Source organism: Bacillus sp. KH172YL63 (genome assembly GCF_011398925.1).
Classification (GTDB): Bacteria; Bacillota; Bacilli; order Bacillales; family Bacillaceae_B; genus Rossellomorea.
The window spans coordinates 3,873,214-3,925,000 of sequence record NZ_AP022842.1; the positions used below are offsets into that span (position 1 = coordinate 3,873,214).

A 51,787-nucleotide genomic window follows, 5' to 3' on the forward strand; every position below is an offset into this window, starting at 1 on the left:
ACCAGAACGGATCATTGAAAAAAACTTTATATGTTCCGAACGATCAACCTGGAAAACTTTGGACAGCATTTGAACTCAATAACAATGAAATAAACTATTTAAATATGATAAGTGATAATGAAGTAACATTGATGTCCAATATATCTGATTCCATTGATAACGCCATACTACCCTCTTTACAAAAAGATAAAAAATAATATTAGCAGCATAAGTAATATAGGCATTAACCACGCAAATAATAGTGAAAACCCCAGATCTAATGTGAACTGGGGTTTCGTTATGTTATTCACTTTTCATTAGGTTAGTTAAAGTCACGTGTACTTACGGCTCCTTAGAGGAGTTTTTGCTTTGTGATTTGCTAATAGCATATTTTCTATTCTGTTTCTCCGCCATAATTGAATCAACTACCCAAAATGGAAGCGCAGATATACATCCATAAATGAATAACAAAGAAAAAGATCTAACATCTATTATGCTCATATCCATATCCTCTAAATAGAGTACAACCGTAATAGCAGCAAATCCACCACCTAAAACATGAAATATCACAGATAGAATTTTTTTATCTCTAGGTAGATTCGCAAATTTCTCCCCAAGAAATTCAGATAATATAGACCAGATAGACGCATAAATCAAGAAAAGTGGAGACCACCAGACTACCATTAACCCAAAATAAAGAATATCCCACCCCATGAGCACGGCACTCATTAAAATCATGAATAACAAAAAACCAATTAAAATCAATCCACTATACAATTTTCTACTTATTATTATTTTCAAGTCCACTTGTCCACCTATCTCCCCATATATTCCAATAAAAGTATTTGTATCTTCTTCAACTATCTGTAATAGAATAACTATTTTTCACCATTTTATCATATGGATTCTTCTTGGATTCTTCTCACGGAATTATAAGTGAACGATGCAGTCATCCTTTATATGTACAATAATCTAGATTTTAATGAGATCTTCATTGATCACAAATGTGAATACAAACTATAGTTTAATGACAAATAAAGCAGGCTAACTCCCTTGGAATTAGCCTGCTATTTCAATGTCATCTATAGTTTCCACATAAGAAGGACATTCTTAGAATAAGCGAATATATTGCTATTGATCAATTAAGTGGTACTTACTTCTTGGGTCCCTTTCCAGCAAATTAAAATCATACGGAACAGAAATGATTCCAATAGAATACATCCTTCTTAAAGGATTCCATTCTTTATAAGGAATGGTAGCATTAACGATTGGTTGATCAAGAATTGATGAGTATGTCTCGTATACACCTTTAACTATATTTCTTTCGTTATTTTGGATATAAAATTTGGGTTCTTTCAGTAATCCATTTTTAAACAAATTATTTAACGCCAGTCCGGAGTTACGATGGTCGTTATGATCATCATGGTAGCTTAGAGCCATATGAATGGCTTCCGGAAAACGGGTTTTATACTTTAATACTGTTTCTTCCACCTGGTTGACAGTTGTTTTACCATCTTTTAACCGTGAGAAATGCATATTCTTTCTCTCAACCCCCAGGGCACTTAACGATCGAATGAATTCCAAGTTCCTGGCATCAGAAAATTCCTTTGTTGACATTGGGCTTAAATAATGCTTAACGACCTCTTTATTTACTGAATGAATAGCATTAGTCGCAGATCCATCGGTCAATAATACAACGTGCACTTCGTAGCCATTATGAACATAAAGGGTAATAGCGTGACCCATTGTTAGTAGTTCATCATCTTGATGTGGGGAGTAAAAAATGGCTACAGGTTTATTAATAGGTTCTTCCGCGCTAACATTGATTAGATTACAATGGAAAAAGAAGAGTAATGTACCTAAGATAAATGGTTTGAATTTCATTATTGTTCATTTAAACTCCCTTCATATAATTTTGTAAGATTATAAATAACTTCATCCTCGATAACCGCTTTCCCACCTAGAACAGTAAAGTTTTCCACTGTGTAACCATTGAAAATATCCTGCGTTTCTACTGGGATTCCGGTTTTATTAACCAATAATAATGCAGCACTTTTTTTGGCTGCCAAGACCGAACCTGTCAAGGAATCGGCAAATCCATAACCATTTCCTATAAAGAAGGTAGTGCTTGTTCCATTTAACTCTTTAAATACTTTTGTGGCTGTCTCAAAGCGATTTTTACCGCCAATCCTTTGGGGAGATGGTAGTTCAGATAGGATCGAGTTACTTACTACTCCTTCGCCACCGACGACAATAGATTGATTTACATTCTCTAAAAAGCTCTTAGTTGAGTTTGGAAGTGAGTCTTTATCCGTTAATAATATTGGATAGCCCATGCGCGCAGCATATGGGGCAATTGATAACGCATCTGGGAAATTCTTCCCGTAAGCAATAATTGCTTTCTTAGGCTTCAAGTTTAATTCCTCTGCTATTAATCTAGCAGTATCAAAACGATCCTTACCCGAAACCCTTTTCGTAATCAACTGTATGGATTTCAATTCATCTTCCACTTCTAAAGAGATGGCAGAGGATCCGCCCAATAGTATCACTTCTTCCGCTTGTAACCTTTCTATCTCCCTCTTCGTTTCGGTACTTAATCTATTCTTTTCCGTTAATAAAATCGGGGCATTCTTTTCATAAGCTAGGGTTACTCCAGCAAGGGCATCGGCAAATGAATCCCCTCTAGCTAAAAAGACAGTATGGGATTCTCCCCATCCTTCTTTGGATATTTCAACCGCCGTCGCATATCGGTTTGAACCAGCGAGCCGCTTTTCACCCATCTCAGGTAATTCTATGGGGTCATAGCTTACATTTACCCCACGCTCTTTTAAAGTATAAATGATGTCCATCGCGTCTTCGTTTAAAGGGTTACCTTTTAACAAAACTGTTCCTTGAACAACTTCACTCAACGCCCTTATGCTTTGAATTTCATTATTTTCTAAATTCACATAGCCCTTTGTCATACCTGATAAGCTTTTTATATCCTTAATTTTATTCCCCTGCAGCTCAAAATAATAGCCTCCTTTAGAATCTACTTGAATGCCATCTAAGGATTCTATACGATTATCAGCCGCTTTCACCACTTGAAGTTTAGATTTTGATAATGGGGATAAGGTGACTAAGTCATTATTGTTAATATTCAAGTACTTAAGGTTTTCAAGCGGCGATAATGCTTCAATGTCAGATAAGTGATTTTTAGATGCCGATAACTCCGTTAGTGCAGACGCTTGTTGCAATCCATCTAAATTTTTCAGTTCATTGTTTGATGCATCAATATATAAAGAAGCTGCATCTTTAGGAAATGATGTGTTTTTTAGCGGTGTCAAACTTGCTATTCGGTTATCATTCAGGGCCAGACTTATTTCATTTCCTTGAAACGCCATAGATCGAAGAGGAGATATATCCATAATGCGGTTATAACTTAAATCTAATAATGAAACTTTATTAAAGTCTTCCGGCACGGTTATCTCCTCTATTTGATTTTCCGCCAAGGACAATACCTCAAGATTTTTTAATGGTTTTAATTCATTTATTCGTTTAAGATTATTGCCCTCAAGATAAAGCGATACTAAATTATCAGCATGCTGAATGCCTTCCAGATCACTTATCCCCCAAAAACTCCCATCGAGGTTAACCAAATCTTCTAGTTGTATTAAAGAAATGTTAACTTTTTCATCAATATTATAATGGTACTTTACAACCTCCTCTAGGTTTGGATCTTTAATAATAGGTTCCGCCGCACCTACTGTTAGACCGAAACCGAAGAATGCTGTGACAATAACGACAAAGTTTACTATCAATAGTTTCATAAATCCTCCTAAAGCATTTTAGTATGGTAAGAGATAAACAGAAAGTACATCACTGTCTTAATAAGCTTAATGGAACATGAGCAGCAAGAGTATTTTCTCCACCTAACAGGTAAAAGTGCTCAATGGAATTTCGCTTAAACACATTCAAGGTTGCATCAGGAATATCGTTAAAGCCTGTTAAAACCAATGAAGCGTTTAACTTTGATGCCAATGCAGAACCAGACAGTGCATCTGGAAAAGCCCCCCCGTTGGAAACCATTATCGTCTTGGCCCCCGGCTGGAGTGTCTCCATTACCTTTACAGCTGTTTCATATCGGTCCACCCCTGCAATCCTTGTAGCTTTTGGAAATGTTTGTTCAACGTTTTTTCCAATGACGTTCTCCCCACCTATAAGAGTTATAGAACGGACTTGCTCAAGGACCTCTTGAGTTGAAGGAGGTATTTCATCTTTTTTTGTCAACAATATCGGGATACCATTTTTACCAGCTATCGAAGCGACAGAGAGAGCATCCGGAAAAGTTTTTCCATTTACTAGAAATGCTTGATCTGAAGATGCCCCGATGTATTTGGCAATATTCACAGACGTTTCATAACGATCACTTCCATCTATTCTGCTGACCTTTACGTCTAAATCTCTTATGGCTTCTGCAACCTCATCCGTGACAGCCGAAGTTCCACCTATAATAATTATCCTTTCAGCATCCAGTCTGACCAATTCCTTCTCTACACTACCTGGCAAGTGATTATGGTTCGTCAATAAAATGGGGGCCTTATATTTTCCTGCTAAAGGAGCGGAAGCAAGCGCGTCCGGGAAATCTTCTCCACTGGCAATGACAACTGTTTCAGATGATCCCCATCCTTCTTTCGAAATTTCGACCGATGTTTCAAACCTATCCTTTCCAGATAATCGTTCATAGGTTGGCCCATAAGATTTTTCTGAGATCTTTAAAGCGGGGTCGTTCTTCATCCACTTTGCCATCAAAGCCCAAGCAGCATGATGGGCAACCCATTCCTCTCTACCATCATATGTATCCTCCATGTAAGAAGCATACGTATGTCCATCGGAATGTCGATTTTGCATATCTAATACTTTCTGAGCGTGTAACGGTTCCCAGTATGAGCCACCTCTACTTAAAGATGAATCAAACTCAAACACATCTGCAAAGATATCAAGAGTTGCAAACTGCATTCTTCTATCTGTACCCCAATCATTTCCTTGAGGATAGTAAATATCTGATGAGTTTTGTTTATAAATTGTTCCGCCCGCCCCCTCAAAAGGTGGACTTGAAAAAGAATGTTCCACATAGGCACCATAAACAAGGTCAGAGTTAAAAAAAGCAGCTTCCGGTGTTGCCATGCCCGCCAGTGTATAATGAATTCCTGAAGTATTATTGAATGCGATGAACTCCATATAATCAGGATGTATAAATCCATGGTTCACAACAGTTCCATCATCATTAATATTACTCCCTTTAACCCATTCTCTTACCTCTTTCCCGTTAACCACCTCACTATTGGTAAGGTCCATAGGGGTTGCTGCTGAAGACACCATGAGCTCAATATTTTTATTCATCCAGGCATGCCAATTTTGATGCTCCGGCATCATGGCTGTAGCTAACTGTAACAATTGTGCGTTCCAAGCATTCTCCTCGGCTTTTGTATCTCCAGGAAAAAGCACTTCTCCTCCTGCGTTTTTCCAATAAGGCACTTTATAATCAATAAAACGATTGGCTTCGTACTCAACCATTTTGCGAACATATTCTTGATTTTCTTTAGATAAGTCGTCCCATATTAACCATCCGCCAAAGCCCGCAAAATATGCCCAATGAGCCGATTGCCATCTATTTCCCCAACCATTTTGTGAATTCGCCCGATGATGAAAAGCCAGAGAAGAAACAAGCTGCGAAGTATGATCTATCGCTTCACTCTCAGGTACGCCAATATAGGAAGGATTATATACTTTAAAAGATAAGGAAGTCGCAAGCCCAAGTGACATTGCTGCAGGATGGCGAATGTCACTCTCATCTCTACCTCCAAAATCAAGGTACCCTTTCCCTTGGTCATCAAAATTCTTCTCTTCATCCCACCATGTTGTCAATCCATATTTATTCGTGTTCAATAATATCTTCTTAATTCTGGCAGAGTTCTCGTCGGTTGGATAACTTAAGGGATCTATACTTATAGATATAGGCTCTACCTCATTACTCGCTGCTGCAAAGCCTTTAATAGGATCGATACTCATAGAAACCATGAACAACACAGCTGATATTGTTATTCCTATCACCTTATTCATTTCTAATACACACTCCTCTATTTATTTCCTATTTTATATAGTAACATCTACAAAAAGAAAAATTATCTAATATACCGAATCACTTCCAGTGTATATACTACCATTAAAGTAAAATTATTACATGATTACATAAACCCAATATCACCCTTTAGAAATTTCCTATAAATGGTATAATGAAAGTATAATAACTTAGGAGGTAAATAATGAAATTAGCAAAAAAAATGACTGCGATCTTATTGACCAGCGCAATATTCATACCTTTCCATAGTGAAGCCAAAGCAAGTTCATGTGAGGTAGATTCCCAAAATTTAATAGAGATTAATAAGCTTTTAACAGATAAAGCTAAGGAATTTAGCATTCCTCCTGAAGTCGTGAAAGCCATTGCTTTACGTGAAAATGATACTTGGGATCAATCCAAAGTATCCGACGATGACGGAGACGGTCACCCAGACGGTATCGGTCTGATGCAGGTGACAGATACTGGGACCGGAGGTGTGCATTTCGATAAAGACAAACTCAAGAATGACGTCTGTTACAATGTCGAAGCAGGATTAACTATCTTAGAAGACAAGTGGAGAAACAGCCCAATACCGGTCGTTAACCATAGTGAAAGAAATGTAATAGAAAACTGGTATTTTGCAATCATGGCCTATAATGGTATTGTGCCATCCAACAGTCCCATTGATAAAAGCGGAAATATAAATGATGATGCGTATCAGAATGTAGTCTATGATTACATTGACAAATATAGCTTTCTAAGTGACTATCCATTAAAAAGATTAGCTTTCAAAGTTGGAGATTTTAGTTATGACCCAAATGATGGTCAATCCTTCCGTTTTATTAAGAAAGAATTCACTGAAGGTAGAAAGTTAACTCGCTCAAGTTTGAACTTCAATGAAGAGAATATTGCTACAACTGTTGATTCAGTAAACTTTTATATAGATTCACAAGGAATCAATAAAGCTGGCACTCTTTCCAAAAACACTTTGGTCGATGTTCTTGACGAGAAACATAATACCCAGGAAAAAGGGTTCACGAGTGATAGACATTGGGTCCGTTACAATGTAAAGGTTCTCGATGGCTCAAACAGGGTGGGGTATGTTGCATCCTCCTATCTACAACCTGTGACTTCTAGAATTTCTGGAAATACAAGATATGATACGGCAGTAGAAATTTCAAAAGAAGGATGGTTTGAAGGTGCAGAAACAGTGGTCATCGCTGTAGGCGATAATTTTCCAGACGCACTTGCAGGCACTACTATTGCCCAATCATACAATGCGCCCATTTTGTTGACCGAAAGTAAAAAACTCAATAACAAGACAAAAAATGAGGTGAAACGACTGAAAGCTAAACATGCGATCATCTTAGGGGGAGCTTCCGCGGTCTCCGCAGAGGTTGAAAAAACACTCGAAAATTTAGGGTTGGACACACAACGCCTTTCAGGAAGCGATCGTTACCGCACAGCTATTGATGTAGCAAAACATCTTAGCCAAAAACAAACAAGCAACAAAGCGATTCTTGCAACGGGAGCAAATTTCCCAGATTCGTTAGCCATTGCGCCTTATGCAGCTGAAAACGGAATTCCTATTTTCCTTTCAAATCAAGATAAGGATTCTATTGATTCAGAAACTCTTAAACTTCTGAATCAGAAAGAAGAAGTCCTCATTGTAGGAGACAAAGGTGTTGTCAGCGAGAAAATAGTAAATAGTATCAGAACTAAAACGACTAGAATTGGTGGTAAAGACCGCTACGACACAGCAAAAAAAATCATTGAACAATTGGATCTTGGTCAACATGATGCTTATGTTGCTACAGGACTAAATTTTGCTGATGCTTTAACTGGTGCTTCGCTGGCAGGAAAGCGTCAAAGCCCCATTCTCTTTTCTAAAGAAAAGGAACTCCCCTCTTCTATGAATCAGCTCATTCGCAATAGGAAGTTCTCTAACCTTACTATTCTTGGTGGAGTAGACGTTGTAGGCACAGACAACGCCCTGGCTAATGCCGCTAACACAGCTTGGTAAAGTAATGTTCATACAGAAAAGGGATCATCTTTAAATAAAGGTGATCCCTTTTCTATAGACCGATGCACCAGACACATCCATCGCAAGACCCGATTGATGCTCGTTGTAACCGATATACTCTGGTATTCGCACATCTCTTTTTATCAATGGTCTTATTAGGATAGAGAAAGCAATAAAAACGTATGGGCAAACCCATACGTCTTTCATCATTCATACTATTCTCTTGTATACAGCTTTATATATTCATTAGACACAGCATCCCAATTAAACTGCTTAGATTCATATACACATTTTGCAGACATCTCATCATAGTTTTGCGTGATTTTCTTTATTGCTTCAGTAATCGTCTCACTTTGATCAGGATCTACAGAATAACCTACCTCACCTTCTTTAAAGAAGCCGTCTATTCCTTGTTCATACGAATAGATGACTGGCAACCCTCGGGACATCGCTTCAATGTATACAAGTCCAAAGGTTTCCCTGTAGGATGGCATAACAAAGATATCTGATTGATTCATGATAGATTGTATTTTCGCCTGATCTTTTACATATCCATGAAATACGACATGATCTTGGATGCCTAACTCTTTGCATAGGTCCTTATTTTGGATTTCCAGCGGACCATTTCCAACAACCTCCAAAGAAGCATTAACTCCATCTTTTATCAATTTCTCACAGGCTTTAATAACGGTACCCAGGTTTTTATTTTCATCGATCAAACCTATGAAGAGTAGTCTTACGTTACTCGATTCCTTTATGCGTCCCTCTGAGAGAGCTTGATCGTGCCAGTAATCATCGGCACCATTCGGTATAACATGGCATTTCTCCCGGATTTCCGATAAAACCTTTTCTGGCAGGAGATCAAGGGTTTTTTGTTTATACGCATGTGAAATGAAAACGACCGCTTTTGCATTCTTTAATATCTTGTACATAAATGGTCTTAAGTGAATCGCATACTTGTAGAAGAAATTAATATCTGTGTTCCGGACACTTACTATATAATCCGTGCCATACTTTTTATGAAGCTTATAAGCCGTTCCACCATCACTGAATACCGTGTGAGCGTGAATAAAGTCAATTTCTTTGGGGTCGAGGGACTTCTCTATCTCTTTCATCTGCTTAGAAATCTTGTTGTGATACAAGAACTTATCATGTTTTTTCACGATATTTTTATAATAATAGTGAACCGTTTGATACTCCAGGGGTAATTGATTACTCCCGCTATGCTCTTCATCTTTTATTGGCACAAATACATCTTGTTCAATACGCTTATTCGCCAACCTTTTGAATAAGTTCATATACAACTTATTTCCAATGTAATATGAGCAAATATGTAAAAGCCTCATTTTATAACACCCTTGCTTAGAAATGATACGAATCGAATTCATAACATGAATTCGATTCGCTTAGACAATAATGATTTTACAAACTCCAGTACGTATATCCTTCTTGCTCACAATCTTTTCGGTTAAGAACGCTTTTCACATCTACAATCACTTTCTGTTCGTTTGCATACAAGTTATTAAAGAAATCTAGGGTATACTCCTCTTTAAATACTTTATGAGCTACAGCAAGTACAATGCCATTTAAGTCCTTGAGTTCTTCTTTCTCAACCAATTCAATATTATATTCTCTGAGCACTTCTTCTTTATCAGCCACAGGGTCATGAACCAACACTTCGATTCCAAAATCCTCCAGTTCTCTGATAATGTCAATTACTTTAGTATTTCTAACATCTGGACAATCTTCTTTGAAAGTTAAGCCAAGCACAGCCACTCTGCTTCCTTTCACAGGTTGCTCTGCTTTGATCAGCTTTTTGATGATGTTACTTGCTACATACTTACCCATGTCATCATTGATTTTTCTTCCTGCCAATATAATTTGTGAGTGATAACCTAACTGCTCAGCTTTATATGTGAAGTAATAAGGATCTACCCCAATACAATGTCCTCCTACAAGTCCAGGAGTGAATTTTAAGAAATTCCACTTTGTACCTGCAGCTTCAAGGACAGCATTTGTATCAATATCCATTTTATTAAATACCATTGCAAGTTCATTCATGAAGGCAATATTAATATCTCGCTGTGAGTTCTCAATCACCTTTGCCGCTTCAGCAACTTTAATTGATTCTGCCCTGTAGACGCCGGCTTCAATGATTGCTCCATAAACGTTTGAAACAATATCAAGGGTTTCTGCATCCGAACCTGAAACAATTTTAATGATTTTTGTTAAAGTATTAACTTTATCTCCCGGATTGATGCGTTCTGGAGAGTAACCCACCGTGAAGTCAACACCAAAAGTTAATCCTGATTCTTTCTCAAGAATCGGTATACATACCTCTTCTGTAGTACCCGGATAAACCGTAGATTCAAATACAACTACAGACCCTTTTGATAAATTCTTTCCTACTATTTCACTTGCCCCGATAACAGGTGTGAGGTCAGGTGTCTTATCACTATTGATTGGCGTAGGCACTGCCACTACATGAAATTTACAATCTTTCAGGTTTTGTCCATCATTTGTGAAATGAATGGTAGTGTTTTTTACTTCCTCGTCTCCCACTTCATTCGTGACGTCGATCCCATTGATGTATTTTTCTAATTTGTTGGTATTTACGTCGAAACCAACCACTTTAAATTTTCTTGCGAATTCAATAGCTAACGGAAGGCCAACATATCCTAAACCAATGACAGAAATTTTTTCTTCTTTATTTTGCAACTTCGTAAACAAATCCATTTATAGGTCGCTCCTCACTCATGTTCAAGGTATCTTTCTTTTATGTTAATTATCATTTTTCAAATCATTTATTGGTGCTTAAACTAGAATATTTCCATCTTAATTATACACAAAAATTCTCTATTGTCGCATTATATTACTATAAGTGTATTTTGTCGAATCACCTGAACCCTGTTGGGGGAACAGTGCTGGAACATTGAAGAAATATTATTACCTTATTGATATTTTTGTCTGTTTTATAAGCAATTATAAGTCGTATATACTAATGGGAAATAAATAAATAAATGACCCCGGTAAAATACCTGAGTTAATTCTTAGCAGCTTAGGCTCTTTTTTTAAAACTGTCCGAATTATGGGGCATAGTTCAATCAATCAGACCGGTTCTTTTTTTTTGTTGAATCATCATGCAACTGCGCCATTACCCGCTCTGGACCTTTGAAGGGCTCTTCAAAAGCTTTTGTCCTACTGAATGAAAAATAAAATAAAGTGTTATGCCTAGCACATTATACCCTGCATCAAGGAGGCAGCCGGTCCTGGAGAAGAACAGCTGGGCGATTTCCGGACAAATACCAAAGACAGTCGATAATATAAATACAGCGGACGCCCTCTTGATGGCTGCATGACTGATGAGGGCAAAAAGAAAAAATGCGAGAATATGACCTGATTTTTGAGTGATATAGGCCGGACTATCAAAAGGGTAATGGTGAAAATCTAAAAAGCTCTTAAAATCAGGATCAGGATTCCATAAAAAGGACGGTCGTCCCTCCATGGAAAATTTCTTTATACTTTCAGTACAAGTAAGAATCAATATGAAAATACCATAGAATATAGACAATAAATGACGCACTCCTGCTCCCTCCTTTAGGAGTAGGATGTACAAATCTACGTTATTCTAAAATAATCCCACAAAGAAAAGCCATCGAATACACGATGGCTTTTCCTGTTAATTTATTCTATTCCATTAATTTTCCACTCACTACATCACTTACAGCTTTCTCACCGCCAAGAATATAGAAATCTTTCGCTTTCATATCTTTAATGGCTTTTGATGTAGACGCTGGAAGGTCGTTTGGTTGAACCAGAAGCATAGAAGCATCTTCTTTCGCGGCAAGTACTGAACCTGCTAAAGCATCAGCGAAGTTTTCCCCAGTTGCTACATATGCTGCCTTTGATGGATTAAGGTCAGTTGCGATTTTAGCTGCCGTTTCATAACGGTCAAGACCAGCATAACGCATTGCATCAGGAAGGGACTTAAACACTTTTTGATTGACCACGGCTTCCCCACCGACTACAATGGTATGCTCAATTCCTTTTAATGCTTTTACCGTTTCGGCTGGAAGTTTATCAGATTCAGTTAGTAAAATCGGATAACCGTTTTTCGCTGCGTATGAAGCGACAGCCAGGGCATCAGGAAAATTCTTACCATTCGCGATCACCGCTTTTTCTTGAGAACCACCTAAACTTGCAGCAATGTTCACTGCTGTTTCCCAGCGATCCTGTCCACCAATACGTTCTACATCAACCCCCATTCCTTCTAGCTGATATTCCACGTAATGACTTACAGCTTCTGTTCCTCCAAGAATGATAACATTTTTGGCACCAAGGCGTTTGATTTCTGCTTTTGCCGCAGCGTTTAAAGAGCCTTTTTCTGTCAGTAGGATAGGCGCATCATGTTTATAGGCAAGAGGTGCACCTGCAAGGGCGTCAGGGAATGAGTCCCCACGTGCAAGAATAACCGTGTCTGCAGTTTCCCATCCTTTCATAGAAATTTCGACCGCTGTCTCGTAACGCGTTTCACCAGTCAATCTAGTCACTTCAGGTGCTTCTTCTTGAACGATTCTATTCTCTACGGCAGGTGAAACAGGATTATTCTTTTCAATGTATGAAGTAAATACTTCAAAGTCAACGACAAACAGCTCAGTAAGACGCCCTTCTTCTTTAGCTTCCTTGAACATTGTATAGCCGTCTCCGCCATTTGCAGTAAATGCATTCGTAGCTACTGAATAGGTCATTTCCGGATCGATTTCTTCAAACCCGTCTTTCGTCATGACCTCTACATGCCACACTCTTTCTCCTGCAGGTTTAGACACATCGTACTTGTAGTTAATACCAGATACTTGAAGGAATTCACCCGGTGCGTCTTCCCCTTCCACTCTTGCCACACTGTGTTCAAGGGCAGATACAATTTCTTCTCCAGTTAAATCAAGTGTAACAAGATTGTTTCCGAATGGCATGGTCGTCAATACTTCTCCGAGTGTAATGTCTCCTGCATCAATAGAAGCACGAATTCCTCCACCATTTTGAAGTCCGATGTATGTTTCAACAAACTCATTCGCTTTGGCCACCATGCCATCAGCAATCAGGTTTCCTAAGTTCGTCTCTTTTCTTCTTACATCTGCCCGTTCACCGTTCAGGGCCACTTCAGTTTTACCGATAACTTCTGCTTTCAACTCTTCCAGAGGAGCTTTGAATTCATTCACCTTGGCAAGGGCGTCCTCGTTTTCTTTATAGTCCTTAAGGTTGATGACTTCACCGTTGTGGTCCGTCACTACACCTTTGTCATCGAAGGTAACATCCAATAAGCCAAGTAAATTTAAGTATTCTCCCGCTTGAACAATCACAGTAGGCTCATCTTTGTCAATGACAACAGGCTCTTCTAGAACTGTATGAGAGTGGCCGCCCACGATGATATCAAGCCCATCCACTTCCTCTGCCAATTCTAAATCGTTAGAATAACCAAGGTGAGAAAGTGCAATGATTTTGTTCACACCTTTATCCTTCAGCATTTTAATAGTGCTTTTGGATTTTTCAACAGCATCTTCAAATACCACGTTTTCTCCTGGATTTGAGATAAATGCCGTATCCGGAGTCGTCAATCCATATATTCCAATCTGTTCTCCATCGACCTCTTTAATCATCGCAGGATAGACATTCCCGCCGTCTCCCGGCTGTCCGATTGCATTTTTGAATAATGGCTCAAGATCTTTATCACCCGTAACAGTTACATTTGATGAAACCATCGGGAAGTTCATATTTTTAATGAAGTCTGCAAGCGTCTTGGAATCTTTATCGAATTCATGATTACCAAGTGTCATCGCGTCGTACTTCAGCTCATTCATAAAGTGAAGATCAGCTTGTCCAAGGTATTGACGGAAATACAAAGTCCCTGAAAATACATCACCGGCGTCAACTAGTAAAGAGTTGGCTTTTTCTGTGCGCAGCTCATTTACCGCTGTCACTAAACGAGGATATCCTTCTACATGGGCATGGGTATCATTTGTATGCATGATGGTTAGATCAAATTCTCCTCCTTCTGCAGAAGCAGGTGATGCTGCAAGAATGGTAGCAGCAAGGGCTGCAGTTGATAACACGGCGTATAAAGGTTTCTTAATATTCATTGGTTGATCCCTTCCTTTTCATATGTAGGTATTTGTCGCAATTTCCCGCCGACAATACCCATTATATAGTAGTTTAGTAGTGCTATGTGACGAATTTTTCAAATAATTTTGTAGAATCAAAATTCAGTTGATGACCAGGTAAAGGAGGGACATTTCATAGTCCCTGATCCCTTCATTATTTCTTTAATTGCGTCATTACGTCCTCGCTTACAGCATTCTTTCCGCCAACAACGTGGAAGTTGCGAATATCGTCCACTTCAATTGCTCTCATGATCCCTTCAGGAACTGTATCTTTCTTCACCAGTAAGATTTCAGCCCCTGCTTTAGCAGCAAGAACAGAACCTGCCAGTGCATCAGCGAAATTGCCTCCGGTAGCTACGACCGCATGATTGGTTTTCGGAGTTAAGTGTTTGGCGATTTCAGCTGACGTTTCGTAACGGTCGGAACCACTATAGCGGGTCGCTTCTTCAAAGCTTTCAAAAATCTTGTTGCTGATGGCATTTTGCCCGCCCACGACAATCTTTTCGTCAATTCCCTTTAATACTCTCTCTGAAGCATCCGACAATTTATCTTGAGCAGATAGAACAATCGGGTATCCATTCTGCGCTGCATAAGAAGCAACAGATAGTGCATCAGCGAACTGATATGCGTTTGCTACAATTGCTTTTTCAGGATTTCCGTCTAATCTGGCTGCAATATTCGCAGCTGTTTCAAACCGGTCGGCACCTGAAATACGATTTGTTTTCAGGCCTAATCCTTTCAGTTGGTATTGAACATACTTAGATACCGCACCTTCACCGCCAAGGATGATTGCTTTCTTTGCACCCAACCGCTTAATTTCTTCCTGTACCTCATCGTTCAAGTAACCTTTTTCGGTCAATAAAATCGGCGCATCATGTTTATAGGCAAGGGGAGCTCCTGCAAGGGCATCAGGGAACTGATCCCCTCTGGCGATGACCACCGTCTCTGCAGATTCCCATCCTTCTTCAGAGATTTCTATGGCTGTTTGATAACGATCAGCACCGGAAATACGTTCTACCTTTTTGCCAAACTGAATTTTTGCAAGTACAGGATCGTGATCACTTGCACGTCCATCCTCTTCACTGAAATCAGCGTTAATATTAATGCTGTCAATCATGGTTCGATGGGCTAAATTATTCGTCACCAGGATGTGATCAAGCACTTGGGAATTCCCTTGATAAATGTAAGTGTAACGTTCCTTCGCAGGGAGCTTTTCCATCATATTGGTTAAAACGTCCCCTTCCAGCGTATCGATCGGTGCTGAGAATTCGAAGTCGTTTAAGTCACCGAGGACCACTACGTTTGCATCTTTCACTGTCTCTTTCACGTCATCTACAAAATGATTGATGACTTTTGCCTGTTCCAAGCGCTGCACTTCGCTTCCGAGAACAACAGGATGATCGGCACCAAACAATGCCCCGTCCCCACCCTTGGAGTTAAAGTGGTTCGCTACAACAATAATTTTTTCACCATTAAACATAAATTCTGCAGCAAGGGCTTTACGTGAGTCTTCAAATGCTTTGTTCATAGGATCGACTCGACCTGGATTATGAGTAAGGCCATCCTTGTCCACACCAACAGATGTGACCGCATCTCCTGTTTGTTTATCCGTCAATTCGACACGCTCTGGGTTGTAGATGAATCCGACACGGATATTCCCCCCAGGTTGACCACCGTCTGTTTTGTCTGCAGGCGCGATGTCTGTAAACTTGTATGTCGGTCCACCTGCTTCTTTTATCGCTTTGATGATTGTTTCGTAAGATTCACTTGCATCGGTCGTGCCATCGTCTTCAGGACCGTTATTATCCTGTACCTCGACAAGTCCGATAATGTCCGGGGTTTTTAAATTCTTGACGATTGATTCGGCAATCTTCTCTACTTTGCTTTGATCAATGCCGGCATAGAAGTTTTCGATATTATAAGACGCAATGGTCAAGTCTTCTTCTCCTGAAGTAATTCCCGTAACCTCACGGACAGTTCCGCCATCAATCACTTCAGGGAAGTCACCTGTTGGACGGATTTTGAAGTTACTATAGTCATAGCTAACGTTACCGATTACAGATCCATCGAGCATATCGCCTGTCTTCGCATTGATCTTCATACCATCAACGTCAATCATCATACGCTCAGGATTATAATCTTCAGGTGAAATCAGAATGCCCCCTGCTCTTGTGCGAAGCTGATCTTCACTTGTGTTCACAATGACCGGCAGTTCATCGTATTTTACTGGACCCGTGATCGTCGCATCTGGAATTTCAATCAGCATACCTTCAAGGCTTTCATAAAAATCCAGTCCATCTGTTGCCGGGTCGAATGTTTTCATGTCATCATCTTCTACCACTTCAGTAGGCGGAACCCGATCCTCTCCCATTACAACAGGTGCAGGGACAGTGTTGCCAGAGGATTCTATCGCAACGGCCGATGCGGTAATTTGTGTCGTAAGAAGATCTTTCGCATCATCATAGCCATCTTCTCTCCACTCTTTCACCTGTCCAGAGACACTTACTTTGTCTCCTGCTTGAACAGAATTTCCCCTTGCGTAAACATAGATCCCCTCGGATGTCGCCACGTTATCATCCGGTGCCGCTTCCTGCATATAGAAAGCATTGGAACCGGCTTTCGCGGTCACAATTCCTTCAACATTTGTAACAGTCATATTTTCATAAGGGGAAGTATGTGAGCTTCCTTGAATATCGTGAATGCTTAAGCCATCTGCAGACTTTAGGATTTTGTAAGTATAGGTGGCTATCTCACTCGTCTTACCGTCTTTTATCACCACGGCTTTAATGGTCACATCTGAAGTAAGTTCTATCGGCGCAGTATAAACCGGACTTGAAGATGTAGGGTTTGTCCCATCCATTGTGTAGTGAATAGTCCCGCCTTCAATTGCTGTTTGAAGTGTAACCTCCGTTCCTTCAACAACAGAGCCTGAACCAGTACTTGCCGCTACAGAAAATGCCTTTTCAATAACATCTAATGAATGGCGCGGTACCAGCTTATATTCATTAAAGTTATAATCGACTACTCCGCGAAGAATTTCGTAGGTTTTTCCCACTTCGAGAATAGATGAATCACTTGGTTTAATGACAAATTTCCCTGCTGTATCTTTGGCAGTGAAGTTCCCATTATTGTCCTTGGATTCAACAGTGACATTCATGAATTCGACAAACATGCCTTCATGTTCTTCACCATTCGCAGATGAAAGGTCTGTAGAAGTGAGGGAAGCTGGTGCCGGCACCCCTTTACTTTCCATGGTCACTTCAACATGTGAAGCAGTCGCTTCGATCTGCTGCATGCCGTAATAGTCCCCAAGTTTACCTTCAGCGATTATTTCATCACCAGGCTGGGCTGGCAGTCCGCTTCCACGGATGATGACACCCGCAGTTCCATCTTGAATGAATAAATTCGTTTGGCCTCCGGCCTCGAAGGATGCTGTTGCAACCCCCTGGACTTTCACGACGGTACCTTTTGGTGCGGTGCGTGCATCTGCAATGGTGGATAGTTCTACTGGAGTCGTATCTAGGGTTGGGGTATCAGATAAGTGAGTGCCAAGGTCAGTGAAAATATCCGTTCCTAAATTCGTCCACTCTGTTGACACCTGAAAAGCATCGGTTACATCGGTATCACCCGTCATCACAGAATCATTTCGGATGATGGTGACATCCTTTGCGAAATCTGCAGTCGAGCCCACTTGTCCGATTGAATCAATGATTGTTCCGTTTTTCTTTAGTGTGATTGGATCATTGCCGTTGAAGTTAATAAATTTGTCTTTAATATCAGCTTGATCGAGGATTGCCTTTGCTGCCTGTTCATGGGAAAGTACCAAAGTATCCCCAGCTTTTAAAGTGCCTGATAAAGATAAAGACTTATCAGCAGTCTCCGCACCATTTGTATGTAACTCTAAGGTGTAATTCGTTAAATCAATGGATTCCCCGGTACCGTTATAAAGTTCAATTGCTTTATTATAACTCGTACCTTCAATATATTCAGAAATGATTAAATCCTGAAAAGCTTCATCCGCAGCTGATACCTGCTGGGATAAAGGCGGGGCAAACAAACTTAAAACCATACTAGAGGCAACTGTTACACTTAACAATTGACGCTTTATTGCATTACCACTCATTTTACTCCTCCTACTCATAGTTTAATAACGTGACAGATTCGCCACCAAGTACCAGTATACAACAGGATTTGTCATAATTGTGTAAAAAAAGAGTAAATTGTCTGAAATTTGTTACCGCTTACATTAAGTGATAGTAAATTGGAACTGCAAAACTTGACATAGTCTGTTCAGGGCGAGGGACGGACCTTCACATTCACATGTGAAAGTCCGTCCCTATAAGCTTTCCGCACAACCTGATGCCGATTTTGAAGGTCCGTCCCCTTCCCTTTTCCCAAACGACCCATTAAACTAAAGGGTAATATGAAAGTCAAAGGAAGGTTATCCAATGAATCATTTTGTTAAAAAGGTGGAACCGTTCTTCTTAAGTGAAGATCCGTTTGTGCAGAGGTTTGCCATTGAGCTATTAGAGGACACGTATTTACCTGGAGGGGAAACATTCCTGACCGGGTTGAAGGCGGTTGACCGGGGGCCGGTAGCGTCGTACTCATCTCCGATACTTCCGAATCTGTTGTACATGCCAATGAATGAGAAAGGGATCGTGGAAGTGATCAATCGCTTGAACCGTCTTGATGATACAGAAACCGACCTGGTCTACTATACCCAGCTGCTGCTGAATGCTGATACGGATTTGTTGATTCAACACAGTGCTGAAGTGGAACGCTTTATCGGTCGCAATCAATTAGCAGAAATCATCACGCTCCCTTCGATGACGGCAGAAGCACTACACATGAAACTCGCAGATATTACCTTTTATCTGGAGACGGGAGGATATGATCAGGCGCATTTTGATATGGGTAAGAGAATCATCAAAGAACTAATAAGGAAAGAAGGCGTCTCAGGTAAGGAACTCCAGTTGGGCATAGCAGAGGCGGTGGAGCAAGAAGAGCACTTTGGATTCAGCATGATCTTCACCGTCTATGCAGCGGGAGAACTCGGAGAAGAAACCGTCGCCCCAGTATTAGCAGGCCTCTTCAAAGACGAGGATAAAAGTGACCTTCTATTCGAGGAAACAGCCAACGCACTGGTCAAGATAGGGACGGACCTCGTGGTGAATGAAGTCGAAAAAATCGCCCTCGGCTGGAACACGACCTTCTATTCGCTCGACGTACTTGGAAGGATCAAAACAAAAGAAGCGGAAAAGGCTTTGCTCAGATTGTTTGATCAAGCAGATGACCTGATGGCCAAAACACTCATCGCAGACAACCTATGCCGCCATTTATCAGCGGACGCGATACCGAAAGTAGAAGGGTTAATCGAAACAGGATATGAGAATGAGCTGATTTGTCTGGAAGAATCCCTGTATGTCAATTGCGTCATGAACGGGATTCAACATCCGAAACTGGATGAATGGAGACACTTCCTCGAACTCATAGAGATTGAAATGAACGGCGGGCTGCCGGAGGGAATTTAGGGGCCCGTCACCACGGATGAGAAAACAGGGTGTAACGACCCCTGGCCATTGGAAGTGGGAAGAAATATAAGAAGTGCTGTTTATAAGAAGAGGGACGGACCTCCGCATTTTCATGCGGAAGCCCGTCCCTTTCCTGTTTCTGTCTCTGATATGGGTCGATTTGAAGGTCCGTCCCTACTTCATCCACTCCGGTTTTCCGAAGCCTTTGAATTGTTCATCGATGATGGTTTCGAATTGGTCTGCTTCGATGACTGCTTTGATGTCTTTGGCGAGTTGGGAGTCGACGTCTTTGGTGTTCACGACGACCCGGTTGCGGTACTGGTCAGGCATGTCCTCGAGCTGGAGGGCATCGAGTAGGTCCATGTTTGCTGCCAGTGCATAGTTCCCGGGTACGGCAGATAGGTCCACGCTATCCACGGCGCGTGGAAGCTGGGCCGCTTCGATCGGTTTGAACTGCAGGTTCTTGACGTTTTCTGCTATGTCTTTCTCTGAAACCGTCAGTGGGTCTGTGTCCGGCTTTAAGGTGATTAGCTTCGCGTCCTCAAGAATTTGAAATGCCCTCGCTGCGTTGGTCGGGTCGTTCGGAATCGCGATAGCACTTCCTTCTTTGATATCTTCAATCGAATCGAACTTCTGTGAGTAGATGCCCATCGGTGCCGTCGGGACGACGATGACCTCTGACAGCTTCATGTTATGCTGTTTGGCGAAAGTTTCCATGTACACTTTATGCTGGAATAGATTCGCATCCAGATCTCCCTGCGCAAGGGCATTGTTCGGCTGGATGTAGTCACTAAACTCCCTCACTTCGACACTGTATCCCTTCTCTTCCAGCCCAGGCTTGATCGCTTTTGTCACCATATCACTGTACGGACCTGACGTCGCCCCGATGGTGACTTCTTTTTTATTCTCCGAGCTTGCCTCATCCCCACCGCAAGCTGCAACTACGCTCATAACTGCTGCGATTGCTGCGAATAATATCCACTTTTTCACTTCGTATTCCCCCTGCATTCTTTATCGTTTATCTACTAATCTGGCAAACACATCACCCGTATATTGGATGAGTTGAACCAGGCAAATCAAGATGACGACCGTGGTGATCATCACCGTATTGTCGTATCTGTAATATCCGAAGCGGATCGCCAGGTCCCCGACGCCGCCTCCACCTACGATGCCTGCCATGGCGGAATAGGCGACCAGGCTGATGGTCGTGATCGTGATCGCCTGGATCAGGGCCGGACGCGCTTCCGGCAGCAGCACATCCTTAATGATCATCCACGGGCTCGCCCCGACTGAAACCGAGGCTTCGATGACCCCTTTATCGATTTCCCTCAGTGACGTTTCCACCATTCTTGCAAAAAACGGGATGCCGGCCACCGACAGGGACACCGATGCGGCGGTCGGCCCGATCGTGGTGCCTGTTAGAATCTTGGTCAGCGGCAGCAGCGCCACGAGTAAGATGATGAACGGAACCGAACGAACCATGTTCACGAAGAATCCTACTCCTTTTTTAATCAAACCGTTTTGTAAAAACAATCCCTTATCGGTGACAAACAACAGAATACCCAATGGCATCCCGATGATAATGGCCACTGCAAGTGAAATGCCCACCATATAAACCGTTTCAAAAAAGGCTTTATTCAATTCCGGCAGGATCGCAGTCAATGAATCAGGCAGCATCCCCGATCACCTCCAGGCTTTGTGTCTTTGCCGTAATATAGCGGATGGCCGCATCGATCTCACCCGGTGCACCGATCAGTTCCATGATAAAAATTCCAAGAGGGACGTCCTGTATGTATTCAATTTTCCCGTGAAGGATGTTCCCCTGGACTTTGTATCGCTGAAACACTTCAGACACGACGCTTTCTTCTGCAATCGAGCCTTTGAACTGGATCTTGATGATCTTTCCTTTTCGGGATTGAGCCAGGTGGGATGGCAATTCGAATTGAAGGATTGTCTCGATGAATTGCTTCGTCAATTCTTCCTTCGGTTGGGCGAACAAGTCATATACCGGACCTTCCTCCACGATTTTCCCGCTCTGCATGACCGCCATCCTGTCGCAAATCTCTTTCACCACTTCCATCTCATGTGTGATGAGTACAATCGTCAAGCCGAGCTCCCTGTTGATTTTTTTCAGCAGCTTTAAAATCGATTTCGTCGTATTCGGATCCAGTGCCGATGTCGCTTCATCGCACAGCAGGACCGACGGATTGTTGGCAAGCGCCCTTGCGATCCCTACCCTCTGCTTTTGACCGCCGCTGAGTTCGGCCGGGTAGGCATCCGCCTTATCCGAAAGACCGACCATCGCGAGGAGCTCGGTGACCCTCGGTTTGATATCTGCTTTAGAAACAGAGGCCGCTTTCAATGCAAACGCCAAATTGTCATAAACCGTCTTCGATTTGATCAAGTGAAAATGTTGAAAAATCATGCTCGTTTTCTGGCGGGCGAGCCGTAGCTGCTTCGATGAAAGCCGGGTGAAATCCTGGCCGTCGATGATGATCTCACCTGAGGTCGGGGTTTCCAGCAGATTCAGGCAGCGCAGGAGGGAACTCTTCCCTGCCCCGCTGTATCCGACGATCCCAAAGATCTCGCCTTTTTCAATGGTGACCGACACGTGATCAACGCCGACCACCGTCTGCTTCTTTGTTCTGTACGTTTTCACCAGATTCCGTATCTCGATCAATGTGCACACCCCTTTTTCGTTCATAAAAAAATGCCTCTTTCAACTGAAAGAAGCATCGCCTGTATATCCCGACTTATCTTTCAGAATGAATCATTCTGCAGGAATTGGCACCGTTCCATTTCTGGAGGTTGCCGGACGTCATAGGGCCTGATCCCTCGGTCACTCTTGATAATTGAAAGTATGTAATTTTCTAACTATTTATCTTATAGAGGATAATACTGGGTATTGGGAGGGAAGTCAATAGAGGATTTTTACGGCGGTATTTTGTAAGCGTTATCTTTATTGACGGGCTAGGATTGTGTTTTGAAAATAAAATTTTGTTTTTGAAAATAAGTGGGGGTTTTTTGAAAATATAATCTTAGTTTTGAAAATAAGTTGGTCCATTTTGAAAATATAATCCCAGTTTTGAAAATAAGCCCGCCCATTTTAAAGTAAACACCCCTCCCGACACCAAAAAAAGCGTCCCCCATCCTCCAGGGAACGCTCTCCTCACCTTACATCACCTCATAATCAGTCACATTACGCTCGACTACGCGGGCGCCTTCGACTCCGACGAATGCTCCGTTCGAGCTTCCGAATACGTTGGTGGCGATCAGGTTGTTCATTGCTGCTTTCACTGCAGCTGTATCGATCGGTTCAACCGGATCGTTGATCGTCAGCTTTGCCGGTTTGCCCGTTTCTGTTTTAAACTCAAGCTCCAATACTTTTGCCATGCTTCTCCCTCCTTTCCTTTAAGATTCATCATCGATTATTCGTTGATGTCGAAGTTCTGCAACTTTTCGACGTTGGATAATCCTTTTGAAGATAAGCTTGCGATCGATAATGCTGCGCTGTTCACTGCATCGGCCGTAGCCAGTGGGTTGATGTAGCTGTACGATTTGTACGCGAACTTCTGCTTGCCCTTTTCATCAAGCCCGTCCATGTATGAAAGTCGTATTCTCGTCGACTTCAGATCCGCTGTTGCCATGTGCCTCACCTCCTTTCACCCTTTATATAGGGGAAAAAGGAAGAGTCGGACACCCCGGCAATAAAAAAACTCGGAAGGGCGTCCCTCCGAGTTTCCTTTATGCTTCTAATTCACGATATTGCTTGCGGCGGATGACCCGGAATCTGAACGTCAGATAAAGGATCGTCCCGCTCGTCGCGATTAATAAGAATAGGAGCGTGTACGCGATATTGTGCCACATGAACGCATAATCTCCTGTCGAAATGATCGCTCTGAAAGCAGAAATCGTATATGTCATCGGTAAGAAGTTTGTAAAGTGCTGCAGCGGCTCCGGCACCAGTTCAATCGGATACGTTCCTGCACTGCTCGTCAGCTGAAGAATCAGGATCATGATGCCGAGGAAGCGCCCTGGATTATCAAGTGATGTGACCAGGAATTGAACGATGGATAAGAACGTCCAGCTCGCCAATATGCTCATCATGATAAAGAGCGGGATGCTCGTCACGTCCAATCCGAGGACGGCAAGCAGAATCGTATCTGCCAGCAGGGCCTGGAATAATCCTGCGAAGATCAGGACCCCGAACTTCCCGAAGAACCAGCCGATTCCGCTCATCGGTTTCACAGCCGGTTCCCGGAGTGGGAAGATGATTGAAATCACCAATGCCCCGACGAATAAACTAAGGGATAAGAAATACGGTGTAAATCCTGTCCCGTAGTTGGGTACATCATGGATCGGATGATCGGTCAGTGTGACAGGTTTTGCGAACATGTCGTAAATGTCATCATTGGCGTTTACATCATTCGCATCCCTGGCACCGTCTGCAAGCTCCGTTTCAAGCTCTGAAGAACCGTCGGACAGTTTTGAAAGACCGTCCGTCAATTCACCTGAGCCGCCAGAAAGCCTGCCAAGACCGGACGATAGATCAGTGGACCCCTGCTTCAATTGACCGAGACCGCTCATCAGCTCCTGAAATTTCGACGAGAACATTCCCAGGCCATCCGATAAATCAGTCGTGCCTTTTGAAAGCTCTCCAAGCCCTGAATAGAGCTGTCCCGATCCTGCATAAAGACCTCCGAGTCCGTTCACAAGCTGGCCGGACCCTGCCGACAGGCGGTTTGTACCGTCAGCAAGCTCCGAAGAACCGTTTGCAAGTTTCGTGGAGCCTTCTTCAAGTGCCCCTGTCCCTTCATCGAGCTTAGCGAGCCCGGTTGTAAGGGCGGACCCTCCAGCTTTCATGTCCTGCAGGCGTTCTTTTGCGCTTGAAAGGTTTTCTGCAAATGAGGTCAGACCCCCGACCAGTAGCTTTTGGCCATCGGCAAGTTCGTCTGCTCCTTTTGCAAGGGATTCCTGGCCTTTCGTGATTTTATCAAACCCGGTGGTCAGACTTTGTTGACCTTGATTGGCTTGTGTAGCAATATCTGATAGATCTTGAGCTTTTCCCACTACAGAAGTAGTCCTGTCAGAAATAGCTGCGATGTCCCCGCTCACGCCCTGACTGTCACCAGCCAGAGAGGTGATCGATGCTTGCAATGCTTTTAACTGTTCCTTTTGATCTGGGTCCTGTTCCTGTTGGATCAAGGCATCCAGATCTTGAGATGCATCGTTGAGGCCTTGAGTGACTCCATCAGATGCAGCTTTTGTATTGTTCACGCTGCTTTGATTTTCAGTAGCCTTTTGAGATAATTCTTGGGCCCCGTCCGCCACATTCTGTGACATAACTGCAAGCGACGGAAGCTTCTCGTTCATGTCCTGCAGTGCCGCGAGTGACCCATTTAGTCCCGTTGAAAGGTCTTTCGCACCCTGCTGGGATTTTTCGGCCCAGGCAAGGAGCTTCTGATTTCCTTCCTGCATGGAGCCGACAGCCTCATCAAAGGCCTGGATACCTTGAGACAGCTGCTTGAATCCCGTGTAGGCTTGATCGACACCGTCTGAAAACGTGACAGACTTGCCGGCAAGTTCCTGCAATTTGGCTTTTAGTTCCTGGGCACCGCTGTTCACATTGTTGATCCCGGTGTCCAAGTCTTCAGCGCCATGTTGCGCTTTCCCGAGGTTGTCTTTCAGCTCCCCTGCCCCGGTTTGGGCCGAGTTGACGCCGTCCTTGATTTGTTCGGCACCCTGCTGGACAGAACCGACACCAGCGCCCAGCTTGTTGGCACCGTCTTCGGCACCTGCAAGGCCACTTTCAAGCTCGCTAGCACCATCATGAGCGGAAGCGATGCCGTCATGGATATCATCGGATCCGCTCGTTGCGTCTCCAAGCTTGTCATTCAGTTTGCCGGCTCCGTCACTTGCTTCGTTTAACCCGTCTGCGACATCCTTGATTTGATCAAACATGGATTCTGCATACGTTTTGGTGACAGCACCCGATACCTCTTCTTTGATCTTTTCAATCGCTGAATCTCCTATTTTAGAAGAAAGATAGTTTGAGCCCTGATTGGCCGTATAGATCAATTCCAGTTTCTCAGGATGGACATCCTCAAGGGTCGTCGCATTCTGTGAAAAAGTTTCCGGAATCTCTATTTTTAAATAGTACTTCTGCTCTTCAAGTCCTTGATCGGCTGTGTCTTCATCAACAAACTGCCAATCAAACGTATCATTTTCTTTCAGATCATCAACGAAGTCCTGACCGATCGTCAGTTCCTCACCGTTGAAGTCTGCCCCTTTGTCATTGTTCACGACCGCTACCGGCAGCTGGTCCACCTGTCCGTACGGATCCCAGAATGCCCATAGGAACGTCCCGCTGTAAAGCACGGGAATGAACAAGACGCCAATGACCGCCATCAATAACGTCTTGTTCGTCAAAATATGGCGGAACTCACCTTTCAGTGAATGTAGTGCTTTCATTGTATCGACTCCTTAGAATGTATGACTATTTCAACCACCTGGTCAAATACGCCCAAAAAAAGAAAGGACCATCTACTTAGACAATCCATTTAATAAATAATCCTTCATGATCCCAGCTATTTTCTCTGAAGATAACGGTTCATGCTTCCGCTCCCAGTCAGAAAGAAGAGCAATATATACTTTTAATAAAATAAACGAAATGATCTCTGGATCACAGGACTTGATCTGTCCATTGTCCATAGCACGCTGAATTTTATTCTTCACGTACAGGATCAATTCGTCTTCTATATGATTCAGCATTTCCTGTACGGCACGGGTGCCGATTTCTTTTTCTTCTTCAATCAGCTTCAACATGAGCTGATGATCGGTCCGATAATCAAGTAATGTCACCAATGCCTGATGGACATTATCATAAAAGGATTGCTGGGGCTTGATGACAAGATCAGCCGAGGCCTTCATTTCCCTGACCATCCCATACACAATTTCCTGAAAAAGCTCATCCTTATTCTTAAAGAACGTATAAATCGTCCCTTTCCCTACATTCGCAACCTTCGCAACCTGATCCATCGTCGTCGCTTTATATCCGAACAGAGAAAAAGACTTCGTCGCTGCCTCAATCACCAGCTTCCTGCGATCAATAGCCATTATCCGAACCCCCTGACCAAAACAGTGTTTCGTTCAAACTTACACAACAACAAATATACCACGTCCAACACCAGGATTCAAACGAGGGACGGACCTCGACTCCTAGTACCAGCTCCTAGGAATCGAGGTCCGTCCCTCAAAAAAATCAGTATAGTTTCCCCTGCCTGTATAATACCGTCGAGAGTTTCATGACGGAGTGGATGTAGCAGTTTTGGCGGAGTGGGAATGGGTCGCCAAAGAATAGGGGGAGTACGGTATCCATGGTGGATTGCATTTTGTCATAGAGGAGGTTGAATACTTCTTCCTCTGTGTAGAACTGGGTTTCCCGGCCCTGCAGCCATTCGAAGTAGGAGACGATGACTCCTCCTGCATTGGCGAGGATATCAGGGATGATGATGACCCCTTTGTCGCTCAGGTAGCTGTCCGCCTCTGTTGTGACCGGGGCATTCGCGCCTTCTACGATGATGCGGGCTTTCACTTTTTCCACGTTATCTTTGTGTACCTGATCTTCAAGGGCCGCCAGGAAGAGCACATCCACATCAAGATACAGTACCTCATCACGGTCACGGACCTCTGCGGTGACACCGATTTCCTTCAGCTGCTGATCGTCTGTCGGCAGATCTCCCTGGTTCTTCATCGTCCATTCGGCAAGCGTTGGGATATCCAGTCCGTCGGCATTGAACAGCGTCACATTCCGGTCGCTCACCGCCACCACTTTATTCTGTAATTCGGTGGACTGATGGGCCTCGAGTGCCGCGACCGATCCGACATTCCCAAACCCCTGGACGGCAATCGACAACGGACGGTCTTCATAATCCAGGGCCGTCTTTGCGAAAATATTATCGGTTTTCGTCAGCAGGCTTTTCTGATTCTTCACGAAGTCATGGACGAGGTAGCGAAATGTAAAGAACACCCCTTTACCTGTCGCTTCCCTCCGTCCAAGCGATCCTCCGTTCACAACGCTCTTCCCTGTAAAGCTCCCCCGGTAAGGAAGTCCCGGCCGGATGCTTTTATACTCTGCCATCATCCAGTCCATCTCACGCTCCCCGGATCCCATGTCAGGTGCCGGGATATCCTTGTCCGGACCGAGCACATCACTGAAATACTGGACATATTTCCTCGCAATCAGATGCAGCTCCTTTTCAGAGTACTCCCGAGGGTTCAGGATGATCCCGCCTTTTCCACCACCGAACGGGACATCATGCAGGGCATTCTTCAACGTCATCAGGGAAGCAAGATTCACAACCTCCTCCTCATTCACCATCTCATGAAACCGGATCCCGCCCTTGTATGGACCGAGGGCGTTATTATGCTGCACCCGGAACGCAGGAATCCGCTCCACCTTCCCGTTCTCAAGCGGTATCCTCAGGAACGATTTATGTACATGATTTGGCGTCGACAGAATTGACGTTAATGACGTAAACGCTTTCTTTCTCCCCTCACCTTTCACATCAGGTAAAAATGTCTCGTCCTCCAATAGCGCATCCAGTGATTTCTGGACAATTTCTCTCGTTTGACTGATCATTTCGGGTCCCTCCTATAAGTGATAAGAAAATATTGGTATATGGTTTAGGATTACCCTTTTGGGGGTGGTTGAAAACGGGGGATGGGGAAAGAGGGAATAATAAAGTCGACAACCCATGCGGAGGGATTGTCGACTGGAACATTTACTTACCAAATATGATAGATCAAAAATCCATTTTCCACTTCTAGACTCTCTCCCTCCTTACCTTTTTCAATTTTATAAGGTTTTCCAGTTTCAATCACTTTTTCAACTATTTCAGAAAATTCTTCTTTGGAGTAGGCTGTTTTAATTGCCATCAAATCAATAAATAAGTCTTTATATTCAAGGGAAGATACAGACACCAATGAAATAGTGGCGATAACATCCATGTCCTTTATAATATAAGACATATCGGATTTAGGTGTATAATAATATCTTCCCCCATATTTCTTCGCAATTTCATCATATTTAAGGAATTTCTTATTCCCCATCAGGTCTCTGCTTAACCTGATTGTTTGACCTTGAGAATTTGTCCTAGTAAATTCCATTGGGTACTCATCTTCTTGTGATTGCTTTTCTTCCTTATTTTTCTCCTCCTCTTCTTTTTTCTTTTCAACCTCGATTTGCTCTTTCGTTTCATAATATTTTGTTTGACTTGCATCGATTTGTATCTGTAATTGTTCCATCGCCTGATTACTATTTAAGTTTCCTATGTCTTTGTTTAACTTTGCCACTTCTTTTTCAAAAGATGATTCGCTTAAGGATTGACCTTCAGCTATTTCATTCAACTTTTCAATATCCGCTTGCAACTCTGTATATGTTTGATAGTCTTCTTCTATTTTCCTTAATTGTGAAGTGTACCTGTCATCGAAAAATGCTCTAAGGGTATCACTTTCTAAAAGATTGAACTGCTCAGTGATTAAATCGGACTTTTTGTTTAGGTCATTAATTTTTTCATCAAAAGTCTCATTCAATGGATCATCATTCAAATTTCTTTTTACTTCATTGATTTTCTGTTGCATTTCATTAGCAAGCGGAACAATCTTTTTGTATTCCTCTAATTCGTTTAATTTAGGCATTAATTGCTGATTCATTTTCTTTTTCATTTGATCATTATTCTTGTTCATCTTTTCTTCCGCACCATTTAAGCTTGTTTGAGCAGACTTCAACTCAATATGATCGATTGTCTTTAATAAGCCCGCAGAATTAGACGATTTCAAATTCCCCTCCATTTCCGAATATAGAGAATTGATTTGTTCCTCCGCAGCTGCAAATAGTTGTTCTGCTTCCCCTCGTTTTGCCTCTGATATCATATAAACAGTCAATACAGAGAATAGCGCCAGCGCCATAACCGCACTAGCTATACTAATAAATTTCCCTTCTTGCCATGCGTTTCTTTTACGTGTTTCTTTAGGTTCGTGACGGAGGATCTTGCTGTGGATCTTAGTTTTGGCATCTTCGGTTAAATGTAGTTGCGGAAACATAGTTTGCAGGTTTTTGTTTTCACGATTCTTCATTGATGGATCCTCCCCATTTTGATTGTAATTTTTTACAGGCACGGTGATAGGTGACCCGAACTTTATTTTCAGTCCAACCTAGAATAGCAGCTGTTTCTTTCACATCTAATCCATTCATTCCTTTTAAAAGCAGTACATCCCGATAATTTGCTTTCAACCCATGTATGACCGTAAGCATTTCCCGGCTATCTTCATTTAAAATCAGCAATGATTCCGGCGTCTCAATGGAAGCCGCTTCAAAAAATGAAGAAATCGATCGATTTGCTTTGCTTCTTTTCCTCATTTCATCAACTGCAAGATTTCTTGCAATTGAATACAGCCATGTTTTGGGATTAGCCTTTCCCTCAAATGATCCATAAGAATTCAATGCCCGGATGAACACTTCCTGTACAAGATCCTCTACATCGGCAGTACCCATTCGATACACTAAGAACGTATAAATCGAATCACTGTAAAGGTGAAACCAATCGGCAATCACTCTATTGTTGGACATCCCATTCCCCCGCTTTTTTTCTTTTTCTAATTAGACGATTCAGATGTAACATCTATTACATTTTTTAAATTTTTTTACAAATAATTTTTAAACAAAACTCATTCTATCCTACAAAAACTGAAAAATTTGTCGAAATAAATGATATACTGTTATAAATAGGTAAATAGAGGTAGGTATATATGACCACTTTCATTATGATCTTTATCAACTTAACCATCAGCATCGCTTTGTCTGCCGCCTGTAGTTATTTGGCGCTTAGGCAGGCTTTTAATAAAATCGGGCAGAATTTAAGCAAAAATGAAGCTTTGCTTTCCTCCTTCACTTATACCGTTTTTTATACATTGCTTCACGCATCCGTCATCATGACGGCTTCTTATGAGATTTTCATTCAGCGGTTTCTTTATTTCCTTCCCGTCTTTTTTATCGTCTGTTTCATCACCATCTATCAATCTCTCCAACTTTTTCAGGACGTGAACATGGACAAGGTCAACTTTTTAAGGGGAGGTTTCACTTTCTCCTTTATGTTATTGGCCGGAAACTTTGCAGCATACGGTGGGTTGGTGTATCCATATTTCTCACTCAAGCTGATGGATGTTTCATTGACGATCTTGATGACCTTCGGAGTGACCTTTCCTCTTTTTCGGATGTTATTACAGCTGAATAACCAGGACATCAGTTCTTCCATGGGGAAGAAACATGTCGCCTGGAGCATCGTGATGGGATTTGGCTATTCAGGAATCGCCTATTTGACAGTCTATTCCCTTCTCTCGCCTGATAAATATGGGGAAGGACTATCCCTCCTGGAACATTATCATCTCATTCCTTTTATTATTGAAATGGCGATATTACTGATACTCTGGTTCATTCCGGACCATCTGGCGAATTCCTTACATAAGAAACAACTGAAACAAATCTACCAAAAAGAACAGGAATATAAATCGCTATACGAAAATAATCTGTCAGCCATCTTCACTTATAATCGAGAAGGCATCATTGTTGAAGCAAATGAACGGGCCGCGACTATGACTGGTTACCCATTAGAGAAAATCATCGGGAAAGAATTCCTTACATATATGATGGAAAAAAATCTTGGTCAAATTAAAACTGCCTTCCTTCGTTCTTTGCGGGGAGAAGCCATGACATTTGAACTGGACTTCCCCCACCGGGAGGGGCATATTCTTTATATTCAGGTCATCGTCGTCCCAATTCATCTTGACGGGGAAGTGACTGGCGCTCACGTTCTCGCCACAGATATTACAGAAGCTACAAAGGATAAAAAGAAAATCCAGTTCCTCGCCTATCATGATGAATTGACCGGATTGCCGAACAGGCGGTATTTCAATGAAGCATTTGAAACAAAAGTCAAAGAGGGCCATGATCAGATGGCGATCCTCCTTCTGGACCTTAACCGCTTTAAGATTGTCAATGATACATTGGGCCATGGATATGGAGACGAACTGATTTCCAAATTCGGAAAGAGATGCAAAGACGCATTAGGAGAAAAAGGACTCATTGCACGGATGAGCGGGGATGAATTTATTGTACTGCTTCCTTCCATTCAAGGACGGAGTGAGATTCATAAAGTGGTGAAGGCGATCCATAAGAGTCTGCAAACTCCCTTTACGATCGGCGGTCATGACATTATGACCTCGACATCCATCGGGATTTCCCTATACCCTCATGATGGGAAAGATCTTTCCACGTTACTGAAAAAAGCAGATATCGCCATGTACACAACGAAAAAAAGCGCAGGAGCGTATCAGCTTCTCTTTTCCGACCAGCTTGAAGAGAAAGGGATCAATCCAATCGAACTCGAGGAAAACCTGCGAAAAGCACTGATTAATGATGAGTTTGAGCTTTACTATCAGCCTCAGTTCTCATTGCAGACAAATCGGGTTGTCGGGGTGGAGGCTTTAATCAGATGGAATCACCCTGTCAAAGGGTTGATTTCACCAGACGATTTCATCCCCCTGGCTGAAGAAACAGGACTGATCATCCCCCTCGGCCGTTGGATTTTAAACAGAGCCTGTGAACAATTTAAAGTGTGGGAAAAGGGTGGACATGAATTTAAGATTTCAATCAATGTGTCATCACGGCAGTTCCACGATGCGACGTTCGTAGAGATGGTGAGGGAATTATTGTTTACGCATGACATCCCCCCATCTTTCATAGAGTTGGAGCTGACGGAAAGTACCGCCATGCACCATGTGGAAGAGGCAATGGCGAAAATGAACGCACTTCGGGAAATCGGAGTTTCAATCGCGATCGACGACTTCGGAATCGAATACAGTTCGTTAAGCTATCTGCAGAAATTCTCAATTCAGACGTTGAAGATCGATCGCAGCTTCATCATGGATCTCGATGAAAATGAATCCAATAAAGCGATTGTCTCTGCGATTCATGCCATGGCTAAACATCTGAAACTAGCGATCGTGGCAGAAGGGGTAGAAACAGAGACACAATTGAACTGGCTCAAGAATCTTGAATGCGAATATGGACAGGGTTATTACTTTAGCCGGCCGTTGCCTGCTGATGGGGTGACTGATTATATCAATAAGAGTATTGGAGTGAGTAATTGTAATTGAGGACATTTTAAAACACCGTCTGGACAAAGCCCAGACGGTGTTTTTAAAATGTATCCTCCAACAGGAAAACAAATGTCTTTATAACTAGATGAAACTCTTTTCTTTAGATAAATTATTTAATGTTGTATGGAATGCCCTTTGAAATTTGAAATTTGATAAAGTTTATTCTTTTCAACTCATAATCAGGCAAACTTCCCCTTCAATTTTCTACCATAGTTTTCTTTAATCGCTTATCAAAGTGGAGGCTTCTCTACTCAACAACCAAATTGGACTTTACAGGAATCCGAATGATAAAAGTTGTGTTTTCATCATTCGATTTGCATTGAATATCCCCACTATGCTTTTCAATCAATTTTTTACAAATATAAAGACCAATGCCTGTACCAAGATCCTTTGTAGTAAAGAAAGGTTCAAAAATAGCTTCCATACTTTCTACCTTAATTCGTGGTCCATTATTCGAAATTTCCAAATTGGTCTTTCCTTCCCTCACATCACATGTTACCTTGATATACCTCGGTCCATCTATTTCTTGAAGAGCATCAATCGAATTCATGATCAGATTTAGGAAGACTTGCCTTAACTCATCACCATTCCCCATTAATCTGATATTTGTTTCGCACTTAAAATCAATTAAAACATCTCCATCTAGAAGACTTGGATATAAGAATTCAATCGTCTCTTCCAAAAGATCAGAAAGAAAGATTTCTTCTTGAACACTTTCTATCAAGTCCTTCCTTGATACATGAAGGAATTGTGAAATCCGGTAATTCAATTGCTCCAGCTCATGTTGCATAATATCAAGATAGGGTAGGTTAGGATAATCATTTTGCAAAAGCTTTGTAAAGCCAATAATTGACGTCAGTGGATTCCTGAATTCGTGAACGAAGCTTGAACTCATCTGACCAAGGATTGTCAGGCGCTCTTTATGGGTTTGATCTATATAATGTTCTTTTTCTTGGAGTTGTTGTTCCTTTATTTCCGTATATTTACGAACGGCTAAATAAGAGAAGCGGTCAAATAATGTATTAATCTCTTCAATGATAGGCTGTAAATCCCTAAGTTCGATCCCTGAATGATTAACCCAATTAATGATAATGCTCTTCCCTATATTTACGTTATATACAAACTCACTTATGTTAACGTTGGCTTTCACCCGTTCTAGAGCTGTCTTATGAGCAAGTAAAGTAATTTCCTCCTCACTAAGTGGTTCCTCTATCGCACGCTTAACTAAGTGAAACATGTTCATTCCATTATTTAACACTTCTTCTTTATACACATCTTGATCTGAAATCACGATATTCTTGCGCCAGTTTTGTAAAAACTCATCTGAGTGATCATCCAGGTATTTAATGAGCTTGATGGAAGCACTAGTCATCGAATGGTCGTCCCTTCATTCCGTCTATGTTTTTAATCGTCGTTGATTCCATCATAACAGAAAATATGTGCGGACGGTTATTTCCATATTATACCTGTACTTTTCTTTTCATAACTTCCTACTATAAAATTGAATACTCGACCACTGACTTAAGCCTAAAAATTAAAACCTCCATTTCACTCTTAGAAGATTCAACGAGAACAGGGAATATTTATATTATAAAAAGACAGTTTTTATTTAACCAGGAACGAGTGAGGGGGGGTTTTTTAAAATGGTAAGAGAGATTTATCTCTTTAGACCATTCATAAACGGGAGGTCGTCTGAAAGATGAAGTATGGAAGAAGTGAAGCTTTAGTATATAGAAAATATATAACAAATGCGTACACGGTAACTGGCTGGCATCGTCTGGCACATTGAAAGCCCCTATAGCTTTGCGTCCCTATTTTTCAATAGGTTTGCCTTTATCGTACGCACATTAGTAGTATTTCAAATACATGTTTTAAAAGATTCGTTTTCTGGGATTTTGAAAAACTTTCATAAATACAGTATTATCTTCACATTTGAAAATCTTTATTCCTATAAACTTTAGGGGTGTCCATATTTCCTTCATATAATATAACGGCATTAAGAAACCTCCCTCCCAATGAATCATTATACCCATATTCATTACTTATATTTACATTATATAATAATTATCAGAATAATCTATCATATACAGGTATATAATTGTCGACAATTTTCTCAATAAAGAACACCTTACGACATTCCTGTCGTGTTCCCAAATAAAAATAAACAGCCGATGATGTTATCCAAGTCATCACAGGCTGTTTACCTTATTATGCATACGTTTATGATCGTAATCTCAAGAAGGGCTATTCTCTCCTTCAATTAGGCTTCAAGTAGGTTCCCTCAAATTCCTCCGGGGACACCGGGCGACCAATGGCATACCCTTGAGCTTTATCACAGTGATTCCTTTTCAGGAAACCAAACTCTTCCTGGCTCTCTACTCCTTCTGCTGTTACGTGTAAATGAAGATGCTTCGCCATTGAAATCGTACTTTTCACTATCGCTTGATGATCTTCGTTCGCCATGATGCCATTTATGAAAGAACGGTCGATTTTTAGCGTATCAAGGGGATATTTCTTTAAATAACTCAGGGAAGAATAGCCTGTCCCATAGTCGTCCATTGATAAACTGACTCCCAGTTGCTTTAATCGTTCAAGCTTTGAGATGATCAATTCCTGATCACACATGGCAATGCTTTCCGTCACTTCCAGGTCAATCATCTCTGGGTTCACTCCATGTGTCCGGATACTGTCCTCCAGTTTCACGATAAGCTCCTTGTCCAGAAGCTGCCTCATCGAGAGATTCACACCAAGCTTCAGCGCACGGTACCCTTCACTTTTCCAACTTTTTGATTGAGCAAGCGCAGTATTCAGCACCCATTCTCCAATCGGGATAATCAGGCCTGTTTCTTCAGCGATCGGGATGAATTCTGCAGGGGAAACGTGACCCAATGATTGATTTTCCCAGCGGATCAGTGCTTCCATCCCGCAAATCATTTCGGTCATCACATCTGCTATCGGCTGGTAGACCAGATAAAATTCATCTCTTTCAAGAGCGGTCCGTAATTCTTTCTCAATCATCATTTTCCTGAAGGTCTGTTGATTCATTTCGTTTGTGAAAAGTTGAAAGTCGTTCTTTTCCCTGTCTTTCACATAATACATGGCCGCATCGGCGTTTTTCATCAAGGTTGTGGCATCTTCCCCGTCATCAGGGTACATGCTGATCCCAATGCTCGGGGTGATATAAAATTCCTGCCCATTAATGAGAAACTCTCCAGTGAACTGATCAAGGAGTAATTGAGCAGTCTCGACTGCCTTCTCCCTTGAACAATCCGGGAACAGTAACGTGAATTCATCCCCGCCCTGCCTGTACACCTTTGATTTGGAGAATGATTGGGATTCCAGGAATCTTTCTAACCGCCTGGATACTTCTATTAACAGAAGATCACCTACATCATGTCCGAGAGTGTCATTAATATATTTGAAACGATCCAAATCGATGAGCATGATGGCGGCACTCCTCTTATGTGGATGCACCTTCAATATCTCATTTACATCTTCATTAAACAGCCTCCGGTTCGGTAATCCTGTCAGCACATCATGATTCGCTTGATGAATCAACTCATCCTCATATCGTTTTCTTTCAGTGATGTCAGTCGACACGCCGAGTAAAATGGTGGAATCCTCATGGGGCATCGGGATTTTTGTCGTTTGAAGCCAGCGGACGTTACCTTCATAATCCTGAAACCTTTCTTCAGGTATTTCAATCCCTTTTCCATTTTCTAAAATCATTTTGTCATCACGGGGCGTGTCCATCACGTTTTCTGGATCACCATGGATCTCAAGGTCTGTTTTCCCTATGATGTCTTCTTTCGGTAAACCGCAAAGCTCCGCATAAGACCGATTCACTAATGAATAGCGTCCTTCTTGATCCTTTGCATAAATGTACGATGGATTCAGGTCAATCACCGTCTTCAGGAATTGGCGCTGTTGATCCAGCCGTCTATTCATATCCCTTACTATACCCACATGCATACGGTTCGAGAGGATTAAGATGGAAACGGCAAATACAAGGACGGATATGGCACTTGGCATCAGCCCCGTTTCCGGAAACATATTGAATAGACCAATCCCGTAGCCAATTGCGGTAGATAAGATGAAGTGGAATAAAAAGGAGCGCAACACTACATTATGAATATGAACAGATATCATGAATGATAAAATCATACTTACTGGGAATAAGCATAAATTCGCATGGAAAACCCACGATAAATCACCGTACAGGGGATAATAATATCCGTAGCTTCCTTCTGGATTGACAAGGACGAGCCGGTCAATCCCGTATTCACTCCAGCCTACAAAATAGACGATCAATCCCCATATATAAAATGAAAGGACACTGGTTTTATTCATAATGTAGCGCCATCTGCTTCTCCCGGAACTTTGGAATTGTTCATGATAAATCGTATACGCCACATAAAACAGCGTAGGAGACAGCAGAATCGACCCAATCCGGAAAAGCCTGAATAGAAAATCAATCAAATCTATGGATAGTATCCCATGCGCGAACAAAATAGCGACATCCATCTGCCACAGTGAGGCCAATAATAAGAAAAGAAATAAGACTTTGGAAAGCTTACTTTTCTTGAACATGAATAATACAGTGATCCCAATACTGAATGGAATAAGGGCGACTAATAGTGAAAAAAGAAAAAACATGATGTTCCCCCCTTATTTGGTGACAATTGCACAGGCATTATTTCCACTGTTGCCGTGGGCGGTGATGCTGACAGACCTGACTGGTTGATATATCGGTTCGCACACGATCGGCAAATCTTCAAATCCTTTTTTTCCCGTTTTGATTGTCGGGGGAATGAATCCATATTCTATCGATATGAAAGCCGAAATCATTTGAATCACACCCATTGAGGCAAAGGTGTGCCCGATCATTCCCTTGATGGAAGTCAACGGGACATCTTTCGTGAACAATTGTCTATGTATATTCCCTTCGATGCGGTCATTGTTCTTTAGCCCCAAGGCCTGACTGTTTGCATAACAAGGAATTGTACTACCTATCGTTTCTTTATAAACCGATAGCATGTCCTCTCCTGAATCATCCGTCTCCATCATCGGTTTTCCTTCATTTCTTGTTCCTCATTTTGAATTCTACCATAAATCGTTTTCCCAGCCTGTACAGCGGTGCGCTCCCTTTCCATTACCAAGATGCCCGCTCCTTCTGAGAGCACAAACCCTCGATGCTCATCTGAAAAAGGGACACCCGTCTGATGGGGTTCGACATTCGACCTGATGCTTCTTGTTTTCGTAAATCCATTTATGCTCCACTGGCCGAGGGGAGCATCGGTTCCGCCGACAATGCATGCGTCCACCTGACCTGATTCCAACATCATTTTCCCCAGCAATACGGCATCGAGACCTGCTGTACAGCCAGTCATAATGGTATAGGCGGGACCTTTCGTACCGATATGCTGTGCCACAGCCGCTGAGAGCGTGTGTGTATCAACAAGGGAAATGCCGTGTATCGGGTACTTTTTCAAGTCGAGGGCAACAGATGAATAGTGCTCGATTTCAAGAATCGCTCCTGCTGATGTTCCCATAATGATTGCGACACGGTGTGACGGACAAACAAGATCTGCCATCAAAACGGCATCATCCGCAGCGGCCATTGCAAGCCTTGCCGACCGGGGATAGTGCACATAATTCCTTCCTTTGATCGATTCAAAGTCGTCCCCGACCACCCCTGCAATGATATTCGTCCGATTCTTACCTCTTCCTTCAAGAAGCGAATGGGTGCATATCCCCTTCTCTAACACTCTATAAAACTCTTCCTTGCTCATCGCACCTGGAGCTTTGATCCCATAACCTGTTACAACTATGCTGTCCAATGACATCATCCTAAAAAAGTAGTAAAAACCAACTTACCATCACTCTATAATCTTTATTATAAAGCACCCCACTCGACATAATCCATCAAATCTCGACACAATCCTCATAAACTTAAATAAAAGGGGGACGGACCTTGAATATTGAGGTCCGTCCCCCTTTCATGTGTTCCAACCTACCGCCACTTTGTCCCGGTCAATCAGTATATTGGCCGGATTCTCCCTGTTACGAATCTGGTGTATTTGTTCAATAGGTACTCAACAATCAAGGTCCGTCCCTCTCCACAAACCGGATCTCCTGCGCCGGCACCAGCCACTCAATCAGCGCACGGTCCATTTCACAAATCCTTCCAACGACGTTCACGGCAGGATCGCTCTTTAAATCGGTCCGGATGATCCCCATTTCTCCTTTATACCGGCCATAGAGATCGTTGTCCCGGGTGATGGCACCTGTTGGCCTTGCTGTTGTATTGGAGGGGGTCACGCTGTCCACCACCCTTGTGTTCAATAGACGGACAGTGTCCCGGCCAGGATCCGGTCTCAAACGGTACTCTCCCTCGATATCAGCCTCCCCTTCATAGGAAAGCTCGACGACTCCATCCCTGTCGAATTCCACAAGCTTCCGCAAGAGCTCCGGTGAACAACCGGGATCGCCGACGAATACGCCTGTCACGCCCTTCCGGCTCAGCTGCACTGCACTTATATAAGGACTTTGATCACGGTGATCCTCCAATGTGGGCAGTCCTTTATACAGGGGGCCTCTTTTCTCCCCGTCACCTGGGATAAACGCATAAATCGGGATACCCAACGATTTGAACCGGTCCTGTTGCTCGAGAAAATACGCTTGATCCAACCCGGTCACTGGCTTTGGGTAGAAGTTATGCCAGGCAATCATGTCACCGGGTTTCATTCCACTATCAAGCCACTCCCTGAGTTCAGCCTCCCCGACGGTGCTTGCATTTACGGCGATCCGGAAATGCCGCGAGAGCGCCAACACCTCACCGGCCGTGAAATCATCATCCAATCTGACCGACGAGACACCCCATTCTTTCAATTCTTCAAATCGTCCCAACCCCAACAGCGGAAGGGTATGCTTCGAGATATCTGCGAACACCTCAATTCCTTCCCTTTTAAAAAGGGAGAACAGCCGCCCGACTCGACCTGCATCCATCCCTGACTCTTCAGGGATGTGAAGGGACGTGAAGGCACATTTGATACCGGCTGAAGAAGCCCGGAGAATTCGCTCCTCGGCTCCTTCATCAGACAAATAGACCGAGATGCCGATCATTCGAACTCACTCGCCATTTCATCCTTGAACCCGAACAGATATGTGATGACAAACCCGGCAGCATAGGCGATCAACAGACCAAGCGTATAATAAAGGATTTCTCCTGCGTTCACGAGGAAGATCAACGGCAATCCGGACACCCCAATCGCGAACGTTGCCACATCGAAGTACGCCTGGAAAGCGCCGCCGAACCCGGCACCAAGGCAGGCGGTCAAAAATGGCCGTCCGAGCGGCAGTGTGACACCGAAGATGAGCGGCTCGCCGATTCCAAGCATCCCCGCCGGCAGGGCACCGCCGATCGCTCGCTTCAGCTTTTTCTTTTTCGTTTTCATGAAGATGGCAAAAGCCGCTCCCACCTGACCTGCTCCGCCCATGGCAAGGATCGGCAGGAGCGGATCATCCCCAATCGAATTGATAAGCTCAAGATGGACAGGGGTCAAGCCTTGATGGAGGCCTGTGACAACAAGGGGAAGGAATGTCGCACCAAGAACGAATCCGGCCACGATTCCACCCATATCAATCAGGGACAGGAGGCCGCTCGTGATGATATCTGAAATGAATCCACCGACAGGCATGAATACGGTGTACGTCAATAACCCGGTCACAAGCAGTGCAATGGTTGGCGTCACGATGATATCAATCGCTTGTGGAATCACTTTCCGGACATTTCTTTCAACAAAAGCAATGAAAATGGCGGCAATCAGGACACCGATCAACCCGCCCCGGCCAGGGAGCAGATTTTCACCAAACAGTGCCACTTCCCCGATCGCCGGGTTGATGATCAAGATCCCGGCAAGACCGCCAAGAGCGGCAGACCCGCCGAATTCCTTCGCTGCATTCATCCCGACGAGGATGCCAAGGTACCCGAACAATCCGCTCCCAATGATGGAAAGCATCATGACAAGCTGTGATTCGCCGCTTAGCCAGCCTGCCTGGACGAAGAACTTGGTGAAGCCGGTAATCAACCCTGACGCAATCAAGGCTGGAATCAGGGGAATGAAAATATTCGCAACCCGTCTTAGCAGAAGCTTAAATGGCGTTGCGTTCTTTTTCTTCAGCTCGGCTTTCTGCCCAGCCGCCCGTGCCTTCAAATCAAGGTCCGCTCCCGATAACAGCTTCCCGAATTCCTCCGTCACCCGGTTGACCTTCCCTGGACCAAGGATCACCTGGTACGTTTCATCCTCCACAAATCCCAATACGCCTTCTACTTCCTTCATCTCGTCTTTCTGCACCGCACTATCGTCATACACCTTCACTCTCAATCTCGTCATGCAATTTTCATAGCTTGCGATATTGAGAGCACCGCCGAACTTCTCTAAAAGGATCCTTGCCAACTCTTGATTCGTCATTGTCACCTTCCCCTTTCCCTTGTCGTGCCCGATTTATTTATTTCTCGATTGCCAGCCTGACGTACCCATTTGCGTCCTCTAAACGGCTTTTTGCTTCCCCGTATCCACAGCCAAGCGTAATCATCACGATGGAAGCCTTCACCTCATGCTGTGCTTCTTTCAGGGTGGCCGCGGCCGTTTCCTTATCGGCCCCTGTGACGGAGCAGATGATCCCGATGGCCCGCTGTTCAAGCTTATAGTTGCTCACATTCACATCGACCATCAGGTTGCCATACGCCTTCCCAAGCTTGATCATGGATGCGGTCGAGATCATGTTCAGGATCATCTTTTGAGCGGTCCCAGCTTTAAGCCGCGTGGACCCGGTCAGTGCTTCCGGACCTGCATCCACTTCGATCGCAATCTCCGCTTCATCAGAAATCTTCGCCCCCCGGTTGCATGACAGGGCAACAGTCGCAGCCCCCGCTTCTTTGGCAAATCGCAGCCCTCCGATGACATAAGGGGTGCGACCGCTCGCCGCGATCCCCACTACAGTGTCCTTGTCCGTAAGTGAGATGCCCTTCAGATCGGCAGCACCCAACCCTTCGTCATCCTCCGCGCCTTCGACTGCCTTCACGAATGCCTTCTCCCCGCCGGCCATCAAGCCGACAACCACTTCACTGTCCACACTGAATGTGGGCGGACACTCGACCGCGTCAAGGACCCCGAGCCTCCCGCTCGTGCCTGCCCCCATATAGATCAGCCTTCCGCCGGCATCAATCGACTTCACCACCGCGTCGACCGCTTTCTCCACTTCAGGGATCACTGCCTTCACAGCCGTCGCCACCTTCTGATCCTCTTCGTTCATCATGCGGAGGATCTCTCCGGTATCCGCCGTATCAATTTCCACCGTCTTTTCATTCACCTTTTCCGTCGACAGCTCGTAAACATTATCATTCATCCGTCATTCCCCCAGTGACTGTATGCGTTTTCATTACTTATATACATATCACTTTTAAAATATTATTTCAATCATATTTTAAAATGTATGAAATATCATTTCAGTATAGAACAGAAAATTCATCCCACGACAAATAGGAGTTGGAACCTGCTTCCCACTCCTGTTTTCCGTTATTGAATTAAAGGTCCGTCCCTCTTAATGGTCGAAGAATGTGTCCTCTCCGATTTCGGTTGTGTCCATGATGCCGGATTGAAATCCGGGAAAAAAAAGAGCTGTGTCGTGACGCTTCTGGTGTGAGAGGTTCGGGATGGTGGAGAAGTGATTCATGGCCGCTGCAGCCCGTTCTCTTTGTTTGGTGAACACTTTCTGGGAACAGTTGATTTCCATTCTTTCTCCATTTGTAAAATGTACGTAGGTTTTGTCTTCTGAGCTGGAAGATGATTCGATATGCTGACAGAAAAGCCAGATGCAATCATATTGGGTTGGGGCCACAGTGGGTATCGCATAGATGAATTGTTGCGGACAGAGCATAAGAGGTGTTTTCCTAAAGTAGTCGAACGCATGCCGGACAGCCTTGATCCTTCCGTCATACGTGGATCTGTAGATCATACAGGACGAATCCAATATATCCATCACCGACCTCTTGCTGTACCACTTCCGGCCAGAATAATCATACACAATCGATTGATGAATCCCGTCATAAGCAGGCCCGACCGCCACCGTCCTGCACGTCACCAGCACTTCTAAATCTTTCAAACCAAACACCTTCCTTTTCCTCCATAAAATAAGTCCCGGTTTTCTGAATCTTCATAAATTTAGGACTTAAATCCCATTATATACTAATATTGGAAAATATCTATTTATATTTGTTTGATTTTCGGGAAAAATCTCATAATTTAATGAAAAATGATTTTCTATGCTGGATGATGTCGAAATCTATCCATAAAAAACCTCCGTCCCTGCATCTGCATGGAACGAAGGTAAGGTGATTCTTATTCTACTAAAGATTCAATGACTGAATTTGAGATTGCTTTTTCACCGCCAAGAATATAGTACTTCTCTGTTACAGGTGCAAAAGCAGCAAGCGTATCCAGTGTTGTAAATTGTACTTCTTTCGGGTGTGTCAATACTACCGGGTTGCCATTGGCAGCGGCAAGTGCAGATCCTGCAAGGGCATCAGGATAATTCTTGCCTGTTGCGATGAATGGCGTCGACATGTTGAGTTCTGATGCAAAATATTGAATGATCATGCTGTTCGTTTCGTAGCGGTCGGCTCCGCTTAAACGCTCATAATACATCAGCTCTTCAGCAACCATATCAGGAATGGCTGATTCTCCCCCAACCACATAGAACTGCTCAAACATGCTTTCTTCTATAAAGTTACTCACTGACTCCGGAGTGCCACTCTTTTTAGTCAGTAAAATCGGCATTTCTAACGAAGCGGCAATCGGTGCAATGGAAAGGGCATCTGCAAAACTTTCTCCTGTTGCTACTACGGCCCGATCGGTAAAGCCTAATTGCTCTGCGATTTTCACAGAAGTATCATAACGATCTGAACCACTGATTCTGTTAACCGTTTTGACCTTCAGTTCTTTCAATTCTTTTTCTACATTTGGGGAAATGACCGATTTACCTCCAACCAGGATGACCTTCTTCACTTTTAGGCGTTTCAATTCATCCTTTACTGTTTGAGTAAGGGTTGTCGTATCAGTCAACAACAATGGCGCACTGTGATGATAAGCAAGAGGCGTCGCGCTTAAAGCGTCAGGATAGTTGCGCCCTGTCGCAATCACCGCTACATCTGACTGCTCCCAGCCTTTACGGGAAATCTCCACAGCGGTTTGATAACGATCGCTTCCAAAGATTCTTTCTGTTCCGATATTTGCCTGATCCATTCCGGTAACCGCTCCGAAGGCGTCTAATCTGCCCCATCCTGATACCGTATCATAACCAGGGAAAACCAATTCTGCAGGGTAAGGATATTCATCCTCATAATAATAACCAGTGCCTGGATTATCCTCTTCATCGAATGAAATATCTACCGCTGTTCTTGTTAACACCCTTTCAACTTGAGCAGGTGTCAGTTCACCATCCTGTGAAAGAATCAGTCCTGCAACCGCAGCAACATGAGGAGCCGCCATGGACGTCCCGCTCATGTACGTGACATTCCCGTCTGGAACGAGACTTGGAATATCCGTTCCAGGAGCTACAAGATCAATACCATTCCCATAGTTCGAATAATCGGAAACAATATCCAGATTATTTGTTGCTCCAACCGCAACAACATACTTTGAAGAGCCAGGGTATGAGAGTTCTTCCATCCCATCATTTCCAGTAGCTGCGACCACTGTCACGCCATGATCATGAGCGTATTTCAGCGCATATTCAATGACACGGCTGTATGATCCGCCAAGGCTCAAGTTGATGACTTTGGCCCCATGATCAACTGCATATTTTATTCCATATGCAATTTGTTCTGTATCTCCACTGCCGGATGCATCAAGGACTTTCACTGGAAGGATCTTTGCGAAAGGATTAATCCCCGCCATCGAATAGTGATTATTGGATTCGGCAGCAATGATTCCCGACACATGGGTTCCGTGTCCATGATCATCCATTGCATCCGCATTCCTGCCGACGAAGTTATATCCTTCATCCTTTAATACCCGGCTGCTTAAATCTGCAAGGGAATAGTCAACACCCGTGTCGACTACCGCTATGACAGTTTCACTTAGCGATTGATCCTTGAGAAGTTCTTGAAGTTCTTCATATTGAATATCAGCATCTGCAGTCCCTCCATTATCTCCGTTATTTTGAAGAGACCATTGATACGGGAATTGGGCATCTGAAGAAAGTGCTTCATACTGTTGGACAGTTTCAGCGAATTCTACCTCCGGGAGGTCCTCAATGCCTTTTACAGTCGTTCTTAAAGAAGCGGCTGTCATCGTGTTTTCCTGATTCTCCACTTCCATTACATACATATTGGAGAAAAAAGAATCCTTGATTTTCAATGGAGAAACCGATTCGACACCCAATGAAGCGGCCTTTCCTTGAATGGTTGCTACATTCTTTTTATCCTTTAATTTCACGATGATCCGGTTACTGGCCGCTTTCACCGGAGAAAGTCCACCTTTTGCTAAAATAGACGATACAGTTAAATTCGTCAGATTATGAACCCCGATACTTTTCCCCTCTTCCTCAATTTTCTCTTGAAGAAAGTCAGGGGTGGAGGCAAGCGCACTCTCATATAAATCGTTAATCGCACGTTGATCCTCTTTGGTGATTTTATAAGAACTTGAACTGCCGTTTGCTGCTACATCTGCAAACAAGCCCTTCAATTGAACGAGGTCGTTGTAAACACTATTACGAAGATCTTTACTGAACACCATTTTAGAACTGATAAATGGAGCTGATTTATAATAAAGAGAGGATAACTCTTTCCCGTTTTCCGTTTTTGCCAAAACGTTCTCACGGATTGTCCTTAAATCTCTCAATATCCCTTTCCCATTTTCTCTTTCTTTCGTACTTAACTCAGCTGGACATTCCTCTGCAATGACTTCATCAGATGGAGGTAAAGTCACCCCATCGTAACCGATTAAAAATGGGATGGTGTAGTCATCGTATTCTTCCTCGGAATCCATATATTCTTCTTCCATCATTCCGTATGATTCAACCTTAATATAATAAGGACCGACCCACGAAACAGGGAAGTCGATGATCGCCGGTTCATTGTAATATGAATAGTTCATATAACGATCAAAGGCCCGGTTTTCAATTGCATTTTCAAGACTCGAGTAAACCGTTACATTCAATTCCACTTCAGATTGAAGCTTGATACGGAGATGAGTATAATCGGAAATCTCACGTTCACTTGGATCAATTTTGAACCATTTGATATGTTCATTCATATCAAACTCACCTTCAACAGCAGCACCAATCGTCAAGACACTTTCATCTTCAGGAATACCCGACTCCTCCGCCTTCGCTTCCAATACAGAAAACTGGCTGAAGATCAAAGAAAAAACAAAAACCAAAGCTACCAAACTACGAATCCTCTTTTTCATCTAGAACCTCCACTAATGATAAAATGCACTACAGATTCTATTAAACCACAGAAATAATCTTTTGGAAATATTTTATATTTTAAGGAATATATTAGAATCTGATTTTTGATTTAACACGAATAACCACCCGCTTCCCTAGATTTAAACAAACGTTTGATTAGCAGGAAAAAGCCTTTGATTTTCTTACAATGGTGATATTAAACACTTGTTTAATCACATAGAGAACCCCTGGACTAGTCCAGGGGTTCTCTATATATCGGGGAAAAGACTAACCTCTAATAAAATACTTCCTTACATATTCAAACCAAACCTTATTCCCTTTTTCGTTTGGTTGATTGTCCTTTGTTAAATAGTTTTTGATCTCATCACCCCCGTCAATCGGCCAGGCTTCCCAATGGTTTAGATAAACAAATTTCCTCTCTTTACTATAGTTTTCTAACTCAGCTTCCGCTTCAGTGTATTCGGCTGACTCTGGAATGGGATTGCTTGGCTGGATGATGATAAAAATGTCCGGGTTCAATTTCTTAAACTCTCCTGTAATATCATCGATGTTCTTCAACCGATCCGATAAGTCAACACCTTCATAATCGGCTAATAAAAACGGTTCAAGCAAGAGTATGTCAGGCTTCATTTCAGCGAAACGCTTATGTAGATCCTCCTCAATGACTTGTTGAGAAGTCCTGTTACCCACTTCGTTCAGTGACACTTTTATGAATTCCTTACCATATGTATCGATTAATCCTTTTTCAAGTTCCCCCGGCCATGCCCCTTCACGGCTTGAGCTGGAACCAGAACCCAGAACCATCAAATGAACAGGTTCTTCTCTCTCCATTTTATCCTTGAACGTTTCTTTTAACTCAGGGGGTAGAAAATTCAGCTTTTCCAATTGCTTCTCTCTTTTCTCTTTTTCCTCAGACTCATTTTTCTCATTCTCTTCATCAGTCACTGTGCTATTTATCCCCTGGACAGCTTCTACTCTTTTATCCCAATGAAGCTTTCCTCCCACTAAAGTTGAAATAGTGACAATCGCCAACAACCATATAAAAAATTTCTTCATTCTCATCCCCCACAAAATATAGTCTATAAATTTCATGATAGAGGAGACACGGTGCAAAATATGTATAAATTTGGTATGAATGATGATAAAAGTTACGACAATATTTTTTGTTAATAAGATTGGGGAAAGTCCGATAATAGATGAGGAGACTATATTTTTATTGGGAGTTAACAAATGAATATACTAAAAGCAATAATCAAAGGAACCTTTACCATTATTATTCTTGGACTGATCACGATGAAATCGTTGGAATGGGCACTCTATTTCTTTGTCGCTAAGCCTGTAGCTAAGGAAATTGCCTATGATGTGACATCTTATGTAGAAGTAAATGATCGATACTTTACCGAAGAATCCTTGAATGAATATCTGGACGCCTATCGAAAAAAGGACCTAAACATCAAAGTGCTCTATAATCAGCACCCTGATGACAAAAGATTTATCGTAAAAGTGGATGTACAGGCAAACTGGGACAGTATCTATTCCCCAACTGCTTATTTCCATACCCGCAGCATCAATCTTGGAGATCCTCCACCACGGTCAATATTTGCACGATTTGATAACCAAACAGAGATATCCAAGAAAACAAACGTCCAAGCTTCAAAGGACGAAGATAAACAAATTGATATCCCCGCTGTTGCAATCACTAATAAGACTGAGGCACCCCGGCCTTCCATCACCGATCAAGACATTGAAACATTAATAGAAAACTATGTAACATTGGGGATGGAAGCAATCAGGGACAAAGATTTCTCATATATCGAACCACTTCTCGATCCTCAGGGGAAAATCTATAATGAAAGCCAGGGAGCCATCCAAACAATCAATGAAAAAGGACTCGAAGAAGAAGTGGTGACTGTTCAGGTTCAAAACATTAACCACAATTCTAGCACCGACATCACGGTAAAAACGTATGAAGAGTTCATAATTGCTTATCCGAATGGATCAAAAAAGCTTAAAGGTTACAACAGTTCCTATCGGGTGAGAGTCACAGAGCAAAACCGACCTCTCATAAATGAAACCATTTATGTGGAGGAAGTGTCTTCAGAAGTATGGTCCGCTCCGAGTGAACAAGCATCTCGTGAAATCATAAAGGGGGCTTGTGTTAGTTGTCATGGAGGAAGCCTGGAAGGAGGAGTCGGCCCCAAATTAACTGACATAGGTTCCAGGATGACAAAAGAAGAAATCCATACCATTCTAATGAACGGAAAAGGGATTATGCCAAAAGGCCTTGTGAAAACGGAGGAAGCAGAGCTACTGGCCGATTACCTTGTAGAATTAGAACATTGATGACGCAAAAATGCCGCACACCTGACATTGAAAAGACAGGTATGCGGCATTTGTTCACGCGGAGTATCTCTTGTTTCTGAATTTCTCAAAGTAGTGAAGACCAAGAAATATATGATAATAAATGAGTGCCGCTGGAACGCTGTACAAGGCATAAATCAACGTCCACTGAATCCCTTCAGATATCAATCCAAGAAAAAGAGCTGGAAGAAGACCACTCATAGCATACAAAATCAGTTGAACCAGATAGGAAAATCGTTTAATATTTAGTGCTTCCATTATCCGATCCACCACATAGGCAGCCAACAGCCCAAACACAATATATATTGGTAAAGAAGGCATCAATAACATCAAAAACCCTTCAAGAAAACCCAGATAACAGCACTCATATTCTCTCTCCTCCATAGGAGTATGCATCATCCAACCCATGACAAGAGAAAAAAAGATAGGAGAAATGATCGCTGCCAGTACTTTATTATATAAATCTTTCATTTATAGCTTCCTTTCATAAAACCAAGAGGAGCAAGCCTTCGATGGACAGAACTAAGGTGAAGCTACGACTGCTACGAAAAGGTACGCCTAATCGCCTGTTCGAATTCCCCTTCAATCTCCCGTGACTTCGCATACCTCTTCGTCACATTAATATCCTTATGGCCCGCAAGCTTCGATACCACTTCAAGACTCACACCCTGATCGATCAGCTGCTGACAAAACGTATGACGAAGCTTCTGAGCATTCACATGGAATTTCTTAAGCATATACTGCACCGACCTCTCCGTCAAACGCTCATTCGTCTTTGAAACAAACAATGCCTCTTTCACGCCAATCACATTCAAATACTGAGAAAGCGCGCTAATCAACTCTTCTGATAAAGGAATAACCCGCCTATCCCCATGAGAATCCGCAACGCTCACCACCTTTGTTGAAAAGTCTACATCCTTCACATCCAAAGCGCACAGCTCCGACACCCGGATTCCCGTATGAAGCAGCATATACACAATCGCTATATTTCTCTCATTTTCACTTTCTTTCACTTCCGACAAAAGAGCCTCACACTCTTCTTTGGATAACGATTCGATCTCATCCTTTTTCACGGCCTGTTTGATCTTAATATCCATCGTAATATCAGGTCTCTTCAGATACTTGGCAAACGTCCTGATCACCCCTAAAATCTTATCCAAGGTGACTGGACTTTTTCCCATCTGTTCCAAAGAAAGAATATATCCCTTAACATCATCATGAGTAATATCCTTTAATTCTTGATGATTTGATTGAAGCCAATTCTCAAATTTCTTTAATTCCTGCTGGTAAGTCGAGATGGTATTGAGTGATTTTCCTTCATGTTCAAGCCATGCCAAAAACTGATCAATCGTAGTACTTGAAGAACCTTGCAAGCGTACCACCCTTTCGAATCAAACCTCTATTTTCTCCTATCGTAGAACGAATGGTGGAAGAAGTCAACTTCTCCGAATGTGTGGGGTGGGGATAGCAGTAGAGGTAGGGCTCGGGGTCTGACTTCAGACCAATAATTGCGCTAAATTTATGACTCCCTCTCAACTGGAAGGATAAAATAGGTTTTGAAAAGTCCAAGCATGTTTTGAGTCACTTTTTCATTCGCAATCGATCTTTTTGAATAAAGTTGAGGCTAATTTTATTCAAAATGTGATATGGAGGCTTTGAAAATGATGATTTTCATAGTTTGGAGAACTGTTCAAGAAGGTGCGTAAAGATGATTGCGTCATTCTGAAAGGTTTATGCGTCTCTTTTCGAGTTAATTGCGTCAGTTTCGGAGGTTTATGCGTCGTTTTTTTCATTTATGCGTCACTTTACTTGGTTTATGCGTCTTTTAACAATATTACCATTTCTAGCCGATTTATATCCGACTCAGCCTTAGCAATATATTAGCTCCACACTTCCATACAACATCTCTTCCCCGGAAGCCACCCTTCTCACCAACCATCCCCCTCCCACATCCACACCAACTAAAAAGAGTAACTCTCAAAAAGCTACCCTTCTAACTATTCGCCTGGCGACATCCCACACTCTAATATCGAACCCAAACGACCATCTGCATGAAAGCTGCGACTAATTTGGAACCGGTCATCATGAACTTTTTGAGCTGGCCACCCATTCTCGACATTTATGTGAGATAAGAGGAAGCTCTATATGCAAACAAAGTCACTCATCCATTTTCTTGATATTTACATCTTCAAAACCAGGCAACATTATGGTAGAATTCATTATGCACGTATCCCCTATCTATACTTGTTTCTCGACAATTCAAGTATAAAAGACTGGGCGATTACGTGCTTTTTTGTGTCTTCTAATTGTGTAAGAACCCCCACAAATACTGTAGAACCAAAATCCCACACAAAAAAGAGCAGCCCTCTAAAGAGCTACTCTTTCCTACTATTTGCCTGGCGACGTCCTACTCACAGGGGGAGATCCCCCAACTACCATCGGCGCTGAAGAGCTTAACTTCCGTGTTCGGCATGGGAACGGGTGTGACCTCTTCGCCATAATCACCAGACGAATATTTAATTGAAGGTTTGTTCCTTCAAAACTAGATAAAGAATTGATGTCAAGAAAGCCGAATATCAGCCGATTGTTCATATAAATATGACTCTTTGTGGTTAAGTCCTCGATCGATTAGTATCAGTCAACTCCACATGTCGCCATGCTTCCATCTCTGACCTATCTACCTAGTCATCTTCTAGGGATCTTACTCACTTACGTGATGGGAAATCTCATCTCGAGGGGGGCTTCATGCTTAGATGCTTTCAGCACTTATCCCTTCCGCACATAGCTACCCAGCGATGCCTTTGGCAAGACAACTGGTACACCAGCGGTGCGTCCATCCCGGTCCTCTCGTACTAAGGACAGCTCCTCTCAAATTTCCTGCGCCCACGACGGATAGGGACCGAACTGTCTCACGACGTTCTGAACCCAGCTCGCGTACCGC

General features: G+C 42.8%; 36 protein-coding genes, 2 rRNA genes and 2 riboswitches (2 of these 40 running past the window's edge). Of the genes, 5 read left to right on the top strand and 33 right to left on the bottom strand.

The features are described from left to right. On the top strand, positions 1-197 hold the 3' end of the coding sequence (locus KH172YL63_RS19710) for a cell wall-binding repeat-containing protein (RefSeq protein WP_173107695.1). Its footprint begins 3,070 nt before the window's first position; 197 of the gene's 3,267 nt are visible here — the last part of the coding sequence; its start codon lies beyond the left edge, outside the window; the stop codon is at positions 195-197. A gap of 124 nt (positions 198-321) precedes the next feature. Here KH172YL63_RS19710 and KH172YL63_RS19715 read toward each other — a convergent pair whose 3' ends face one another. From KH172YL63_RS19715 to KH172YL63_RS19730, 4 genes are all read right to left on the bottom strand, one after another. Continuing rightward, complete coding sequence (locus KH172YL63_RS19715; RefSeq protein ID WP_173107696.1) at positions 322-780, bottom strand: hypothetical protein; 459 nt, start codon at positions 778-780, stop codon at positions 322-324. Between the two features lie 330 nt (positions 781-1,110). Beyond that, entirely contained in the window at positions 1,111-1,863 is a 753-nt protein-coding gene (locus KH172YL63_RS19720; RefSeq protein ID WP_173107697.1) for a PIG-L deacetylase family protein, read from the bottom strand. Further along, positions 1,863-3,788 carry a cell wall-binding repeat-containing protein gene (locus tag KH172YL63_RS19725; protein ID WP_173107698.1) on the bottom strand — a complete coding sequence of 642 codons (1,926 nt, stop codon included), beginning with the start codon at positions 3,786-3,788 and terminating at the stop codon, positions 1,863-1,865. Before KH172YL63_RS19725 ends, KH172YL63_RS19720 begins: the two co-directional genes overlap by 1 nt. 49 nt (positions 3,789-3,837) lie before the next feature. Next, a complete protein-coding gene (locus tag KH172YL63_RS19730; RefSeq protein WP_173107699.1) occupies positions 3,838-6,081 on the bottom strand; it encodes a cell wall-binding repeat-containing protein in 2,244 nt (747 codons plus the stop codon). 203 nt (positions 6,082-6,284) lie between these two features. Here KH172YL63_RS19730 and KH172YL63_RS19735 point away from each other — a divergent pair, with 203 nt between their 5' ends. Then, entirely contained in the window at positions 6,285-8,102 is a 1,818-nt protein-coding gene (locus KH172YL63_RS19735; protein ID WP_173107700.1) for a cell wall-binding repeat-containing protein, read from the top strand. A 215-nt stretch (positions 8,103-8,317) separates the two neighbouring features. Here the strand turns inward: KH172YL63_RS19735 and KH172YL63_RS19740 are convergent, their stop codons facing one another. The 5 genes from KH172YL63_RS19740 to KH172YL63_RS19760 all read right to left on the bottom strand — a co-directional run bounded on the left by KH172YL63_RS19740 (position 8,318) and on the right by KH172YL63_RS19760 (position 18,380). Further along, the gene (locus KH172YL63_RS19740; protein WP_173107701.1) at positions 8,318-9,400 is read right to left on the bottom strand and encodes a glycosyltransferase family 4 protein; all 1,083 of its coding nucleotides are present in this window, start codon (positions 9,398-9,400) and stop codon (positions 8,318-8,320) included. A gap of 124 nt (positions 9,401-9,524) precedes the next feature. Further along, the gene (locus KH172YL63_RS19745; protein ID WP_173107702.1) at positions 9,525-10,838 is read right to left on the bottom strand and encodes a nucleotide sugar dehydrogenase; all 1,314 of its coding nucleotides are present in this window, start codon (positions 10,836-10,838) and stop codon (positions 9,525-9,527) included. Between the two features lie 418 nt (positions 10,839-11,256). Further along, positions 11,257-11,685, bottom strand: coding sequence for a VanZ family protein (locus KH172YL63_RS19750; protein ID WP_173107703.1), 429 nt, complete (start codon positions 11,683-11,685; stop codon positions 11,257-11,259). A 106-nt stretch (positions 11,686-11,791) separates the two neighbouring features. Next, positions 11,792-14,236, bottom strand: coding sequence for a cell wall-binding repeat-containing protein (locus KH172YL63_RS19755; protein WP_173107704.1), 2,445 nt, complete (start codon positions 14,234-14,236; stop codon positions 11,792-11,794). Between the two features lie 175 nt (positions 14,237-14,411). Next, positions 14,412-18,380, bottom strand: coding sequence for a cell wall-binding repeat-containing protein (locus KH172YL63_RS19760; protein WP_173107705.1), 3,969 nt, complete (start codon positions 18,378-18,380; stop codon positions 14,412-14,414). 325 nt (positions 18,381-18,705) lie between these two features. Here KH172YL63_RS19760 and KH172YL63_RS19765 point away from each other — a divergent pair, with 325 nt between their 5' ends. Beyond that, on the top strand, positions 18,706-19,791 hold the full coding sequence (locus KH172YL63_RS19765; protein ID WP_173107706.1) for a HEAT repeat domain-containing protein: 1,086 nt from the start codon (positions 18,706-18,708) through the stop codon (positions 19,789-19,791). A 174-nt stretch (positions 19,792-19,965) separates the two neighbouring features. Here KH172YL63_RS19765 and KH172YL63_RS19775 read toward each other — a convergent pair whose 3' ends face one another. The 10 genes from KH172YL63_RS19775 to KH172YL63_RS19820 all read right to left on the bottom strand — a co-directional run bounded on the left by KH172YL63_RS19775 (position 19,966) and on the right by KH172YL63_RS19820 (position 30,421). Continuing rightward, positions 19,966-20,781 carry a MetQ/NlpA family ABC transporter substrate-binding protein gene (locus tag KH172YL63_RS19775; protein ID WP_442858744.1) on the bottom strand — a complete coding sequence of 272 codons (816 nt, stop codon included), beginning with the start codon at positions 20,779-20,781 and terminating at the stop codon, positions 19,966-19,968. A gap of 21 nt (positions 20,782-20,802) precedes the next feature. Beyond that, positions 20,803-21,468 carry a methionine ABC transporter permease gene (locus tag KH172YL63_RS19780; protein WP_173107708.1) on the bottom strand — a complete coding sequence of 222 codons (666 nt, stop codon included), beginning with the start codon at positions 21,466-21,468 and terminating at the stop codon, positions 20,803-20,805. Next, positions 21,458-22,471: a methionine ABC transporter ATP-binding protein gene (locus KH172YL63_RS19785; protein WP_173108312.1), complete on the bottom strand. Its 1,014-nt coding sequence runs from the start codon at positions 22,469-22,471 to the stop codon at positions 21,458-21,460. Before KH172YL63_RS19785 ends, KH172YL63_RS19780 begins: the two co-directional genes overlap by 11 nt. 70 nt (positions 22,472-22,541) lie before the next feature. Next, positions 22,542-22,646, bottom strand: a riboswitch (SAM riboswitch). A gap of 319 nt (positions 22,647-22,965) precedes the next feature. Continuing rightward, positions 22,966-23,184 (bottom strand): DUF2922 domain-containing protein, encoded by a 219-nt coding sequence (locus KH172YL63_RS19790; RefSeq protein WP_173107709.1) that lies wholly within the window; start codon positions 23,182-23,184, stop codon positions 22,966-22,968. 35 nt (positions 23,185-23,219) lie between these two features. Next, complete coding sequence (locus KH172YL63_RS19795; protein ID WP_173107710.1) at positions 23,220-23,438, bottom strand: DUF1659 domain-containing protein; 219 nt, start codon at positions 23,436-23,438, stop codon at positions 23,220-23,222. Between the two features lie 97 nt (positions 23,439-23,535). Further along, positions 23,536-26,262 carry a YhgE/Pip domain-containing protein gene (locus KH172YL63_RS19800; protein WP_173107711.1) on the bottom strand — a complete coding sequence of 909 codons (2,727 nt, stop codon included), beginning with the start codon at positions 26,260-26,262 and terminating at the stop codon, positions 23,536-23,538. Positions 26,263-26,334: 72 nt separating this feature from the next. Beyond that, entirely contained in the window at positions 26,335-26,907 is a 573-nt protein-coding gene (locus KH172YL63_RS19805; protein ID WP_173107712.1) for a TetR/AcrR family transcriptional regulator, read from the bottom strand. 145 nt (positions 26,908-27,052) lie between these two features. Continuing rightward, positions 27,053-28,432, bottom strand: coding sequence for a Glu/Leu/Phe/Val family dehydrogenase (locus KH172YL63_RS19810; RefSeq protein WP_173107713.1), 1,380 nt, complete (start codon positions 28,430-28,432; stop codon positions 27,053-27,055). Between the two features lie 146 nt (positions 28,433-28,578). Then, the gene (locus KH172YL63_RS19815) at positions 28,579-29,928 is read right to left on the bottom strand and encodes a hypothetical protein (RefSeq protein WP_173107714.1); all 1,350 of its coding nucleotides are present in this window, start codon (positions 29,926-29,928) and stop codon (positions 28,579-28,581) included. Next, positions 29,915-30,421 carry an RNA polymerase sigma factor gene (locus KH172YL63_RS19820; protein ID WP_173107715.1) on the bottom strand — a complete coding sequence of 169 codons (507 nt, stop codon included), beginning with the start codon at positions 30,419-30,421 and terminating at the stop codon, positions 29,915-29,917. The genes KH172YL63_RS19815 and KH172YL63_RS19820 overlap by 14 nt, the downstream gene beginning before the upstream one ends. Positions 30,422-30,600: 179 nt before the next feature. On the opposite strand from KH172YL63_RS19820, the gene KH172YL63_RS19825 reads away from it, so the two are divergent. Then, positions 30,601-33,006: a putative bifunctional diguanylate cyclase/phosphodiesterase gene (locus KH172YL63_RS19825; protein WP_173107716.1), complete on the top strand. Its 2,406-nt coding sequence runs from the start codon at positions 30,601-30,603 to the stop codon at positions 33,004-33,006. Positions 33,007-33,256: 250 nt separating this feature from the next. On the opposite strand, the gene KH172YL63_RS19830 is transcribed toward KH172YL63_RS19825, so the two are convergent. From KH172YL63_RS19830 to KH172YL63_RS19875, 10 genes are all read right to left on the bottom strand, one after another. After that, complete coding sequence (locus KH172YL63_RS19830) at positions 33,257-34,381, bottom strand: histidine kinase N-terminal domain-containing protein (RefSeq protein ID WP_173107717.1); 1,125 nt, start codon at positions 34,379-34,381, stop codon at positions 33,257-33,259. 383 nt (positions 34,382-34,764) lie between these two features. Beyond that, positions 34,765-34,851: riboswitch (cyclic di-GMP riboswitch) on the bottom strand. Between the two features lie 414 nt (positions 34,852-35,265). After that, positions 35,266-37,665 (bottom strand): putative bifunctional diguanylate cyclase/phosphodiesterase, encoded by a 2,400-nt coding sequence (locus KH172YL63_RS19835; RefSeq protein ID WP_173107718.1) that lies wholly within the window; start codon positions 37,663-37,665, stop codon positions 35,266-35,268. Positions 37,666-37,677: 12 nt separating this feature from the next. Next, positions 37,678-38,076: a hypothetical protein gene (locus KH172YL63_RS19840; protein WP_173107719.1), complete on the bottom strand. Its 399-nt coding sequence runs from the start codon at positions 38,074-38,076 to the stop codon at positions 37,678-37,680. After that, positions 38,073-38,849: a beta-ketoacyl synthase N-terminal-like domain-containing protein gene (locus KH172YL63_RS19845; protein WP_173107720.1), complete on the bottom strand. Its 777-nt coding sequence runs from the start codon at positions 38,847-38,849 to the stop codon at positions 38,073-38,075. Before KH172YL63_RS19845 ends, KH172YL63_RS19840 begins: the two co-directional genes overlap by 4 nt. Before the next feature lie 262 nt (positions 38,850-39,111). Further along, positions 39,112-40,134 (bottom strand): MupG family TIM beta-alpha barrel fold protein, encoded by a 1,023-nt coding sequence (locus KH172YL63_RS19850; protein WP_173107721.1) that lies wholly within the window; start codon positions 40,132-40,134, stop codon positions 39,112-39,114. Beyond that, positions 40,131-41,483: a PTS transporter subunit EIIC gene (locus KH172YL63_RS19855; protein ID WP_173107722.1), complete on the bottom strand. Its 1,353-nt coding sequence runs from the start codon at positions 41,481-41,483 to the stop codon at positions 40,131-40,133. Before KH172YL63_RS19855 ends, KH172YL63_RS19850 begins: the two co-directional genes overlap by 4 nt. A gap of 37 nt (positions 41,484-41,520) precedes the next feature. Beyond that, on the bottom strand, positions 41,521-42,420 hold the full coding sequence (murQ, locus tag KH172YL63_RS19860; RefSeq protein ID WP_173107723.1) for an N-acetylmuramic acid 6-phosphate etherase: 900 nt from the start codon (positions 42,418-42,420) through the stop codon (positions 41,521-41,523). A 195-nt stretch (positions 42,421-42,615) separates the two neighbouring features. Beyond that, positions 42,616-43,185, bottom strand: a complete 570-nt coding sequence (locus KH172YL63_RS19865) for a competence protein ComK (protein ID WP_173107724.1) — start codon at positions 43,183-43,185, stop codon at positions 42,616-42,618. 227 nt (positions 43,186-43,412) lie between these two features. Further along, a complete protein-coding gene (locus tag KH172YL63_RS19870; protein ID WP_173107725.1) occupies positions 43,413-46,484 on the bottom strand; it encodes a cell wall-binding repeat-containing protein in 3,072 nt (1,023 codons plus the stop codon). Positions 46,485-46,752: 268 nt separating this feature from the next. Beyond that, a complete protein-coding gene (locus tag KH172YL63_RS19875; protein ID WP_173107726.1) occupies positions 46,753-47,541 on the bottom strand; it encodes an SGNH/GDSL hydrolase family protein in 789 nt (262 codons plus the stop codon). A gap of 174 nt (positions 47,542-47,715) precedes the next feature. Between KH172YL63_RS19875 and KH172YL63_RS21665 the strand changes: the two genes are divergently transcribed. After that, positions 47,716-48,828: a c-type cytochrome gene (locus tag KH172YL63_RS21665; protein WP_232066066.1), complete on the top strand. Its 1,113-nt coding sequence runs from the start codon at positions 47,716-47,718 to the stop codon at positions 48,826-48,828. A 54-nt stretch (positions 48,829-48,882) separates the two neighbouring features. Here the strand turns inward: KH172YL63_RS21665 and KH172YL63_RS19885 are convergent, their stop codons facing one another. The 4 genes from KH172YL63_RS19885 to KH172YL63_RS19900 all read right to left on the bottom strand — a co-directional run. After that, complete coding sequence (locus KH172YL63_RS19885) at positions 48,883-49,317, bottom strand: hypothetical protein (protein ID WP_173107727.1); 435 nt, start codon at positions 49,315-49,317, stop codon at positions 48,883-48,885. 71 nt (positions 49,318-49,388) lie between these two features. Further along, on the bottom strand, positions 49,389-50,219 hold the full coding sequence (locus KH172YL63_RS19890; RefSeq protein ID WP_173107728.1) for a tyrosine-type recombinase/integrase: 831 nt from the start codon (positions 50,217-50,219) through the stop codon (positions 49,389-49,391). 1,021 nt (positions 50,220-51,240) lie between these two features. Then, positions 51,241-51,355 (bottom strand): 5S ribosomal RNA (rrf, locus tag KH172YL63_RS19895). A gap of 99 nt (positions 51,356-51,454) precedes the next feature. After that, positions 51,455-51,787 (bottom strand): 23S ribosomal RNA (locus tag KH172YL63_RS19900) (it continues 2,602 nt past the right edge of the window).

Excerpts from the sequence above, each read along its gene's own strand:
- KH172YL63_RS19825 (WP_173107716.1), top strand. The coding sequence starts at position 30,601 with ATGACCACTTTCATTATGATCTTTATCAACTTAACCATCAGCATCGCT.
- KH172YL63_RS19800 (WP_173107711.1), bottom strand. The coding sequence starts at position 26,262 with ATGAAAGCACTACATTCACTGAAAGGTGAGTTCCGCCATATTTTGACG.
- KH172YL63_RS19810 (WP_173107713.1), bottom strand. The coding sequence starts at position 28,432 with ATGATCAGTCAAACGAGAGAAATTGTCCAGAAATCACTGGATGCGCTA.
- KH172YL63_RS19835 (WP_173107718.1), bottom strand. The coding sequence starts at position 37,665 with ATGTTTTTTCTTTTTTCACTATTAGTCGCCCTTATTCCATTCAGTATT.
- KH172YL63_RS19820 (WP_173107715.1), bottom strand. The coding sequence starts at position 30,421 with ATGTCCAACAATAGAGTGATTGCCGATTGGTTTCACCTTTACAGTGAT.
- KH172YL63_RS19870 (WP_173107725.1), bottom strand. The coding sequence starts at position 46,484 with ATGAAAAAGAGGATTCGTAGTTTGGTAGCTTTGGTTTTTGTTTTTTCT.
- KH172YL63_RS19720 (WP_173107697.1), bottom strand. The coding sequence starts at position 1,863 with ATGAAATTCAAACCATTTATCTTAGGTACATTACTCTTCTTTTTCCAT.
- KH172YL63_RS19760 (WP_173107705.1), bottom strand. The coding sequence starts at position 18,380 with ATGAGTGGTAATGCAATAAAGCGTCAATTGTTAAGTGTAACAGTTGCC.
- KH172YL63_RS19755 (WP_173107704.1), bottom strand. The coding sequence starts at position 14,236 with ATGAATATTAAGAAACCTTTATACGCCGTGTTATCAACTGCAGCCCTT.
- KH172YL63_RS19840 (WP_173107719.1), bottom strand. The coding sequence starts at position 38,076 with ATGATGGAGACGGATGATTCAGGAGAGGACATGCTATCGGTTTATAAA.
- KH172YL63_RS19795 (WP_173107710.1), bottom strand. The coding sequence starts at position 23,438 with ATGGCAACAGCGGATCTGAAGTCGACGAGAATACGACTTTCATACATG.
- KH172YL63_RS19830 (WP_173107717.1), bottom strand. The coding sequence starts at position 34,381 with ATGACTAGTGCTTCCATCAAGCTCATTAAATACCTGGATGATCACTCA.
- KH172YL63_RS19780 (WP_173107708.1), bottom strand. The coding sequence starts at position 21,468 with ATGCTGCCTGATTCATTGACTGCGATCCTGCCGGAATTGAATAAAGCC.
- KH172YL63_RS19740 (WP_173107701.1), bottom strand. The coding sequence starts at position 9,400 with ATGAACTTATTCAAAAGGTTGGCGAATAAGCGTATTGAACAAGATGTA.
- KH172YL63_RS19745 (WP_173107702.1), bottom strand. The coding sequence starts at position 10,838 with ATGGATTTGTTTACGAAGTTGCAAAATAAAGAAGAAAAAATTTCTGTC.
- KH172YL63_RS19805 (WP_173107712.1), bottom strand. The coding sequence starts at position 26,907 with ATGGCTATTGATCGCAGGAAGCTGGTGATTGAGGCAGCGACGAAGTCT.
- KH172YL63_RS19765 (WP_173107706.1), top strand. The coding sequence starts at position 18,706 with ATGAATCATTTTGTTAAAAAGGTGGAACCGTTCTTCTTAAGTGAAGAT.
- KH172YL63_RS19730 (WP_173107699.1), bottom strand. The coding sequence starts at position 6,081 with ATGAATAAGGTGATAGGAATAACAATATCAGCTGTGTTGTTCATGGTT.
- KH172YL63_RS19815 (WP_173107714.1), bottom strand. The coding sequence starts at position 29,928 with ATGAAGAATCGTGAAAACAAAAACCTGCAAACTATGTTTCCGCAACTA.
- KH172YL63_RS19735 (WP_173107700.1), top strand. The coding sequence starts at position 6,285 with ATGAAATTAGCAAAAAAAATGACTGCGATCTTATTGACCAGCGCAATA.
- KH172YL63_RS19850 (WP_173107721.1), bottom strand. The coding sequence starts at position 40,134 with ATGATCGGCATCTCGGTCTATTTGTCTGATGAAGGAGCCGAGGAGCGA.
- KH172YL63_RS19875 (WP_173107726.1), bottom strand. The coding sequence starts at position 47,541 with ATGAAGAAATTTTTTATATGGTTGTTGGCGATTGTCACTATTTCAACT.
- KH172YL63_RS19790 (WP_173107709.1), bottom strand. The coding sequence starts at position 23,184 with ATGGCAAAAGTATTGGAGCTTGAGTTTAAAACAGAAACGGGCAAACCG.
- KH172YL63_RS19725 (WP_173107698.1), bottom strand. The coding sequence starts at position 3,788 with ATGAAACTATTGATAGTAAACTTTGTCGTTATTGTCACAGCATTCTTC.
- murQ (WP_173107723.1), bottom strand. The coding sequence starts at position 42,420 with ATGAATGATAATGTTTACGAGCTGTCGACGGAAAAGGTGAATGAAAAG.
- KH172YL63_RS19885 (WP_173107727.1), bottom strand. The coding sequence starts at position 49,317 with ATGAAAGATTTATATAATAAAGTACTGGCAGCGATCATTTCTCCTATC.
- KH172YL63_RS19855 (WP_173107722.1), bottom strand. The coding sequence starts at position 41,483 with ATGACGAATCAAGAGTTGGCAAGGATCCTTTTAGAGAAGTTCGGCGGT.
- KH172YL63_RS21665 (WP_232066066.1), top strand. The coding sequence starts at position 47,716 with ATGAATATACTAAAAGCAATAATCAAAGGAACCTTTACCATTATTATT.